The following is a 57,671-nucleotide window of genomic DNA, read 5'->3' as shown; positions in this document are numbered from 1 at the left end:
AGCTGGAATAATTGCTAGTCTCTTTTTACAGTCATCCTTCTCAATCATTAAAGACGCTAGAAATGATCTAAAACAATCTGAATCAACATAATCTGAATACTGTCTAAATTTCTTATTCTATTATCTGAGAATCATTTGTGAAATATGGTATATACTTTAAATTTAACAAAAACACTATCAATAAAGTATGAAAAATACATTACTTTCTGTAATCTTAATTTTTGCTATTGCTACAATTTCACTATCATTACTTTCTGAGCAAGTTATGGCTCAAACCCTGATGACTCCAAGACAGCAGATGATGATGGGAACAAATCCAGACCAAATCACATGTGTTGATGGTAAAGTTCTCATGATGAAAAATATGGGAATGCCTGCATGTGTTAATCCTGATAGTTATTTGAGATTAGCAGATCGTGGTTGGGGTAATTGGGATATGAATATGATGACAAACGACCCACAACAAATGCAACGTGTAATGAATAGCATGTTAAGCAATCAACAAACTGGAAAACTTTGGTATGATACTATGGCAAATGATCCTCAACATTTGCAGACAATGACTGATCAAATGAAAACAACCATGATGAACAATCCTCAGATGATGAGTCCTATGATGAATACAATGATGGATAATCCAGAACTTCGTCAACAAATGATGGACATGATGACACAACATCAACCAATGATGCAAACAATTCGAGGAAATGGCACTATGATGAATATGATGATGGGTGGTTCAATGAATCATGGTATGATGGGAATGATGAATGATCCTGAACTAAGACAACAAATGATGAATACAATGATGAACAATCCTCAGATGATGCAAGACATGATGAACAATGGAATGATGATGAACATGATGAATGGTAAAATGATGATGGGCCCAATGATGGGCAATATGATGATGAACAATAACATGATGGGAAACAACATGATGAATGGTAACATGATGGGTTCTGGAATGAATCAAGGTATGATGGGTAACAACATGATGGGAGGTCATATGATGGGAATGAATCATGGAATGATGTCAAATATGAATAACATGAGTGCTATGGGAACTGCAATGAATGATCCTGAACAAAGACAACAGATGATGTATGACATGATGAATCATTCACAGATGATGTATGACATGATGAACAATAATCAAATGATGAACATGATGAATATGGGAACTATGATGAATAGTAATTGGACTATGAACAACCCACAAATGATGAACAACATGATGGGTCAGATGATGAATGATCCTCAAGTAATGCAGAACATGCATGATATGATGTTAAACAATCCTTGGCACATGAAAGGAATGATGGGTAACATGATGAGTCCAATGATGAATGTCATGATGGATGATCCAGAACTACGACAACAGATGATGGATAATATGATGATGCATCCACAGATGATGCAGAACATGATGAACAATCAACAATTTATGCAAACTTTGAATCCCTAATCTTGGAATCTGAGAAAAAACAGTTTTGTAGATATTGTTCCGAAGACAAGTGTTTATTCCATTTTATGATTTTGGTTTAGGATAATTGGTAATACTATAAGCCTACAATAATAAAATACTGGTAAGTTCTCTAATGAAACGTGTCAAAAACTACATCGGGAAAAAATACAAAGCGATTAGAATCAATCAAAAAAGCACACAGCCAAAAAAATTCATTTACGACTAGAATGGAAGATTATCTTGAGGTGATCTCTGAGCTCGTAGAACTCAAAGGATATGCTTCTCCAACTGACATTTCAAATTATATGCATGTTAGTCCTCCCAGCGTAACAAAGATGCTTCGAAAACTTGATGCTGATGGGTATGTGGAATACACAAAATATCGTGGGTTAAAGTTGACCTCAAAAGGCAAAGCTATTGCAAATGATATTCGTCAAAAACACAGCGATCTGTTAGAGTTTTTTCAACTAATTGGCATTGAATCTGATGTGGCAAATAAAGACGTAGAAGGAATTGAACATCATTTAAACCCGAAAACTATGAAACAATTAAGAAAATTCACAACATTTCTAAAATCTAATTCTGATTACCTTCATTCCTTTAATCCTAAGAATAATTGATTCTTTACATTGTTCCTGATAATGTTAATATCTGTAAAATTACCCTGTTCTAATAAAGTTGCATTAGACTAACAAAGTTAGCCTAGGCTAACTTTATATTGTCTGAATATTTCTGTATATCATTCATGATGAAATCACGTTCAGGAATTATGTTGGTATTTTTGATTGCAGTTGCAACAGTTTCTATACTCTTTACTGCTTTTCCTGAAGGAATTAATGCACAACAAGATGAGAAAACATTTGTTACTCATAGTGGTGCTGTGGTAAAAACAACTGGTGAAGTATTAGATCCACTATACACTAGTGCAACCGTAGAATTTGATCCAATGGAATATTTGCGTGATTTCAATTATGGTCGTGTTTCACAGTTATCTGATGGAACAACTGTACGTGAATTTACAATTATTGCTAATGATGATGAAATAATGGAGGTATCTCCTGGAATATTTTTCAATGTATGGACATTTAATGGAACAGTTCCAGGACCAACAATTAGAGCGACTGAAGGAGATATTGTACGAGTCAAGTTCATCAACAATGGTGAAAAAGAACACACAATGCATTTTCATGGAATTCATCCAGCTGGAATGGATGGTGTCTTTGAACCTGTAGGTGGAAACGGAGGACAATTTGTTTATGAATTTGAAGCTGGTCCTGTAGGTGTTCATCCATACCACTGTCATGTTATGCCACTTGAAGAACATATTGTACGTGGTCTGTATGGTGTTTTCATAGTTGATCCAAAAGAAGAACGTCCACCAGCTGATGAAATGGTTATGGTGCTAAACGGTTTGGACATGGACTTTGATGGAGAAAATAATTTCTATGCTGCAAACACGATTCCATTTTATTACCAACATCACCCAATTCAGATTAATACTGATGAACTAGTCCGTGTTTATGTTGTGAACATGGTTGAATTTGATCCAATTAATAATTTACATCTTCATGGTAATCTGTACAAGTATTATCCCACAGGAACTGATATTGTACCGTCATTTTATACTGATATGATTACCCTTTCACAAACCGAGAGAGGCATCATGGAATTTGAATATGAATATCCTGGAAAATATCTTTTCCATGCACACAAGGTAGAATTTTCTGAGAAAGGATGGGTGGGAATATTCTTGGTAAATGAAAATGAAAATACTGTAGAGTCAAAAGAATATGGAACTTAGTGACAAGTCATCAAAAGGAAAACTGATTGCAAGTGGATTAATTCCATTTGCCTTTTTGGTAATTTTGATTGCATACATTTTTGGTCCTGGTTCTGATTTGTTGGATTTAGGTATTCCATTGCCTGAAATCACCATGGAAAAAGTTGATTTTATTGATTCTGAAATTCAGATAACAGTTAGGAATACTGGTCCAATTCCTGTTGAAATTGCCATGGCTGATGTAAATGACAGAATACAACCTGCGGCAGTTGAACCTGATAGGTATTTGGAAAGATACGAAACAGCTCTTGTCAGAATTCCCTTTGAGTGGAATCCTGCTGAACCATACATTGTAGGACTTACAGTTGAGGATGGTACTCGATTTGAAAAAGAAATTGAAGCAGCAGCTCCTGCATTAGAACCTAGTCTTGAACTAGTAGGGCTTTTTGCAATAATTGGAACTTATGTTGGAATCATTCCTGTAATGATTGGTTTGCTTTGGTTACCATTTATCAAAAAAATTAGCAAGCAAAAATACCATTTCTTCTTGGCTCTTACTGCTGGATTGTTGTTATTTTTGGGAATTGATTCTGTTGAAGAGGCATTAGAGGTTTCTGAAGAAAATCTTGCAGGTAGTTTTAATGGAGTATTGCTTGTTGCCACTGTTTTGGTATTGTCTTTTCTTGGACTGTATTATTCTGGTGAGAAATTAATAAGCAGAGCAAAATCTTCTCGAATTACCAAACCTGTTGCAATCGCACTGATGATCTCAATTGGTATTGGTTTGCACAACTTTGGTGAAGGACTTGCAATAGGTGCTGCAGTTGGTCTTGGTTCAATAGCATTTAGTACCTTTTTGATTGTAGGTTTTGCAATGCATAACACTACTGAAGGTCTTGCAATCGCTTCTCCAATGTCTAGAGAAAAGAAAGTGATTGGAAAACTTGCGGTTATGGGGATGATTGCTGGTGCTCCTGCTATTTTTGGTGCTTGGGTTGGAGGATTTGTTTATTCTCCATTTACCTCTGTGATATTCTTGTCAATTGGTGCAGGTGCAATATTTCAAGTCATTATTACTATTTTGAAATGGATACGAGAAGATGGTGACAAAAATCTTTCAAGTGCTGCCATGGCATCTGGTTTTGCAATCGGAATGGTTGTAATGTATGTTACAAGCATTTTTGTCTAAGAATTCATTTTTACCAAAATTTGATTCTCATGCGTGGCCAATACTCGGTAAACAGTATTTGGCGTGCAATCCAATCAATTTACAAAATTATTGAGTCTGTAAAGACTTGATATGTATGAAACATGTTTTAGACCCATTTTGGAACTTTGATAGAACTTCACAGATTTGAATCTTAACAGTTCAAACCTCTAAAGATATGAACTCCTACGTCTATTTTATTCTCCAATCTTAGTTCAAGCCTTTTTGGATTCAAATCAAAGCTTAGAAAATAATTTTTACATTAATCTGAATATTTTGGCAATCTTATCTTGAACTTGACTGGATTGTTTTCTGCATGAATCGAATCTCTGTGTTTTTCTATGATTGCTTTACAACTCTTTGAATGGCAAAATCCCTTAATAGAAGTAAAATCTCTATGTCTATATGGCAAAATTTCAAAAAATTCTTGTTCCTCTAGATGGCTCTGCAAACTCTGTGAAAGGATTAGATAAGGCAATATCAATTGCAAATGCAAGCGATGCTGAAATCACTGGATATTATGTATTTCATTTGCCACTTGCAGCTGGAATCAAATATACCAAAAAAATGAAAGATGAGGCACAAAAAAGAGCAGTCAAAGCAATTGGCCCTGCAATGCAAAAGTGTGAACGTGCAGGTGCAAAATTCAAATATGCTACTGGTGGAGGAAATACTGCTGCACAAATTGTTAATACTGCAAAGAAAGGTAATTTTGACATGGTAGTAATTGGTGCTAGAGGTATCGGTAATGCCAAAGAAACATTTCTTGGAAGTGTTTCTAATTCAGTAATGCATAAATCAAAAGTTCCAGTGCTGGTCGTCAAATAAGAATAGTTTTTTCAATGATCTAGTCGGCTCCACTGAATTTAGATTGCAACAAGTCTAACAGTATCCATGTTTTTGTTTACCTGAAAATCTTTTGTCATTGTAGAAACTTTTTCAGCATCCCCGTCAATAACAAAAAGCTCCATACACTTTTCTTTGTCAATTTTACTGTGAAGATGTGTTGTAATCAAATCCTCAAAGTTGTGAGTAATACCTGAAACAACGTGATCAAACTCATCATTATGTACCACCAAAAGAATTGCATGAATGTTACCCGACAAATCTGATTTTTGTTTTTCTTCTGAAACAAATGCTCTGATTCCTGCTCTAATGGCCTCAGACCTACCTGAGAATCCCATGTTTGATTGTAATTTGTCTAATTCCGATAGAATCTCATCATTTAGTGATATAGAGACAATTGGCATACGCCTAATGTTATTAATTATCTTATAAGTTTAGCAATTAATATTATTAAGATTTTATAGATTTATTAATAAAATTTAGTGAACTTCTTCGTGAACACGCAGATCAAACTTGCAATAATTTCAATAGTTGTAATAATCCCATTAAGCTCTTTTGCAGTTTATGGGACTAATCCAAATACAGAATCACCATTATCTGAAAATTCAAAACTGCAAGTAATATCATCATTTAATCCATTACATGAATTTGCACAAAATGTAGGAAAAGACAAAGTTGATGCTATTTTACTTGTTCCAGTTGGCGTTGAACCTCATGATTGGGAACCCACAATAAAAGATGTACAAAAAATGCAAGCATCTAATCTTATAATCATTAATGGAATTGGTTTTGAGAATTGGGTTGAAAAACTAGAAGACAATAACTATCAAGGAATTATAGTTGATACAAGTAATGGAATTCTAATAAATGAATCTGAAGACGATGAACATGGTCATGAATTAGGGGATCCTCACATTTGGCTAAATCCTGTTTATGCAAAAATTCAAGTTCAAAACATTGCAGATGCATTTTCAAAACATGATCCACAAAACCAACAATACTATCAGTCTAATGCAAAATCATACATTGAAGAACTAAATTTATTGGATTTACAAATTAGAAATGAATTATCTAGTTGTAACTCTGATTTTATTGCGTTTCATGATGCTTTTTCATATTTTGCTGATGAGTATGATTTACATCAACATACAATTATTTCATCAAATGATCCACATGGAGAAGCAACTGCAAAAACATTAGAAAATGTAATTTCAACAGCAAAAGAACTTGATATTAAAATAATTTTTAGTGAAGAAACAGTTGATACTAGAACTTCTGAAACCATTGCACATGAAATTGGTGGAAAAGTTTTGGTATTATCTCCATTAGAAGTTGCATCTGAAGGAACATACATTTCTAAAATGACACAAAATCTTGAGAATCTACAGGAGGCATTGTGTTGAAAGCAGTTGAAATTAACAACCTTTCAGTTCAATATCCTGATGTAAAGGCTCTTGATGATGTAAGTTTCGTGGTTAATGAAGGTGATTTTCTAGGCATAATTGGGCCTAATGGTGCAGGAAAATCTACTCTTTTTGATTGCATGCTTGGACTCAATACAAAGTACAAAGGAACAATCAAGTTTTTTGGTGAAGACATTAGAAAATCAAAAAATTTTCTTAAAGAAATTGGATATGTTCCTCAAAAACCAATTTTTGAAAAAAATTTTCCGGCAACTGTTAGTGATGTTGTTAGAATGGGATTGCGAAATGAATCTGATGAAAATAAAATCAATGGAATTTTACAACAACTTTGGATACATGAACTTCAAAACAGAAGAATAGGAGAATTATCTGGAGGACAATTACAACGAGTCTTTATTGCAAAAGCTTTGGTAAATAATCCTAAAATTTTGATTTTAGATGAACCAGTAACTGGAATTGATCAACAAAGTATTGAATTATTCTACAGTATTTTACGTGAATTAAATTCTAAACAAAAAATCACAATTATTTGGTCTTCTCATGATTTGGATGCAGTAAATCAACTGGCAAATCATGTTGCTTGTCTGAATAGAACTCTATTCTTTCATGGTGAATCAGAAAAATTCTTTTCTGATGATGAACTTGTCAAACAATACTCTGAGGCATCAATGCAGGAACATATGCATCATCATTAATCATGTCTTTTGAAATTCTAACTTACAGTTTCATGCACAGAGCATTAATCTCTGGAATTGCTATTGCCATTCTTTGTTCAGTTGTAGGATTGTTTTTGGTTCTCAGACGATATTCATTGTTTGGTGATGCAATAGCACATTCATCATTTGGTGGAATTGCGTTAGGTCTTTTGGCAGGGGTTTATCCATTATGGACTGCTTATGTGGTTTCAATAGTTAGTGCATTAATCATTACAAGAATCAAAGACAGATTCAACATCTCTGGTGATGCATCAATTGCAGTACTACTGTCCTCAGGCATAGCAGTTGGGCTCGTAATCATTGGATTGTCAGGAGGATTTACCATTGACATCTTTAGTTTTCTCTTTGGCAGTATCCTTCTAGTTAGTGTTGATGACACTGTTATGATACTTGGTCTTACTGGTGCAATTCTAATTGTGATATTGGTGTTGTATAGGCAAATTCTTTATTCTACATTTAATGAGGAGCAAGCTAAAGTTAGTGGAATTCCTGTAGAGAAAATAAATTATCTCATAGTATTTTTGGCAGGAATTACAGTTGTTACTTCTATACAACTTGTTGGCGTCTTGTTAATTTCAGCATTGTTTGTAATTCCAAATGTTTCAGCAATTATGTATGGAAAAGGTTTCAAACAGACTGCAATCATTTCCATGAGCTTTTCAATTTTTTCAGTTGTAACAGGAATTTTGGTCTCTTATATTTTTGATATTACCCCTGCTGGAACAATTGTCTTGATTTCAATTGGTTTACTTGCAGGAACAATGGGAATAAAAGCTAGCGGTTTACTTTCTAAGAATTAATCAAATCGTTTAGTCTTCTTTTGTCTTTAATGCTCTTCACATAGAACAAAGAAGTTGCAATAATTCCTAATGCAATTAATGGCGACGCAAGTTCTGTATACTTTAATTCAAATCCTCCTGATGATTGAACTTGTGATGCAATAACTGGAACCTCTGTCATCTTTATTGTTCCAATTTTTCCTGTTTGCCATTCAGCAAACCATACATTGTTGTTTCCATCTGATGTCATGAATTGCACAAATGATGTTTCTGATGGAACTGGAATCTCAATCAAATTATTATTGTCAGGATCATATGCACCGATATAGTCTATCGTATGCTGTGCAAACCACACATTTCCATATCTATCAAATGTCATGCCATATGGTAATGCTTCATTATTGGGTACAGTGATTCTCTCAAATGTATCTAAAACTGGATTAAATTTGGTAATTGCCAAGCCTGTATGCTCTGCTATCCACACATTTCCCTCATCATCAAAGAGTAATGCCTCAGGTCCTTGTAATGGTGGATCACTTGAAAATTGTGTAATTTGATTATTTTTTGGATCAATGTATCCTATATTTCCTGAACCAGTTGCTGTAAACCACACATTTCCATCCACATCAAGTTCTAAAGCAAATGGCAGGTTCTCTTTTCCTGGTAGAATAATTTCTTCAAATTCATCACTTTCTGGTATGTATTTTACAATTCTGTCTTTATTGAGAATTGTAACCCAAACGTTTCCATCAAAGTCTGCCTTTATGAAAAGAGGAGTGTTATCTGAAATAACAGGATCAAAATTTGGAAGTGTTTTTGTTGTAATTTCTTTTGTTTGAGGATCCAAGAACCCAATCTGGTTTCTAGGAGTGTCAACAAACCAAATCTTACCGTCCCTATCTTGAGTTAGAAATGTTGAACCTATTCCATCAAATGAATGTGATGTAAACTCTTGAGTTTCAAGTGAAAACTCCCATAAACGTGGAGCTAATGCATCACTTACCCAAAGTGTGTCTCGACCATCATACAATGGAAAGAGTGGTTTTGATTCTTCAGGTAATTCATATTCAATAATTTGTGTTTGAATGTCTGTTAGTTTTGGCTTTACTAGCAAATTCAAAATCTTTGATTCATTTGCATTTTCAGTTCTTTGTGCTTCAACTTCAACTAACCATTCTCCTGAAAATCCAAATGTTATTTCTCCTTGGAATTCTACTGGTCTATTTTCTTCTTGTTTGATTATCTCCATTGGAACTTCTATTGGTGAAATATTCTTTGATGGATTTGATACTTTGACTTTAAGCTGGTCTGAATCATAGAGTGGATTTCCTTCAAAGTCACTAACCTTGACTAGAATTGTGTTTGAACCACTTGAAAATGGTGAAATATCAACATCAAATTTTGTATTCTCTGTAAATTCTATAGTTTTGAACCCATAAACGATCTCTTGTGCATCAACTTTTTGGATTTCTCCTGCAGGCAATGTTCCGTTAGCAAGCAATGCCACAACTCCCAAAAGTATGATTCCTAATGCTGCATCAACTTTGAGTGTTCTCTTTAGTTTTTTGTGTACTGAAATTTTTCCTGATGAAAAATTCTCTTCAGCATTTTTCTGTATTTTGAATTGGAAAAATCCTCCCAATCCTATCATGACTGCTGCAATTGCTATTTTGAGTATGATTAATTGACCATAAACTGATTCAGTAATCATTCCTACATCGCTTTCTAAGAACCACATCAACGTTGGTCCTGTGATGATGACAACTCCAACTGCAATGATAAATGCAATTGAGAATCGAGGTATGAGTACCAGACTCATCTTTTCTCTACTTGATTCTTTTAATTGTGAAAATGTTGGAAGTAGTGTAAACACAAAATAGAAAATTCCACCAATCCACACTGCTGCAACCAAATTATGTATGTAATCTAATACTAGTGGAACTATTTGTCCACTTGCTGCACCATGTCCAATCATACTTGTTGTAGAGATTAGTACTAGTGATACTGCCAACATTGCAATTTGACTGCTCTTTGATAGGACTTTCTTCCTGTCCATTCCAAACCAAATTCCTAATAGAAGTATTGTTACTATCATTCTGATTAACCAAATATTTCCAAAATCAGTTTGTATTGCATCAATTGGTGATGCTTCTAATCTGATTGTTTGAACTGCAATCATCAAAATATCTGAAATGAAAACCAGAACAAGTCCAATCCCTGTAACTGACATGAATTTTCCATGATGGATAGATTGAATTTTTTCTAATTCTTCTCTTATGGATTGTTTATTTTGTGTGCCCCAAATTATGAGAGATGCAACTACTGCACCTAAAACAATTGTCTGACCTACTAGTCCTGGAAACCTTGCACCAGCTTCTGGTAGAAATATGAGTTCAGATGGTTGCTCTACACCAAGTAGCGAAGGATCAATTACAACATCACCAACTGCAAACAAGAATGCACCTGGAACAAGGTGTCCATCTACTTTAGAGAGAACTTTAGTTGAAACAGTGTAAACCCCATCCTCTAATGGCGGTGTTGTAACAATAAGAGATAACTCTCCCTCGTAGTAAGCTGTATCCTTGTTGTCTATCTGATTTCCATTTGTATCAAATACCTTGAGTTCACTAAAGTTAATGTCAATTGCTTCAGAAAAAATCACAATTACTTCAGTTGTTCCAGCTGGAGTATTAGATGTTAGACTTGGAATAGTCTCTTCAGTATATGGGTGGGCTGATGCAAATGGAATTGAAATAAATGATATCATCAATAAAACAATTAGAAATTTTTGCATTTACTCTTCAGGGCAACATTGATAATTTAAACAGTTTTCACGAATTCGAGTTTTGTACCAATTCACGTAAAGATAATAACGTGTAATTAAGAAATGATAGTAATGAAAATCGTAGTTTTTGGTATTATTGGTTTGTTGTTCTCTATTGGAATGATTGCTCCATCATTTGCACATACAACTGTTCATGTTGAACAATATGAAATTGAAGCAGGATGGGGAATTGAACCTCCAGTTGTAGGAATTAGAAATGATATTATTTTCAAAATTATAGAACGTGGAGAAAATGAAGGCACGTATTCAGGAATAACAAGTGCATTCAAGGGTGTTGATACCACTGTAATGTTTGGTGGTGCAACAAAGAAAATTGATATAAATTCTGACCCTAGACCTGGATACTATTTTTCACCAATTATTCCAACTAAGACTGGAACCTACATGGTAGAACTCAAAGGCGAAATTCGTGGAGTTCCAGTTGATGTAAAAATTCCAATTGAAGATGTAGAGCCTACTGCAGTATTGGATTTCCCACCTTCTAGTAGTGAAGGTGCTGCAGATGTTGCTGCCCTAAAGAACGCAATTTCATCTTTACAACAAGATGTTTCTAAATTAAAGTCCGGTGAGACTGAAGTAACGTCTGATGGTGGAGCAGCATATGACTTTGCAATATTTGGATTGTCGATTGCAGGAGCTGCAATAATCTTAGCGATAATTGCTTTAGTAAAAAGAAAATAGAAAAGAGGATTCCTAAAATCTTGGAACTACTCTAGATTTTGCAGTGACTGCTACGATGCTTATGATTGCAACAGCTAGTATCATCATTGCAATTGTACCAAATTCTGGAACAACATTTGTAAATACTACTTCTTCACCAATTGGTCCTGTCTTTTCGTCAATACCATAACCTTGGAAGGTAATAGTAATGTCTACTGGGTCAGAAGAACTTAGTGGTGCTGTTGTGTGCATACCTGTACCTTCATGATGATGTGCGCCTTCATCGTTTAGTACTTCGTCACCATTTTGTGTAACCATTATGTCATGGTTAACATGTTCTGCATCTGCGAATTCAATGGAAATTTCCATTGCTTCACCTGCAGTTGGTGCTGAAGCCCAAATTGAAACCATTGTACCATCTGATAACATACCTGTTGCGGTTGCATCACTTTCTGGCATCATCATCATTTCGTCACCATGATCGTCACCATGATCGTCTTCAGCTGCTCCGACTTCTTGTACTATGATTGTACCTTGCATCCAAGGATGAACCATACAGAAGTAAGGATATTCACCTACAGTATCTGGACTCCACTCAAATGAGCTTCCTGCCATTAACAAGCTGGTATCAAAGATACCATCAGGTCCACCGTCAGGGGTTCCTGATGTGTATGTGTGTGCTGCAGTGTCAGTGTTTGACATTATTACAACACCGCCAACATCAACTGTTGCAGTAGTTGGAATGTAACATCCATCTGCGGTTTCTTCACAACCTGGTGCACCAGAACCATCTGCTGGTAAGATTGTGACTTCTGAATGATCTGCATATGCAGCTGGTGTTGTTGCAACTAATCCAGCTACCATAGCAAATAGTACGAAGAAAGAGCAAATTGCTATAGTCTTCATTAACCAGTTTACTCGGTCGGATACATAAAAACCTCACTGGAATTTTCAGATATAGAATCTTAGTTTTTTCTCAATTGGTACAATTTTAGAATTCCAACTACAGGAATTCCAACATACATTCCAAGATTTAGTAGTACTATAGAGATTCCATATCCTAACATCTCTTGCTCTGAATCAATATCTGCATGATTTAGCAATGATAATGATGATAGCATTGGAGTAAGTGTTACTTTCATAACTTCTTTGAAAAATGGTTGCTCTCTTTCAAAGTCTGCAACTGCAGGTGAGAATGAATAATAGAATTGATTAAAAGTTGTCATAAATGCAATTCCTGAATTTGTTTTGAGAACCGTATTGTCTCTAAGTTCTCTTAGTTGTTGTACTTGTGGTGCAAGTTCTGAGCCAAATGCTGCTGTTGCAATAAGACAACCTCCATTTTCTCCATCTGGTTTTTCATCCTTTGGTGGTGTGATTGGTTGTGCATTTGCTTCGCCTACTTGAATATCAAAAGATACTGTTTCTCTTGGAATTGGTTGGAACAATATTCCTTCAACCTCAAAGTCCATTGAATACACCCCTTCACCAAGGTTAAACTCTATTGGAATTTTCACAGAGCCAAGAGAAGTATGTGTAAGTGGAATTGGACCAAATACAGTTTCACCGTCTTTTGAAACAGCTACTGTGTAGTCAATATGTTCTTGAACTTTTTGAGTTTGTGGATTGATAAAATCTATGTTAATCTTAGTTTCAACACCGGGTTTAATTGCATCATATGTTAATTTTACATCCAAAGTACTCTTGTCTGTAGGTAATGTTTGAGTTTCAGCAAATGCTGGAACCATTAAAAGTGGAATGAGAAATAATGCGAAAAGAATCTTCATGTTATACTTTGGAAAAATGATAAATAAAAATCGTACCCCAATTCTTAAAAAAAATTCTCACGCATAGAAATACTGTGCCATCTTTAAATATGGAATTAACATAATTTCATCATTGTACCAGAAGTTTGCTTTATTCATTACAATTATCGGAATTTTCACGATACCTGCATTAATCCCTGATGTATTTGGACATGGTCTAGGTGGAGATCAAGCTCCTCCAATATCATTTGGTGATATGGAAGTTACTGTTAGTACACAACTAAGTCCATCTGATATTACTGTAGGTGAGATTGATGATGCAAACATGCAAGTTCGTTTCTTTGATACTTTGACTGATACTAATCTTGACAAAGTAACCTATAGAGTTGAAGTCTGGCATAGTGGCGAACTTTTGGCTAGAAACTTGTTTTATGATTTGGATGGACGATTAGATGTTAAACTAACACCAAGAGCTGATTGTGATGAAGAAAATCTACATCAATGTACTGTTTATTATGGTTCAGAGCATGTTAGTGCTCCTGGCGCTCTATTTGTTCATGGTGCAGAATGTAATGATGAAAACTTGGACATGTGTGCAAGACCTGGAATTACAGGCCCGATATTCTTAGAGGGTGGATTATATCAAATTCGTGTAGATATTGAAGCTGCAACTAGTCCAAAATCTGTTTTGGCAAATTTGTTAAGCTATGAAACTTTTGTCAGTATTGCACAAGATCAAGACTTTATGATACAAACTGCTAATGCAGAAATTCCAGTTGTTGTTAAAACATACTATGACGAAGTTGATAACTTCAAATTTGATCAATCAGATAATTCAATTTCATTTGATATGCCATTTGATTGGAGTCCAGATTATGTTGATTTAGTTCAGGTAGTCCATGAAGAAGTTAGAGTTCCAAAAACTTTTGCACCATATGCAGAGGGTAAACAATTCAAAGGTTATGTCAATGGTGTAGAAATTGATCAAAGAGCATTACTAAATGATCCATATTCCTATGATGACACTAACATTGTTCATTTTCTAATCACTAATCAAGAATTACAGAAAATTAACGAAACATTAGGTGAATCAAATTATGATAATCCAAAAATGGATCTCAAACTTGTACCACTTGAAGCTGTAGAAAAACAATCAACTGAATTCTATCTTGTAGATACCACAAACTATGAACCTGTTCCAACAACTGTTAACATTTCATGGGATGGAAGTTATGGTGCAGGCGATGAAATTCCTTTTGAAATTACTTTCTTTGATGAAAGCAGAGAACTTATTCGAGATATGAGATATGTTGTATCCTTTATTGATGAAAACGATGAAGTCCTAGAGACATTCTTAGGTGATAATCCAGACATGCCGGGAATTATTGCAACAGAAGGAATCGATGTAAAGAAAATCTTTGTTCCATCTCAAGGAGTCTATAGAATTGATATTAGAGCATTAGGTACTGGATTAGCATATGATGAGACTTATGCAGGAATTGGTTCAGGAATAATTGAACTAGGACCTAGTATGGGAACATCTACTCCTGCCCCAGAAACACAACCACCTGCAGCAATTCCAGCATGGATTAAAAACAATGCAGAGTGGTGGGCTGATGGACAAATTGATGATGGTTCATTTGTACAAGGAATTCAGTATTTGGTTAAAGAAGACATTCTAAAAATACCACCAACTTCTCAAGGTGAAGGTGTCGGTTCCAATGAAATTCCAGCATGGATAAAGAACAATGCAGGTTGGTGGGCAGAAGGTGCAATTGATGATGATTCTTTCATTCAAGGAATTCAATTCTTGATTAAAGAAGGAATCATGAAAGTTCAATCATAGGTTTTTAAATAAATTCAGTAAAGTGATAGTGTAATGAAAGACATCAATGATATCATGCCAAAAGTTCCTAACATGAGATGGGGAGCTTTGATGAACAAACCTCCAACTAATGAAAAAGTTGAAGAGATGAACAAAATCTTTCCAAGTAATGGTAAATGGCATACTATCTTTGAAGAAAAAGACTCTGTTACAATTGATGGAAAAGAAATCCGTAAAAAAGATCCAAACAAGTGGACATAATTTGAAAAACCTATTCCTGTTACTTTTACTACCATTGTTGTTTGTATTTGCTTTTGATAGTGCCTTTGGTCACGGTGTTGGAAGTGAAACTTTTCCCCCTGTAGAATTTGATGGGAAACAAGTAACCATAGAAGTTTCTTCATCACAAAGTGATCCTGAAACAAATGATGATCAACAAATTTCTATTTCTATGATTGACTTTGATTCTAAAATTACTTTACGTGATGTTACTTTTCACATAAAAGCTGAGAAAGGAAGCCAATTTCTTTTTGAACAAGAATTCAAAGCAGATAACGGTTTTCTAGTCTTTAATTTTGTTTCAGAAGAAACCGATTCTATCATTATAGAGGAAGAAAGTGAAAGCAATGTCTTTGGTTCTTTATTAGGATTGGATAGTAGGCTGATTCACGTAAAGGGTCCCAAACTCAGTGAAGGTGGATTATACAAATTTGATATTAGCATACTCACTGCTGATGGATATTCCAAAACACTTGAAGAACCATTGATATTCAATGCAGGAATTTCTATTGCTCAGACATCTATACATGATTTTGTTGATCCAAATTTTGGAGACCAGAATATCCATGTAATTACTTACTATGATAAAATTTCTAATTTTGAATATGACCCTGATTCAAAAGAAATCAGATATTCTATGCCATTTGAATGGAGTCATACTAACATCAATCAAACATCAGTTGTTCATGAAGAACTAGTTATTCCAAAAACCTTTGGTGATTTACTTGTGTCTGGATTTACCATGTTCATTAACGGTGTTCAACTCTCTGAAGATGTATCAACAATTGATGATTTCTTCACTGATGGACGTACTGTTCATTTCATAATTTACCAAAAGGAATTACTCAATGTTTTGGAAAATGGAGCAAATGAAAATGGGATGAATTTTGTAATAAAACCTGATAGAGATTACCCACATTTGAGTTCAGTTACTGATAATGGACAATTTAGAATTCTTGTATCCTGGGAACCAGAGAATCTCAAATCTAATTCAGATGCAAAAATAAATTTTGATGTAACTGATGTTTTCTTAAAAAACAAACCTGTCTCAACAAATTATGAATTATCAATTACACAAAATAATAAAATAATTTATCAGCAAAGTGGAATTAGTACTGATTCAAGAGAAGAACATAATGTGGCAGAGTTTATGATCCCACAAGATGTTTCAGGAATTGTAAATTTGAATTTTAATAATTTAGATAACAATGATCTTGCAAGAACAACAATTCCAATTGTTATTGATAGAGTTTCATCTCAAAAAGAAATTACAATTCCTGATTGGATTAGAAATAATGCATTATGGTGGTCTGAAGAACAAATTGATGATAACACATTCGTCCAAGGAATTGAATATCTAATTAAGAACCAAATTATTGTAATTCCTTCAACCCAACAAGAAACTTCAGAATCTCAAGAAATTCCGTCATGGATTAGAAATAATGCTGCTTGGTGGGCTGCAGGACAAATAGACGATCAAACATTCGTCCAGGGATTAGAATTTTTGATTCAGAAAGGAATCATTCGTGTTTGATCGGTACCACTTCGAGAATTGAACCAGTCGGTTTAAATGAATAATTAAGAAAATTACACTACTTTGTTTAGGCCTGAAAAAATAGTTGAAAGAAAGTCTACATTATTTTCTATTGTTGTTACTGGAGTAGTTGCAATTCTTGCTATCCCAATTATCATCCCACACTTGCTACATGGCTATCATTTAGCACACATCATTTTGCATGTTGGAGGAATTTCTTTGGCAGTATTCATTACTGTACTTGCAATCTTTGCATATCACAAATTACGAACAAAACGACTTTTGCTTAGTGCTATTGCATTTGCAAATTTTATTGGAGCAGAAGTTGTCCTACTGATTGATGCTACTTGGCCAAACGTGTTTGATTTTGACATGATGTCGATTTCAGAGGTAGGACATTTATTGACGTTTATCACATTGGGACTATTAGCGCTAGGAGTGTTTAGAAATGACTGATAGAGATTCACAAATTCAAGAAATTATTGAAAAAAATCCAGGAATTCAATTCCGTGAAATCATGCGTTCTTCTGGATTAAAAAATGGAGTTCTAAGTCATTATCTAGATAAATTAGAAAGAAACGGAATCATCAAAGCATATCGTGGTCCAAGACAAGTTAGATTCTATCCTCCACAAATTACTGAAGATGAATCAATAGTAATCAAAGCATTAAGAAAACAAACCCCACGTGATCTGTTACTTGCACTAGTCAAAGAAGATGGTTTAGAATTTTCTCAATTAGTTAAAGAAGTAAACAAATCACCATCTACTGTTTCATTATACCTATCTCAATTAGTTGATGATGGATTAGTAGAAACAAAATTTGTTCAACTCAAAAAAAGATATCATATTAAAGTCAGAGACTTGATAGATAAACTAGTTGAAGACTATAGACCAAGCCTACTTGAAAAACCAACTTCTGGATTCGAAGACATCATCAACTCTTTCTAGAGTGTTTCATCCAAAAATTCTTCTCTTACTGGGATTATTTTCAATAATTCTATTCATTCCTAATCTGGCTTTTGCTGATGTCTTTGTTCCACTACATGAGTATCTAGGATATTTTGATTCTAATGGAATCTATACTGTAGTTGGAAATGTAAAGAATGAAAATGATTTTGCAGTGATTCCAACAATTACCGTTCCTGTAATTGAGAATTCAAAAACAATTTCAAAAACAATTAAACATGTTCCGCTAGCTGCTGGAACAGAGATACCATTTAAGATAAAATTCCCTGAAGTAACATCAAATACTCCAATTCTAGTTAATCCTGAATTGATATATGAGAAAACAATTGCACATGAAATTCCAATCCAAATAATTTATGATAAAACTCTAATCAAACATGATGATGGCCATATTTCAGGAAGAATACAAAATACTGGAAATGAAACAGTATACTTTCCAAAAATTTTTGCAGTTGTTCATGGTTATGAAAATGTTCTAGATATTACTCAAAATGTAGAATATATAGAAAAAATTGAACCTGGGGAAATATTGGATTTTACAATGTATCCTGATCCTTCCATAACTGATGATGTCTTTTACTATAGTTGCTTTGCACCAGTTGATACTACTGTAATTCCTGTTACTGCAAAGAAAAATGGCGGTGATTTTGATTTTAGATATGATTCAGGGGCGTGGTATTCAGCTGCAAAGTTTGATGAACAAGGAACTACTATGACTATGCGAGGCTACAATAGTTATCCATTAGAAACATATGCAAATTTTGAATTTGCTCCAATTTCCGGAAATGAAAAATTTTCCGTTACAATCAACGATGAACCTATAGAATTTATTCAAAGTATTGATGAGATGGGATTTTGGCATGTTGCATTTACAGTTGGACCACAGTCTCAAGGTGTGTTGAAAATTTCAGGCTTTGATAAAGGACTACCTCCAGAATTACCTACTATACCTGTATGGGTAAAACAAAATGCAGATTGGTGGGCAACTGAACAAATTTCTTCTTCAGAATTTTTAGAAGGAATTGATTTTCTTTTTGAAAAACAAATTATATCTGTACCATCACGAGAAGTAGTTTCTGAATCTCAATGGAAAATCCCTATCTGGGTACAAACTCCTGCAAGTTGGTGGTATGAAGAAAAAATTACTGACGAACAATTCTTGAATATAATTGAGAATTTGGTTCAACGAGAAATTATTGTCATTTGATCTATATACTTTACAGTGATTTACGATTACAATAAAACATCTGTTTGTTATGTAAAAAACATAATCACATCTCATATGTTTGGCAGTTGTACCACATGTATTGATTCCCCTAGAAAATCAATCCAAAAACAGCTTTAGAAAATATTCTTTATTATCGCTAACAGCTGTTTTTGTATTGTTTTTTGCATATTCCCCAACTTTAGAATCATCATATGCCTCTATGGAAGACGGTATTCTATCAAAATACACTGCAAATGGTCAATACAAAATTGAAATGAAGTGGTCCCCCTCTGGTGAAATCAAACCTGACACTGATTATTTCTTTGACTTTCAAGTAAAAGATGCCCAAACTGACACTCTACTTAGTAACAATTCCTTTAACCTGGAACTCGCTCAAAACGGTAAATCTGTCAATACTCTCACAAAAGAGTTTGATTCAAGCCTATTTTCTAAAAAATTTAATTTTCAGGATTCAGGTGTAATTTCCTTCATTCTGTCTGACATTAATCATTCTGATCAGGACGTAAAATTCTCAATGAAATTAGATGCTGGAACAACATTTCTTACTGATGAAAAAGGATTTACTGCCAAGAAAAGAACAGATGGAGCCCCACAAATTTTTGCATGTGGATTTGAAAAAAATGCAAAAACTCTCCAGAAATGTTTCCAAACCCAAACCTATGATGGCTATGGATGGTTTGGAAAAGTAAATTTCTTGATATATGCACCAGGATGGAATGAAGATTCTGATAAAGTCGAATACATTGGGAATACTGAAGCTAACAAACTAACATTAAGTTCACGTTCAGATAACCATCCTTATCAAGAACTTGGAATATGTGATGGATTTGTTGAAACAGGAGCAGATACAGGACTATTTGTTGGTCGTGTGAAATTAAGTGGACATGATCATGATGTTAATGGTGATGGTGTTGTAGATACAAAGTTTGGTAAAACAAAATGTTCAAACTCTCCAATTGATGAGTATGCAAAAATTGAAGCAGGAAGATCAGGTGCAGTTACACTTACTTGGAAATATCAGGAAGATCCTGTAAAGGTTGTTTCAAAAAGTATCAACTTTAATTGGAATGTAGGTAAACTAAACCTTTCACAAGAACAATATCATGTAGATGATACAGTAGAATTTACATTCTATGATAGAGACATGTACAAAGTAGCTGAAAAAGAATTTGATTTGAACTTTAAGGTATATTCAGATTCTGATAGAGCTGGAGTTGAAATTCAAACAGGACAGAATTACAAGTTTAAACATCCCTTTAGTTTCACTATGAATACTGAGGAAACTGTAGGAAAATCATTACGTGTTTCAAATGGAGATACAATTTATGTTCAATATGATGATTGTACAATGCCAAAAGTCACTGATAAAAATGGATTCACATACTCAGATGACCATTGTGTAGAGGTCATTGAGACAGCCACAGTTTACACTTACTGATACTTATGACATTCTGGTACATCTTTCGAATGAACCAGTCTGATATTTATCCCAAAAACAGCATTCTAAGACATGGCACTTAGAGAAAACCACGTGAACTATTCGGTATCAAATGAAGATATCAAAAAGTTAAGTGAACAAGCTCAGAAATATGCTGAAAAACTTAATGGAGTTTTTGATGAATCACACAAAGTTGTAATTGGTCAACAAGACGCTTTACAAAAAATTCTCATTTCAATAATTTCTGATGGACATGTACTTCTTGAAAGTGTTCCAGGTTTAGCAAAGACATTGATGGTAAAGACAATGGCACAAATTTTCAATGTTGAACATGTTAGAATTCAATTTACACCGGACTTGCTTCCTGCAGATATTTTGGGAACAAAAATTTACAAGAATGCTTCAGGATCATTTGTAACACAAAAAGGTCCAATATTTCATAATTTTGTACTTGCTGATGAAATTAATCGTGCACCACCCAAAGTACAATCAGCATTACTTGAAGCAATGCAAGAAAGAAATGTCAGTATTCACGGAGACACTTTTGAATTAAAAAAACCATTCCTAGTCCTTGCAACCCAAAATCCAATTGAAAATGAAGGAACATACAAACTTCCTGAAGCACAAGTTGACAGATTTGCCTTGAAAATTTTAATTGATTATCCTTCAAAACAAGAAGAGATTGAAATCATTGAAAAAAACTCATCACAACAAGATGACAAAATAAAAACTGTTATTAGTCCTGAAGAAATTTTAGAAATTCAAAAATTCAATGAGAAAATTTATGCTGACAAAGTAATTACAGAATACATTGCAGAAATTGTAAATGCAACACGAAAACCAAAAGACTATGATCTAGATTTAGAAAACATGATAGAATTTGGAGCATCTCCTAGAGCATCAATTTGGTTAATGAGAACCGCAAAAGCAAATGCTATGCTTAATGGCCGAGGTTTCATAATTCCTGAAGATATCAAAGCAGTTGCACACGAAGTTTTACGTCATAGGATAATCTTGACATTTGAAGCAGAAGCAAATGGAATTACCTCTGATAAGGTAATTGACTTTGTTTTAGAAAAAATTAGCCCTCCATAGACCATGACAGAACTTACTGAACTTTTGAAACAGGTCAAAAACCTGGATATCAAGACTAAAAATCTAGTTGAAGGCATGGAATCAGGCGCATATAGGTCCAGATTTAGAGGTGGAGGCATTGAATTCTCTGAAGTTCGAGAATATGCTGCAGGAGATGATGCACGGAGAGTAGATTGGAATGTTTCAGCAAGATATAATGATCTTTTTGTAAAAGAGTTTGTAGAAGAAAAAGAGCTAAATGTCTATGTTATAATGGACATGTCAGCAAGTAATGATTTTGGTTTTGTTAAAAGTAAAAAAGAATTAGGATTTGAAATAACTGCCTCTTTGATGTTTTCTGCATTAAAAAATAATGACCGGGTTGGATTGGGCCTTTTTACAGATTCTCTAGAAAAATTTGTTCCCGCAAAGAAAGGGAAAAAACACATGATGGATATTTTAAAAAAATTATTAGAATATGCTCCAAAAAGTACACAAACAGATATCTTTAGATCATTATCAGAATTACAAAAAAATCTAAAGCGTAGAAGTGTTGTCTTTATTGTTTCAGATTTTATGTCAGATTCATTTGTAAAACCATTACAATATCTTAAATTAAAACACCAGATTGTTTTAGTAAATATTTCAGATATTCGTGAGACAGAGATTCCTCAAATTGGCCATGTGTATTTAGAAGATGCTGAATCTGGAGAACAAATTCTAGTAAATACATCAGATAAAAAATTCCAAGAAGAATATTCCAATCTTATCAAGAAAACAAGAGATGAAAATGAATATGAAATGAAAAAATTGGGGATTGACTTTTTGAATCTTTCAAATGAGGAACCGTTTGATGTTACATTCAATCGCTATATTCGTAGTAGGAGGAAAAATTAATGGAAATTCATTTTGAATATCTTTATGCTCTATTTTTGCTTTTGATAATACCTGGATTGTATGTTCTTTATTCAAAATACAATTCTGAAAAAAAAGATTCAATCATGAAATTTAGTTCATTAAAAATTGTAAAAAAATCTGTAATGGGAAAAAATTTTCTGCGAAAACATTTGCCATTTGTTTTGATGATGGGGATTCTTGGATTGGCAATTATAGGACTGGCAAATCCTCAAATCCCAACATTATCCGTTGAAAATGGCATCAATTTGAGCATAGTATTGGATGGCTCTGAAAGTATGGCCGCAACAGATTATGAGCCAACACGCCTAGATGCAGCAAAAAACGCCATAAATAATCTAATTTTGAAAATGGGCCCTCAGCATAATGTGGGAGTTGTTCTCTTTGAATCTGGGGCGACCACAATATCTTACCTCACTCCTGATAAAGAAAAGTCAGTTAATGCAATTTCCTCTATACAACAAGGTCAAGGTGCTACTGCCATTGGTGATGGTCTTGCACTTGGAATTGATATGGCTTCATCAATTCCTGACAAGAAAGGTGTAGTGATCTTACTTAGTGATGGAGTTCATAATTCAGGATTAGTAACACCTGAAGAGGCAACAGAATATGCAAAAATTAATGGCGTCCAAATTCATACAATTGGATTAGGTTCAGTTGAACCTGTTTTTCTAAGAGATGATATTTACGGTGAACCACAATATGCAGAATTAGATGAAGAAACACTTGTTATTATTGCACAACAAACCTCTGGAAGTTATTACAAATCCCTTGATGAACAAACATTAAATGAAATTTTTGTCAACCTAAGCTCTAATCTTGATTATGAACTAGAGTATTCTACAATAAGAGACTGGTTTATAGCTACTGCAATTGGATTGTTGTTGATTGATGCTTACATAATTTATGGCAGGTACAGAATTGTCGCATAAATTATCAGATTTTAAAAATATAATTGCAACAATTTTTTTATTATTGCCTCTTATTATTGTGAATCCTGCATTTGCAGAATCTTCAGAAATCCAAATGGATTGGTTGATTGAGGGTCAAATTGACAAACAAACTGTCACTCCACAAGAAGCTGAAGTCATTTCAAGTTATGAAGAAGTTTTAGAAAAAGATGTAAAACTAATTTATGATAAATTCATTACCAATAACAAATACTCTGTTGGTGATTACAAAATTACAATTGATTCAGAAGAAGGTCAAATTCTAAATGGCATGTTAATTGAGCAACGAGATCTTAGACAAGACAGTTTTAAACATAAAATAAAATATTATGATAGGTTCTCTGATGGTTATATCGAAATTGCAGAGGCCCTACTAGATCCAATAGGAGATAGCAAATATCTGATTAATGGCAGATCTCTTGATTACAATCCAAATTCAAATTTGGAGCTTTTCGTGCTTGAACGTGGCTACAGTATGGATAATCTAGAAGCTATTCCAAATGATATCTTTACTCCTAAAGAGTTCACTCTTGGTAGGCAACTCATGGATGAGGCTATACGTAGTGGCGAAGGTGAGTTTGATCTAAGAGAATATTCTCCAAACTATCTCTTGCTTACTAAAGAACAAATTCAAGAAAGAATGGTTAATGCATTCTCTGAACAAACATCACAACTGTTTGATGGAATATTATCTGGTGAGCAACTTCCACCAGGCCAACTACCTGATACTGGCATAGCTGCATCTGTACCTACAAGAGAATCCGAAAATATATTTGATAATTTCAAATTTGAAAAACCAAAATTCGAAAACACAAGACATGTACGTGATTCATTACAAAGTAATCCATTCCAAATAACTGAACCTACCCAAAGCATTGAAAATATTTCATTGCTCTTGATAATTCCAGTATTTGTTGCACTGGCAGTATTTGGATATCTTTTGCGCAAGAAATTATCTGAAAGAAAATATGAAGAGCCACTATTACAAGTCTCAAAGCCTCAAGTTGACTTTAGAGAATTGACTCAACAGATGATAAGTAAATCTCAGAGTTTGTTTGAGAATAATCACAGAAAAGAAGCATTTGAGACACTCAGTCAGGCAATTCGATATTACTATTCACAAAATATGAAAATCTACAAAGAGATGACAAATCAAGAATTACTAAACGTGCTTAATGAATCAAAATCAAATGCATATGGTAAGGTAAGGGATTGGCTCTTGCTTTGTGGAAGTGTAGAATATGCAAAGTATGATTCCAGCGATGCTGACTTTAGAGATACGCTATTCAAATTTTCAAAGGAGATTTCAACATGATCAATCTCAAAACTAGTTCGTTAATTGGAATTACTGTTATCTTACTTGCAATTTCAATGCAAAACCCTGTTTTTGGAGACAATTCTGAGGCTAATGTCTTTCCTGATTGGGTAAGACAAGCAACATCAATTTGGCTAAATGGACAAATCTCTGATTCTGAATTCTTAGCACTAATTCAAAATGTTCTTGAAAAAAACATTCTACCTGATGAAATAGAATCCCAAGAAATTCTAAAGAATACTGCAAACACGATAATTCATGATGTCCCAGAACTATATGAGGAAAAAACTCCTGAATTAATTCCATATTGGGTAAAAGATAGAGCAGAATGGTGGATTGATGGAAAAATAAATGATCTGCAGTTTCTTAGAACAATTCATTATTTGCGAGAAGTTGGATATATAGAATACAATCCTGAACAAAGTATTTTTTCTAATAATGAAACATTTCAATCAAGCCTAGAAAAATATTTGTTAAATGATGAAGAACTTTTGAATATTACAAAAGAAACAAAGTGGCGAATATTTTCAACTGAATATGAATTTGAGGAAAAAGAAGGTGTTGTAGATTCTGTCAAAGTTATCTTTAATGATATTAGCAGGGTATACGAACCAATTTTTTACAAATTCAAAGTTCCTACATTAACGATGCAAATAGCTGAATTTAACAACAAAAATGATTTAGATAACTATTGGAATTCTTTTGAAAATAAAGATGATGTATTTGATTCTGCTTATCTTAATGGAAACCCAAACAATAATTCTGAATGTCTGTTCAATTATACTTCAGAGGGCGCATTAACTTCCTGCATTTATGAAAATTTTATAGTACATGTCATCATATTTGATCAACACAATGAACACTACAATTATGATATCTCCAATCTAATTTTAGATGAAAATGAGCCTACAACTAGATTTATGGGTGAAATTTTAAAGAAATTTGCTTTTTACAAAAATGAATTTGTAAACTCTCAATTACACACTGTTTTACAAAAAGAAATTCAAGAAAATAATTTACAGGAATCGCTTTCAAATATTCAAACTGTACCAAAATCTATTGAACCAGAAAAATCTGCAATTCAGGGTGTAGAAAATTTTTCATGCGTTCGTGATGATTTTGGACTAGTAACAATTTCAGGTCAATATCATAATGATAATCTAAAACGCTCTCAAGTTGAACTTTCAATATCTTTTATGGATGCTAAAGGAAACATAGTAGGTAAAACTAGTACCACATTTACTGATCTTCAAGAATTTGAATCAAAAAGATTTGTAGGTAATTCAAAATGGAATGAAAATTTCCATTCGTGTCAAATTGAAATAAAATAAAAGATCTAATGGTACATTTATCGAATGAACCATTCCCATTATATTGAAAACTACGTTTTAGAATCTATATGGCAAAAAGTACAAGGTCAATGGTAATTTTTGTATTTATGGCAGTTTTAGTGTCTTCTATTTCAATTCAATCTGTTTATGCTGATACCGGTTTTACAAATGTAAAAAAATCTGCAGGAATTATAATGAAATTCTGTGCAAATGAAACTTTCAAACTACAAGATTGTCATGAAAGATATGATGGAATTGGTTGGACTGATAGAATTAATGTTTTAATTTATGCTCCTGGATGGAATGAAGACACAGAAAAAATCGAACAAATTGGAACATCCGCAAATCCTATAGATGTTTACACTGATGCTGCACGTGTGGATGGTGTTGAATTTACAGAAACTGGTCCTGATACTGGAGTCTTTATGGGAGTTGTAAAAATGACTGGTGCAATGAGGTATCTTGTTCATGATACTTTCCTTACTACAGTTAGAACTCCTGGAATGACCATGGATCCTGATGGAATGAATATTTCAGCACATGACAGAGCTGTAATGATTGCTACTTCACCTCAAGATGGACGTATTACAGTTGATTGGGAATACAATGAAGATGAACATGTTTACAAGTCTGCACATTATGGATGGCAAATGGGCCAAGTAGAATTCCATAAAGATGCATATGACATTAATGAGAAAGTTACATTTTTCATAAGAGACACTGATTTATGGAAACATCATAGAGAGTTTTTCACAAATTATGTTAAAGTGTATTCAGATTCAGATAGAGCTGGTATTCATGTTGGTGTCCAATTTGTAAAAGATATGGATCATGCAACTATTCAGAATGCAGTTTATGACCGTCACTTGACTGAACCAGCTGCAAGCTCATTAACAAAGTATACTCCTGATGGACAATGGAAGACATACCTTTGGACTGAACCAGGTGGTGTAATTGGTGTTGATCAAGATTATGACTTTAATCTAATGGCTCATGATGGATTAACTGACATCCATGAAATGGGATTGTCATACGACATGGACATTTACCTTAATGGTGAGTTAATTGAATCAAGAAATGATCAATATTGGGTCGATGGACAAGGTGTAGAACCAATTACTTTTGAACAAAGAGGCTCTGCTAAAATTGTAATATCTAACATCTTTGATCAACCTGGTCAAGAAGTAAACTTCTCATTCCAAGTAGCACCTGAAGCAATTCTAGAAGAAGTTGTACCTAGACACGGCGCTTTTGAGGCAGGAAATATTCCAAATTATTTCGTCGGATATGAACATCCTCACTATATCAACTACCTTCCAGGAGAATTCTTTATGACCAGTGATGATTCTTCTCAAGAACAAAATAAACTAAGAGTGGAAAATGGTGATACTATTTACATTGAATATGAAGACCTTACTTTACCAAAACCATTTACACAAGACGATAGACTGGAAATAATTACAAAAGCATTAGTCCTTGACACTGGAGTCCAAATGGCTTCAGATGATTCAGAAATATTTGTTGAGTCTCCAAGACCTACAATCACTCCTGTTTCAGCTGATATTGATATTCCAAACTGGGTAAAAAAGAATGCAATGTGGTGGTCTGATGGACAAATTAATGATCCGGACTTTGCAAAAGGCATTGAATATCTAGTTCAAGAAAACATCATTACAGTTCCTTCTACTGAAGAAACAATAGATGATGAAGAAGCAAATATCGCATCAATTCCTATCTGGGTAAAGAATAATGCATCATGGTGGTCTGAAGGTCATCTTACTGATGTAGAATTTGCAAATGGAATCAAATTCTTAATGGCTTCTGGATTAATCAAAGTCTAAGAATTTTTGTTAACTTAAAATAATTTACAAAGTTTTGATTTACATGAATCAAAAATTATTTCTTGGATTATTTTCTCTAATTCTTGTTTTTGGATCAACACAATTAGCATATGGTGGTGGTTCTGGTAGTGAAGAAAGTGATGTTCTTTTTATCAATCAAAACTATTTCAAAGTGCAATTAGAAACAAATCCCTCAATTTTAGAAGGCACTGAAGAACATATCAATTTTGATATTACAACAATTAATGATGATACTGGACAAGTAGTTTCAGGTGCTGAGCACAGAGTTGAGATCTTTGATGGACAAGGAAATCTAATTGTAGAATTTACCGCATTTTCTCCAGATGGAAAAATAGAGACATTAATTGTACCTAGCCAAAATCTCAATTTTTTGGGTGAAACTGCAGAAAATGGTGCCTGGTTGGCCTCAAATGATTCTCCTCTGACTATAGAGGCTCCATTATTTTTGCAAGGAGGTCTGGTTGATGTCCAAATGACATTATTGTCAATTGACAATGAACCTACATCTGGAACTGATACAACATTTCAAATTTTGTTTACTATGGGAGAATTCATTCCATTTTCTATTGGCATTGATAACACTACGCATGATTTGATGTTTGCAACATATTTTGATAAAATAGAAAACTTTCACTATGATCAAAGAGAAAAAAAACTTACTGCACAAATGCCATTTGATTGGAATGAAAACTTTATTGAATCAATCCCATTTGTTCATGCTGAATACTACATTCCAAAAACTGTAGATATTTTTGAAAATCATGAAATCATATTGACTGTAAATGATATTTCTTATTTTGGTACGATTGATCGTTCTGGTGATGATGAAATTGTTGTTCACTTTTTGCTTTCGTCAAAAAAATTATTGAAAATGATTGATGAAAATCCTCCTGAGTTAAACGATAAAATGATCTTTGGTATTCAATCAGGTAAACAGAGAGATGTTCAAAAAAGTGATGCCTCATTAGAAGATGGAGATAAAGTAATCCAATTATCTTCTGAAGAAGACTGGAAATTCCACCTATCTTTATCTCCAAAAGGAAAAATTAATCCTGGCAATGATGTTACATTACATATAGAATTCCATGATCCTATTTCTAATGTAATTATTCAACAAAATGTTTATGATCTTGATGTCTTTCTTAATGGTAAAATTATAGAATCAAAACAAGGATTAGAGGCATATGATGGAACTGATTCTGTTAAAGTAACCTTTGATGAAATCGGAGCTGCACTTGTAAGAATTTCAAATGTTAACAATTTTGATACATCAGGAGAATTTGCATTCAAAGTATCTGAACCAAAAGAGGAATTGACTGGTGATCATCTTGTAGACATTGCAATAGGCTCAGCTCTTCCAGGCTGCGAAAACGATAATTCTTGTTACATTCCTGCTAGTTTGAATATTGAGTCTAGTCAAGTTGTATTGTGGGATAACAAGGATAGCTCTGCTCACACAGTTACTTCTGGAACTCCAGATGAAGGCTCTTCTGGCATATTTGATAGTGGTGTTGTGGCTGCAGGAAAAAAGTTTTCATTCAAATTTGAAGAAAATGGTAATTTTGATTATTATTGTACACTTCATCCGTGGATGATTGGCTCAGTTACTGTTGGAGAACCAAAAACTGCTGTTCCTGATTGGATAAAGAATAACGCAGGTTGGTGGGCAGAAGGCGCAATAGATGATGATGCCTTTGTTCAAGGAATTCAATATTTGATTAAGGAAAATGTTCTACAAATTCCTGTTACATATTCAGGTGAGGGAACTGGTTCCAATGAAATTCCAGCATGGATAAAGAATAACGCAGGTTGGTGGGCAGAAGGCGCAATAGATGATGATGCCTTTGTTCAAGGAATTCAATTCTTGATAACAAACGGAATTCTACAAGTGTAGTATATCCTACGAATGTACCAATTTTGTTTTAATCTATTTCATTTAACATAATTTACAGACCATAGTTGATGAGAAACTAGGAGGAGTCATCTTGGTTGCCTGTTTCTCATCTTTTATTTTTTATAATAGATATCCATAGTGACAAAATCTTGAAAACTTTTTTTGTAATTTTGTTATTGTCTCTGATTATCTCATTTAGTTCTACATCTGCTTTTGGACATGGATTAGGTGGAGAAGTTTTACCTCCAGTAAAGATTGAAGATAAAGAAGCATCACTATCAATTAGTATCAGTCCTTCTGTTTATGATTCTGAAGAACATGAAAAAATTATTTCACTCCGATTATTTGATGCAAATACTGATGCAATAATTGAACATGTTACATTTGAATTTGAATTAAAAAAAGATGGTAAACAAATTTTCAAAGAAGCATTTCATGATGAACTAGGAAATCTTTTGATCAAAGTAATCACTGAAGATTCTGAAAATATAACTATTGAAGGAGAAATTGAGCCTATTTTAGGAGGTTGGATGAAAAATAATTCTTCTCTACTTATGCGAGGACCAATTTTCACATCTGGTGGATTGTATGATTATAGTGTAAGAATTCTCTCTGTTAATTCAGATTCAAATGTGTTATCAGATGAAATATTATTGCAAGGTGCAATTAGTTTAGCTGAAACAAAATCTTTTCAAGTACTGGATTCTCAAAACAACAAACAAACCCTCCAAGTGATTTCTTATTTTGATAAACTTGATTCATTCAATTTTAATTCAAACAAGATAACACTTTCTATGCCATTTGATTGGAATCAAGATTTAACACAACTAAGTGTAGTTCATCAAGAATTTAGAGTTCCAAACACCTTTGGAGATTTTCTTTTTACAACATATCAAGCAGTTGTCAATGATATTTCATTACCTCATGATACTGTAACCATTGATGATTATTCATTTGAAGATAGAACTATACACATTGTTCTAAATCAAGAGTTACTAAATCAAATTCGTCATAATGCCTCAAAATATTCTGATAATATGATGACTTTTGAACTTAAACCAAGTGATAAAGTAAAATTTCCTCTAGAATTTGCAACCCCTGATTTAAGATACAAAGTATTCTTGTCATGGGAACCTGAAGTTATCAAAACTGGAGAAGATGTTACATTTTTTCTTAGTTTAGAGGAACTTTTCTCAGATAAAACAAAAAAACTAGTTGAATATGATCTTTCAATTATTCAAAATAATGCTGAAATATTTTCAAAACATCTTGTTGGAAATGTAAATTCTGAAACACCAAATTCACACAAAATACAATTTAGTCGTGATCAGACAGGAACTGCAAATTTTGTCTTATCAAATGTTGATGGGAATTCTTTATCCAAAGGTAATTTTATTTTAGTAATTGAGCCTGGAAACCACGAAATTGATGTTATTCCATCATGGATTAAACAAAATGCATCATGGTGGGCAGAAGGCGCAATCGATGATGACTCTTTCATTCAAGGAATTCAATTTCTAATCAAAGAAGGAATCTTACAAATCCCTTCAACTACACAAGGAACTATCTCTTCTAATGAAATTCCATCATGGATTAAACAAAATGCATCATGGTGGGCAGAAGGCGCAATAGATGATGATTCTTTCATTCAAGGAATTCAATTTCTAATCAAAGAAGGAATCTTACAAATCCGAAATTGAAAAATCTTATTATGTTTTGTATATGAGATATATAATGTATATATCTTTATATTTCGTAAATAGATATAATCATAAGAATGAATACAATCGAATATGAAAAAACCTCTTTTCTAGAATCTGTTAAACTACTATCAAACAGCAGATTCACAATAAAGTGCTACAATACCGGAATCACTCATTTTGAGAAATTTCTACAGCATAAGCATAATCTTACAATTGAAAAAGCCAGACAGAACTTTCTCAATAATGAATTAAATGTATACAAAACTCTTCAAGAATTTGTAGTTCATCTAAACAGCAATAACATTGGAGGTTCTGCAATACGAGCATATCTCTCCAGTACCAAAGGATTCATGCGCCATCTTGGAATCAAGATAAATTCTGATGATCTGAGACAACTAGTCAAAGTTCCACGAATTATCAAGAAAAGAGAAATACCAATCACTAAAACAATGATTTCAAGATTGTTACACATATCAAATCCTAGATTACAGACTGCAATCTTGGTCTCTGTTTCAGGTGGAATGCGTCTTGAAGAGATGGTACAATTACGTATCTCTGATATCAATTTTGAAACCACTCCAACTACTGTAACCATACGTTCTGAAATTGCCAAGCGTAGAGTAGGACGGGACACATTTCTCACCACTGAAGCCACTCAGACTCTCAAGGATTACCTCTCAATCCAATTTGGTTGGAAAGAAAACAGCACAAATTTACACCTTCAGAACACTTTTGTTTTTGGAAGGTATTCAGAAGAAAAAACTACCAAAGGCAAGTTTTCAATAGATTCTGCAAAAAATACTCTTCAGAAACATCTGCGCGAAAATGCTAACAAGGTTCCTGAATTACGAGTATTCAATGAAAATGGTCGTTATGCAATCCACTTTCATGGCTTTAGAAAATATTTCAGGACAACTTTGGGAAATGTTTGTGGCAGAGATTATGCTGAAGCCTTAATGGGTCATGCCTTTTACATGGATACATACTACCAGTTACCTGAAGACAAAAAGCAGCAGATGTACCTTGATGCAGAACCTCAACTTACAATTTCAGATTTTGAGACAGTAGAGAAGAATATCAAAGAACTGTCAATGAAGAACTCTCAGTTGGAAGAGAAATTCAACGATCTGTTAGATTATCTGAAAACAAACAAGATTGAAATTCCAAATTTATAATTTTCAAACTAAACTAAAATGTTTATATCATACTTTCATATTTTACACAATAACTTTGAACAAAAAATCCTTTTTCCTGTTTACGATACCTGTATTTTTTATTATTTCTTTGACAACATTATTTTTCATCGTACCTTCAATTAATGCCCAATCTACAACAACTGCATATTCTCCATTAGAAGATGCAGATCATGAAATTGTACCTGGAACTGACTCTTCATCCTCTTTGAATGTAGTGAAAATGGGATCTGTTCCTGGTTTCAGAGATTTGTTATTCTATAAAACACATCAATATGATAGTATTCAGAAGTTTACAAATTCTTGTGGAGGCGTGGTTAAAGGAACAGTAGCTAAATCCGAATCTAACAACTGGGGAGTTTCAACTAGCACAACTACAGGAGGCTCGATTTCAGGGGAAGTAGGTGGGGAAGGAAAACCTAAAGGAAGTGCTGAAATTTCTCGTTCTATTACTACAACTGTTGGAGTTGGAGGTTCTACAGGAACTTCTGCATCAATGGATTATAGTTGTCCTGCTGCTGGAGCAACACCTAATGTAAAACCTACTGCCGCAGTGAAATACAGTGTAAAAGAAATTTCTGGAGAATATCTTGTGTGGCATTTATTTAGCGATTATACTGAATACGAATTTCATTTTCATCAAAGAACTCCATCTAGCTTTGAATGTGAATTAGTATTTTGTGAAACAACTCCAGTCAGAGGAATCCCACCATCTGGTACTACTACAACCACCGGAGGCCAGTGATATACTTGAATAAAAAAATCCTTGTTGTATCTGTTGTAGCCATAATTGCTGTAATATTCTTCTCAGCTCATTTACTTAATTCTCAAAACCGTATTGATTCCATAACTTTAGAGGCTCAGCAATCTTCATCCCAACCATTGCCATTAGGGCATTCATCTGCCATAATTGTTCCTCACCTCTATATCATGTCTATTGATTATAACAACAACATCTTGAATCTTGAAGTATTGTTAGTCAATGAAGATGGTATAGATAATGTTAGATTGAATAATGAAACTTTCTTAATTGTAGAAGGTACTGTTAATGGAAGCAATACCATTATTGGCAAAGAAATGTTAGATTCACTTCCTGTTACAGAATTGAAACCTTTTGAAGAAATTTCAACCAATTTGACATTCCCTGTTTCAGGCAATTTACAAGAATTTAAGATAATGTATCTGATTGAAACAGGTACATTTACTGCACAAACTGAATCTGGTCCATTTCTAGTTCCATAAATTTACTACATCTAATTTGAATTATAGAAATATCAAAAATAGTATGTATGACTTTCATTATGCAAACAGTATTGAAGTTCTAAATCTTTGAACAGTCTTGGTTGAAAGTCAATTGTTAACAGGTCCAAACATTTATGTTTCAAAAATATTTATGAATTTTAAATGACGCAAAATAATATTCCAAGACCAAAAGTCATTTCATTATTCACATGTGGTATGGGAATGGACAGTGGTTTTGAAAAAGCAGGATTTCAAACAGTTTATGCAAATGATATTACAAAGTTTGCATGCGATACAATCAAAGAAGTCAAGAAAAAAGAGCTCAAAGAACAAACCCTTCATCTAGATGATGAAAAAAATATTTTTGAAATTACATCTGACAGTATTCTTAGCAATGTAGGACTTGCAAAAGGCGAATCAGATGTTTTGATTGGAGGCCCTCCATGCCAATCGTTCTCAACTGCAGGAATGAGAAAAGGTCTGAAAGATAAGAGAGGCATGGCCGTCATGGAGTACATTAAGAAAATCAAAGAAATCAAACCAAAAGCATTTGTATTTGAAAATGTTCAGGGGATAAAATCTATGGCCATGAGCCACATTTCATTTTATGATCGAATTGTCATGGATGAATCCAAGCTTGATGAGTCACAGAAGAGAGGTTCATTATTTACCTATATTGAAAATGAATTCCGGAAACTTGAAGAAGAGGAGCATGGATATTCAATAGATTATGACATTCTTAATGCTGCAGATTTTGGTGTGCCTCAGAACAGAAAAAGATTCATCCTAATTGGAATTAGAAACGAATTTGGAAATGCAACCGAGGTACTTAATGAAATCAAATCAAAAGCAAAATACGCAGATCCTAGAAAAGCTAAAAAACTTGGCAAAAAGGAATGGAGAACCCTTGAAACTCTCAAAGACAAATTTGAAGGAGAAAATCCTCCTGATTGTGCAAAGTTCTCTAACTCTGTTGTGGAATACATGTCACATGTACCTAAAGAGATAGGTGGTTGTTGGGTTGACTTGCCACCTGAATTAAAGAAAAAAGCTATGGGAGGAGCTGCAGACACTGATGATCCTCGCAGGAAAGGAAAACAAGGGGGAAGAACAGGATTCTATAGGAGATTAAGTTGGTACAAACCATCACCAACACTTGTCACATCCCCTACACAAATGGGAACATGCATGTGCCATCCTACATATGATAGGCCATTAAGTTTGAAAGAATATGCATTGATACAAGGATTCCCTGCAAACTGGAAATTCCAGGGAAGCCTTACAAACAGATACAGGATGATAGGGGAGGCAGTTCCAGTTGAGATGGCTAAAACAATAGCTGACACGATCAAAAAACACATTGATAATGCATAATAATTTATGAAAGGAACCTAATACCCCATTGCTTGGTTCAAAATACAAAAGATGGCGTACAAGAATTTCTGAGACATGCTTTTACAATGGAAAAAATATCTACTGAAAAAAGAATATCTGATCTTGTTTCGCGTTTTGATTCTTTAGAATCTTTCAAAAACCTTGATGTGTCCAAAAAGATATTTGAAAAACGAGACATCCGAGAAGCGCAAAGAGAAAGGCTAAGAAAGATACAAAATATTATTGATACACGAAAAGACATCCAAACAAATTTTGTTACATATGTTTACAACAGATTTGCAGAGAATGCAGCTGATTTGATATCTGGACTTACTGCAGAAAAAATGGTTGAAGAGAGCTCCATCAACCCGTTCCTTGCAAAAGCTTTAGGGTTGGACAATTTTGATGACTTGGCAAGATACTTTGTTGTACAGACTATGAGCAGAAGTTTGGTTACCAGTTTTGGTACAGTTTTGGAAATAATCATCAGAGTGATATCATGCGGACAAAAGGGAAATTGGTGGGACGTTGTAGAAGGGGATAATTTATGGTCAATCAAAAGTGGCCCTAACGATATGAACAAGGATCAAGTAACAGAATTCTCAAAAAGAGCAATTAAAGCTAATAAAGCCAACAAGAATTCCAAACCCAGAATTTTGATGACATATGGAAAAAAGCCTCACAGTGTTATCTCGGATACTCTTAAAGGAAAAAATCTAGATCCTGCCAAGTATACTGCAACAGGAAAACAAGTTTTTGAGCTTGTAACGGGAGACCCTAACTATCATTCAACGCTTCTAAAAATATTTTCCAATTACAAAAGACAAGGAAAAACACTTCTTGAGATGATGGATGAAAAAGTAGAAGATCTTTCAAAACAATTTAAACAAAAATACAAAAACACAAACAAATTGTTAGATGATACTTTTTAGAATTTTTTATTGTCTTGATGTGATACACAACTATTATGGCTGACATCTTTACTCCTGAAAAGAGATCTTGGGTAATGTCCAGGATAAGAGGAACCAACACAAAGATTGATCTTCAGATGAATGAGATTCTCAAAGGACTGGGATTTCCATACCAAATGTATCCAAAGATGTATGGCAACCCTGACTTTGTATTGGAAGAAGAAAGAATTGTAATCTTTTGCGATGGTGATTTTTGGCATGGTTATAACTACAAGAACAAGAAGAAACCTAGGCAGAAATTCTGGAAAGAAAAGATTGAACGGAACATGAGGCGTGACACTAATGTGACAAGGAAACTAAGAAGAGAAGGGTGGTCTGTCTTGAGGTTCTGGGAGCACGACATTGAGAAGAAAACTGGTGTATGTATTGATAGAATTGTTAGGAAGGTTTTAGAAAAATAACAAAATAATGGTCGGTTTTCTTTTTATGAACTAAAAATAATGTTATTGAAATGAACTATACTAGTTAATTTTGAATTTTTCAAAGATCATTTTTTTAGGTATGAAATGATCCTTTTAGGAATAGATTAGATCAATTTATAGATCGTTAGTTTACGATTTCTTGTTACCAAATACGATAATTTTATTATAGAATTTCATTTATCTCAAAACATGATAAAATATGAAATTCTTATTTCACCCAAAGCAAAATATGAAATTCAAAAATCAGGAGAACAGGAGAAAGTAAATCAAATTCTTCAAGAACTGTCGGGTCATGAAAATTTATCAGATATGTTAAAACCTCATGGAGAAAAATTTGTACTAACCGACACAGAATCTAAATTAAAGTTATATCTTGTTATGTCAGAAGAGGGAAACAAAGTTACGTTAGTTAAGTTAGTATTTCAAGAAAGCGTAGAACAAAAAATAAATGATGTAGGTGAGAAAGTAAAAAACCTTCAAGAAGAGATAGAATATCTCAAACGTGCAAATAAATCAAAAGAACAAAGAATAGTCAAACTTGAAAATTCTGTTAAAAAATTTGAGACAGAGAATGGATATCTATTTGAAATAGAAAGTGCTAGTGGTCAAAGAATAGATCAGGCTGATGCAGAAATAACAGAATTGAGATTACAGATAAATAAATTAGAAGAAAGAATAGAGCAGTTAGAAAAGAACAAACAATAATTCTAGTAGAAATTCAAAAAAAAAATCAATTACTTTATTTAGAAATTTTAGTGAATCAAAAAAGTAGTCAAGGTAGTCCAACTAGTATAATCGACTACCTAGACTAGTTGGACGTCGTTATTTTTCCTCACTGATTTTATATCTTTTTGATAAAATTTCTAGAATTTTTTCATCAAAAATATAGTACGTTGTCTGTACGCTTTTGCCGTTAATTACTCTGGTTTTCTTTATCCTCTTTGCCTGAAACTTGAATCTCAGGATTTTGGAAATAGAGTTTGGAGTTATTTTCTCTTCCATCTCATCAGGATAGTAAGACTTGCCACTTTTCTCGTCAAGCGTTCCTGGAATCTCTTTGCTGTTTGTAACTAGTTCCCATATATGGTTTGAACCTAATTCCTTTTGTTCCTCGATTATTGGCTTTAGGATCCTAAACAGCAATGACTCCAAACTTTCCTTTATTGTTTGATGTCTCTGTTCCAGATAGTATTTTGCAGTATCTTTAGCATCTTTCTCATATCTTGTTCCTGCAAACATGGAAAGAAAATCCTCCCATAACTCTTGGTCTCGACGTTCTAGTCCAGACTCTATTTTTAGGAATTCTTTTCCAATGTTTTGCAGTTTCCAAAACAGCAAACGATTTCGAAGTTTTTGCAAAGAAATCTTTTCTTGAGTAGATACAGTTTTGATGTTGCTCTCAGGACTTCCACCAAGCATGTAGACTGTTACTACTCTTTCAAGGAATCCCTTGTCTTGTGGTACACTTTCCCCTGCAAACCACTTGCAACAGAATATCTTGTAGAAAACTTGGTATTTCCCACTGTTTGTCATTATGACTCTAGGTTTTAGGCTTCCTTTGGAGTAAGATGACTTGTATGTCCGAATCTTCTCCCTATCCTTTACCATCTCCTGAGCTTCATCCTCACATATTGTGCCTGCTCCTTCTTCCTCAGTGCCAAGAAAGTTGTAGATGTCGGCATGTGGTAAATCTTCAGACATTAGGCATCTGTATGCAAGCCATCTTCCAAGATGTAACACTGTACTTTTACCCGACTCTGTTTCTCCAACAAAGAATGGAAAGTGAACCGTACTAATCCATTCCTGACAGTATGTGAGAAGTATCTCCCCTGAAATCAGTAACTGATCTCTTGGGTCTACAACAACATACCTTTTCACTTCATCCAGTATTTCATCTATCAGTTCATCTTTTGTAATATCTGTAGAACCTAGTTTCTCTATCTCATCCTTGGTAAAATAGAATGGCATGTATCCACATTCATGACGATAAAGTGGTCGATACACTGTCTTATCTGAAACCTTGATCTCATATTCCACTGAAACCTTTCCAGATCTTATGTCCTTGACAAGAAATGCAGGTTCTGAATCAACAAAGACAGATTCTACAAATCTGTTTTTACCTATGAATCCCTTTATCTTTGGAATACGTTTTGGTTCGTCTTTTTTTGCCAATTCTAGTTTGATCTGATGTGTAATCTTTTCTGACTGTCAATTGAGACATCAAATGTTACTATCTTACCTAAAACATTCTTCCATGCACTATCCAATGCAAATAGGAAGTAGCCTTCAAAATAATATGGACTAATCGTGCCTAGTTTCTTCATAATCTATCCACCCAAAACCTCTCACATGTATCTGCATGTTCTAAAAGTTCTAGCACTATCTCATCATAAGTCATTCCTTTCCTACCGATGCTTTTGAGTTTGTTTTTTGTATGGTTACTTAACTCTCCATTTTTCTTCATTGCCATATTCAACCCTCCTTTGGTTGGATCCTACGATCCTGACAATATCCACTGTTAGTCTTTTTACTAGCCTATGATAGCCTCAAAATAGAGCCTACAAAACAATTGTAGACTACCAGTATGTATACAAATCATTATTTAAAATATTACTAAATGAACTATATTCTTTTTTGAAATTTCTTATAGCATTTGACAAGTTTTTGAATAACATCATCCATTGATGTAAACTCCCCTGATTCTGCCTGTATGCGACCTTGAATTTTTAGAAGTTCTGTATGCAAATCATCATTAGCTAAACGTATTGTTTTTACCATGTTATATACAAAATAATTTAATATATTTAGGCGTTATGTTGCTCTACATCTAATATTGATTTGTCATCATCAGATTTTTCAAACACTGTTTTTTCTATATGTGACTGGTTTAAAATATGATACAAGTTTTTCAAATTCCATCTTGCAAATTTACACTTTAAAGAATTATAGTCTGAATAATGATTTGTATTACAAAATATTAAGATAACAAATATTCCTAGTGTTCAATTCAGTTTGTCTAACTGATATCCTATGAACTCATTACACCAATTATACTCATTACTATAGAGTGAATCAAGGTCAAGCATAATGTTAGTACATTTAGCTTCAGTTTGCTCAGGACCTATGTCTTTAGCCCATTCAGGTGTATACCCTGTTGTGTCTACAAAATAATTCTGATCATTATTTCCTGTATCTTGTTCAGTCATGTATTTTGATTTGAATTCATCTAATGTCTGATGTTCTTTCTTTGCACTATCCTCAGAATTATTACCTATCATGTTCCCTATGGCAGATGTAATAATCAATACTGCTATTGTTAACATGAGTATCCCTACAACAAATTTCTTCTTTGATTGCAGCATCCAAATTTTCATATTCTTGTTTTATCTCAGAGATATTTCAATGTTGTAACTATTTAGTAAATATATCGTATATAATATGTAATAATGCCCAAAACCCTAGAGACCAATTAGCTACAAGATAGCTACATGACTGATAACTCGTATCTTTTGGGCTTTGTTTTGGCCTCAAAATACCGCAAAAAGGTAATGATTGCACTAAAGGACAATCCTGATACTCCATCTGGAATATCTGAGAAAACAGAGATCTATCCCAGTCATATTTCTAATACGCTCAATGAGTTAGTTGAAAAGGAACTAGTTGTCTGTATTACTCCTAAGTTGCGAAAAGGAAGATTGTATGAGTTAACAAGGGAAGGGCAAAAAATTATAAAAAATTTATAAAATTTCTTTATCAGAGAATTATAATTTATGGATGAATATAGACATAAAAGAACAAAAATCATTGAAGAAAAATTTACACTTACTAGAGGATCTACTGATAATACTCTCGGCTTGCATCGTCAAGAATTTCTCAATGCAGGAAAAAAGGATCATAAAATTAAAGGGAAGTTTTATGTTAACCAAAATGAAAAATCAAATTATACAATAAAATTTTTCATTTTAACTGATCAACAATTTGTTTATTGGGCTGGTGATCCTAGTAGACTTCATGCTCCTGTATTTACTAGATTTTCAAAACAAAACCCAACAGATCCTCAACATTTTCTATATTCATCTAAGAATGCAATTCAGAAGGATGAATTTGAATTAAATTTGAATAAAGAAAATATTTTGTATTTTATTTTTGATAACAGTTTTTCAACCTTAACATCAAAAGATGTAGAATTAAAAGTGTGGGAAGAATGGGAAGAAAAAATTCAACCAATAGATGTTGTAACAACTATTCCCCCAGAAGACCGATCTTTAAGTAATGATGTAAAACGTTTAATCTCGCTTGCTAAAAAGGAATTAAAGATAATAAGTCCATATCTTGATACCTATATGGTCAAAGAAATTTTAGAAAAAGCTGATGAAGGTGTAGAAATACAAATTCTAACTAGAGAGAAAGAAAAATTCACAGGTTCTCCCGCAAAACAAGCTTTTGATTTTATTAGAAAAAAAATAGGTAAAAATCATCGAACAAATGAATATTTACATTCGCGACTTGTAATTTGTGATCAAAAAGAAGCTCTTGTATCTTCTGCTGATATCAAATTAGATAGTATGACTAGTCTCTATAATGCAGGAATAGTAATTTCTAATCCTGATGCATTACAAAAATTATTGGTGTTCTTCAAGCAAGCCTGGAAAGATTCTGAAGAAAAAACAATATGATTTTTTAAATTTTTAAAATTTGAGTCTGAATTGGCTTATTTTACATAGGAAGAATATGAATCTGTTTTATTTCAGATCGCATTATTTTCTTATATTATTACAAGTCTCATATACTGGAAATGTGAAGTGATCTCATTGGTTCATATCAATAATGTAAAATGCAAAGGACTCTATTCGTTCAAAGATCCTATAGAATTGGATTTTCCAAATAATACTGTCATTGTAGGACCAAACAATTCTGGAAAATCAAACATAATGAGAATACTCAAAATTCTTACAGATTCATTTTATCAAAGAACACAGCTATCGTACTCAGATATATTTCCAGACGAATACAATCCTAGCTTGGAATTTTCATTACAGTTTAGTGAAAACGAAACAAGAAAAATTCTGGATTTCTTTAGTTTCCCACTAGATAAAAAGAATGACAGTTCTGATTTTGTGCCATACTCAAATTATTCTATTTTGTTATTGTTGTTTAATTTTGTCAAAATAAAATTCACTTGGAAACGTGAAGTTGAAGGGAAAGAATCAGATCCCTATCTTGAATTAGATTTTGAAAAAACTGGACTAAAGTTTTTTGGAAGAATATTTGGAGATTTTCGTGTTTCAACATCATTTCCAAAACAAAATGAATCTCGAGAATATAACAATGATGTAAGATTAAGTGATCTTATACAATCCTATGATGATGACAAAAAAGCATTAGAAATCACAAAAGAATTTTTCAATTCAAAAAATCTAGAAGATATAGGCTCTCCTAGAATACGAATGGATCCAAACAAAACTCTTCCAGATAATGGAAAAATAATCATAACAAAATTATTTTCTTATCTTGAATTATCTGTAAATTCTTCCACTGAATCCTATTTTAGTGAATTATTAGGCACAATTCTTCATAAAGGATTTCAGATATCTTCTGGTAGCAAAGGCATTCAATCAAAAAACATATTGGAAATAGCACAAAAATTACGCACATCTAATAGGACTCCAGTCGCTGATCAAGACAAAAATGTTGTAGACTTTAACTCTGTTTTAGAAGAACAAGCATTTTCTAAAGCAGTTGAATTTAATGAAATACTTGAATCTGATGGAAGTAATCTGACCTCTTTTCTCTTCAGTCTAAAAAATTCTCCTAAACAAGATGCCAGAACAAAATTCAAGAAAATACAAGAAGGATTTTCCAGACTATTTGAAAACGAATTGTTAGAATTTGATGTAATACTCCAATACCCTGTTTCAAATAGAAGTCGTGTATGGTCGAGAACTAATCCTGTACGACCAACTATCCCAACAATAATGATTGAAGATAAGAATCTCAAAAGACAGTTTGCAGTTGATAATATGGGTGCTGGCATTCTTGAATCCATATATCTATTGACACTCTCGTATGGAATTGAAAATTCGGTAATTTTGTTAGATGAACCTGCCGTGAACTTGCACCCATCATTAATGAAATCAATCATAAAACATCTTCAAACTGAAAATTCCAATCAGTTTATCATCATCACACATTCTCCAGAGCTTGCGTCATATCAGATATTTGATAACAACTCTACTATTGTATACGTAAACAAACATGATAGTTCATCACATGTGTCTACTTTGACAGGGGAGATAAAAGAATGGTTTGAAAAAGATCGATCCAAACTTAAACATCAAATTGACGCACGAATATTTTTCTCAAAATGCGTTTTACTCACAGAAGGAGAGTCTGATCGTAATCTATTAGGAATTGTAAATTATTTAGAAACAGTAGACAAAAAATATGACATGTTATCACAAGATATCATCATAACAAGCGTTGGAGGAAAGAAAAATTTTCCTAAATATAGAAAACTGCTAAATGCATTTCATGTACCTCATGTTATTCTCACTGACGTTGATTCAAAAATAGATGTCTTCAAGAGTGATAAAACAGGTGAATTGTCAAAAGAAAAGTTGGTTACAAATGGCAATATAGTCACAATAACGGAAGGAAATTTGGAGGATTTCATGAAAGCAGTTGATCATGAAAAATTTTCTCAGGCGTGTACCGAGGGAGGAAAATCAAAACCCGCAGTATCAATGGAATTCTGCAAACTTGTAACACAATCAAACCCGAACATGTTGAAATCCCTTCAAGACTTCATAGAATTTTGTGTATCTTATCCGGAAAATAATGTCTCCTATTGAAATGAAACACATGTGATCTAAAAATGACGTCAACTGAAAAAAAATTATCTTATAAACAAAAATGGGCATTATCAATTCTTGCATTTGGGTTGTTGATTATTGCTTTTGGATTATTTGGAAATATTATAATTGATGTTGCTGGAATTCAAGATCCGCCAAATCTTAGTACCTTAATTGTTGAAGTTGGAATTGGTATAGTTATAGCATATGTCATTTATTCAATTTCAAATGATCAGCAAAAAGAAATGAAAGAACTTGTAAGAACAATTAATACTCAACAATATGAAATTAAAGAACTAGTAAATGATATTAAATCTATTGAAATAAAACAACAAAAATTAATTGAAGATGCTGAGAAATTTAGGAAAAGAAAATATGATTATGTCATGACATCAATTTCATTTTCACTAAAAAATTTTATTTCTATGTTAAATCAAAACATTTACTCAATTCATAATTTACCAAAAGATGATGATTCTCTGGAAACAATGGCTTTGACTGATAGCATTATTGATGATATTGTTAGTAATGTAATGATAATTAAAGATGGATTGAATGATTTAGAACAAACTTTAGATGCACAAGCAGGAACAATTGAACTAGATATAGAAAAAAATGTCAAAAACGTAATAGATGAATTAAAACAATGGATGCGAAATAAAGATCCATATGAGAACTTAGATAGTGCAGAAATTAAATCTAAAAAAATCACAAAAATTATGAATGAAATTCTAGAGAAATTACCAACTCCTTCTGTGTAAGTTCATTTTTGAATATTGAGCCTAAATTTCTTGTTTATACGGTAAAAATATTCTATAGAAACCACTTTCTAAATTGATTCAATGTTAGATACATTTTATGATCAATCTTTATTATTTTAAATTCAACTTCATTATACAATCTATATTCAATTGAAAAATCTTATTATACAAATTTCATTCAAACTAAATAACTAATGTTACCATTAAGAGATGAAAATCCACATCCTCCAGGATTTAAACCAAAAATTACAATTGGATTAATCATACTCAATGTTGCAATATTTTTCTATGAAGTAATTGCCACTGGTCAATTTTGGGAATTTTCTAATCAAAGAGCTGCATTCATGTTTTTTGAATGGGGTGCTGTTCCTAGCTGTATCACCGGTTTCTCATCAATGATTCAACCAGGAATTTCTTGTCCTGACACTCCATATTTTTCATTATTTAGTTCGATGTTCATGCATGGTGGTTTGATGCACTTGGGAGGTAACATGTTGTTTTTGTGGATATTTGGTGATAACATTGAGCTAAAGTTTGGCAAAGCAAAATTTCTTTTAATTTATCTTGCATGGGGAGTTGGTGCAGGTCTAGCTCATATAGTAATTGATCCAACAAGTTCAATTCCTGCAGTTGGTGCATCAGGAGCAATCTCTGGTGTACTTGGTGCATACTTGGCAATGTTCCCAAGAGTTCGAATTACTACTTTTCTTATGTTAGGATTCTTCTGGAGAATGATGCATATTCAAGCAAGGTGGTTTTTGCCATTTTGGCTAGTCTTTCAGAATTTGTTGCCATTTTTCATAGGTGGTTTTGGTGTTGCTGGTGGTGGTGTTGCATATATGGCTCACATTGGAGGATTTGCAATTGGGTTTGCAACAGGATACCTCTACAAGAAAACACACAGTTCTGAATATACATATGGTACACGATATGGATACCGCCCAGACTATTGAAAGCATAAATTCCTGATTCTAGTTTGAGTTTTCATGCCATTGATTACAGTGTCAATGTATCCTGGAAGAACTCAGGAACAAAAAGACGAATACGCAAAAGCAATCACAAAATCAGCAGTTGAGATTTTAAAAACAAAAGAAAATCATGTTATTGTTGTTTTTGAAGACAATCCAAAAGAAAATTGGTTTTTGGCAGGAAACCAACTTTAATTATTTTTTAAAAAAATTGACTGGATGACTCCTGCCAGTCGCAGGTTGACATACACACTATGGTCGGTATGATTCTATTAGAACAACTTTGCATAAGAAGAAAATGGTACATTTTGCGATTGTACCATTGGTTTATCCTTTTATTGTCATTTGATTATTGTTCTATTATGAAAGCTGCAGTTGTCCAATTCAAAGCATCAACAAACAAAGAAACCAATCTAAAGAAAATTATTTCATATATCGAAAAGGCAGCTTCTAAAGATGCAACACTGTGTGCATTTCCAGAATTTATGATGTTTTATACAAATTCAACTCAAACACCAAAACAACTTGCTACTCTAGCTGAAACCATTACTGGAAACTTTGTAAAAACTATTGCAAAGACTGCAAAAGAAAATCATATTCAAGTTGTAGGTTCATTTTATGAGAAGAGCAGAAAGAAAGACAGAGTATATGATACTTCATTTGTAATTGACAAATCTGGTAAAGTTATCTCTACGTATAGAAAAATTCACCTCTATGACGCATTAGGTTTTAGAGAATCAGACAAGATGGCATCAGGCTCAAAGATTGCAAAGCCTGTAAAGACAACATTGGGAAAAATTGGAATGATGATTTGTTATGATTTACGTTTTCCAGAAATGTCACGATCACTTGCAGCAGCTGGTTCTGAAATACTGGTTGCACCATCAGCATGGGTGAAAGGTAACATGAAAGAAGAACATTGGCTGACAATTAACAAGACACGTGCAATTGAAAATGGATGTTATGTGATTGCACCTGATCAAGTCGGTAACATCTACTGTGGACGAAGCCTAGTTGTAGATCCCTATGGAAAAATTCTGCTTGACATGAAAAAGAAACAAGGAATTGGATATGCTAACATTGATTTAAAAAAAGTCAAACAAACACGCAAAGTTTTACCATTATTAAAGAACAGAAGAACAGATGTCTATCCTACTTTGAAGGCTTGATTCTGCTTTTACAATTGAAATTTGAACACTGTTTAGTCCATTTTTGTTTTCGTGAGTAACGGAAAATTATCATTGGCCATTTACAAACATCACAAGGACTCTTTGTTGCTCTGAGTTTTGCTTTTTGTAATAATGGTGATGATGCTTTACATCCACCATAAAAGTTAGAACAACCCATGAATCGTTTTCTTGTTGTTCTCGAGCGAATTACCATTAATTCTCCTACTTTGCATTGAGGACATTGAACCAACCCATTTTTTGGAGAGTTTGTTCCAAGAATCATGTATTTTTTGTCTTTTGATGACCACGAAAGATACCCGTTCCCATCCAAATACTGAATTATCTCTTTTTTGAAAACGTTAGTTTTTGACTTTGTAGTTTTAACTGAATGTCTAACAACGGTTTTTTTGATCTGTACAGTCTGAAGTTTCTTTGATGGCATGTTCTACATTGAATTTACTAAAACGATTTTTATAGGGACTTGGGTCAGTGACATTTGTGGAAAAGGTTTGTGTTCTTGGCGCAGGAAGCACCAAGTATGGAAAATTAGCAGATAGTATTGCTGATATTACTACTCAGGCATCCGTTGCAGCCATAGAGAGTGCTGGAATTTCTCCTAAAGACATCAAAGCATCATACATCTCAAACGTATTTGGAGTTGCAGACAAACAGGTACACATTGGTCCTGTTTTGATGAGCCGATTAGGAATTCCCGACAAACCATCATTAACAATAGAATCTGCATGTGGAAGCGGTTCTGTATCATTTAGAGAGGCATATGCCAACGTTGCAGCCGGATTTTATGATTGTCTTTTAGTTACTGGTGTTGAAAAAGTAACTCATACTGGAACTGAATGGACAACAACTTACTTTGCATATTGTTCAGACTTTTTCTATGAAGGTCAAGCTGGTGCATCATTCCCAGGATTGTTTGCATCAATGGCTAGAGCTTACATGACAGAGTTTAACACAACTGAAGAAGACTTTGCAAGAGTTGCAGTAAAGAATCATGATAATGGTGTACTAAATCCAAAAGCTCACATGCAGAAAAAAATTACTGTTGATGATGTATTGAATTCTGCAGTAGTTGCAAGTCCACTAAAACTATTTGATTGCTGTCCATTTTCAGATGGAGCAAGTTCTGTAATTCTATGTTCTGAAAAGTTTGCAAAAGAACATGGTGGTGATTATGTTGAATGTATTGGTTCTGGTCGTGGTGGTTCTCCTGCTGCATTGCAAGGACGTGATCACATGACAACAATCCCAAGTACAAAACTTGCAGCAGCTGATGCATACAAGATGGCAGGCATTACTGCAAAAGATGTAGACTTTGCAGAAGTCCATGATTGTTTTACAATTGCAGAAGTTGTTGACACTGAAGACTTGGGCTTCTTTGAAAAAGGAAAAGGTGTTGAAGCAGTTCGTGAAGGCAGAACAAAATTAAATTCTGATATTTCTATTAATCCCTCAGGCGGTCTTAAATCAAAGGGACATCCAATTGGAGCTACTGGTGTTGGACAAGTAGTTGAAGTATATGATCAATTAACTGGAAACGCTGGTGAAAGAACCGTTAAAGATGCAAAGATTGGTTTGACTCATAACTTTGGTGCAACTGGCGCAAGTTGTGCTGTTCATGTTTTCCAGAGTGTATAAAATGTCCATTGAAGAACAAGTAATTGAAAACGCCAAAAATGGTAAACTTCTAACTCACAAATGTACTGATTGTGGATTTATCCATCTTTCTACGGCCTACTTTTGCCGAAAATGTGGTAGTAAGGGATTTGAAGATGTGCTTTTGGATGGTGTTGGAGAAGTTGCTACCTATACCATAATTACTGTGCCTCCTGCAGGCTTTGAAAAATACACCCCATACGCTTTTGTCGTGCTCAAACTAGATAATTCAGATTTGAGAATTTCAGGATTTATGGGCGGAATTGCTACTCCTGCTGATCTTCCAGTTGGAACCCCAGCCAAAATCACTGGTTTTGATGAACGAGGAATCGTCATCGAAAAGCAGTAAAAATATTTGTTTGAATTATTAAAAAAAATCAGAATCGATTTTTAATTATTTTGCAATACTGATCATTTTCATGTCAGTAGAAGTAACATGTGGAAAATGTGGTGAAAAGATTACAAACATGAAGATGTTAAAATCTCTAAAAGATGTAATGAATTCTTATGGTGGAAAATGTCCGTCATGTGGACAAAAACTCTCTACATCCGAGTTTTCATTAGATGTTCAAGAAAAATAATCTCTCATATTTGATCTTTTTTTACAATTTTTAAAAATTTGATCTAAAATCTTTCTATGCATTTAGAAAATTGATCAAATTTGATCCAAAACCATACTGTCATAAGTCTTAATTAGTGCGTTTTTTTAGAAAAGTACATGAAAATGAGTGACGAAGAATTAGAAATGGATCTAGATGGTGATCTAGATGCAGATGTGGATGATGATCTAGATGCAGATTTAGATGATGATTCAGATTCTCAGAAACGTGGTGGAATTTTACAATCTACATCAAAACGTGTTAGAATGATCTTCTCTGTAATGGCAAGTCCTAACAGAATTGATATTTTGAGAATTCTAAATTCAAAAGGTCCTCTGACTTACTCAGAATTAAAATCCCTAGCTGGATTCAAATCAAAAAAAGAGAGTGGAAAATTTGCATACCACTTGAGAAAATTACTTAGACAATCACTTGTTGCATTAAACAAATCTGAAAGACGTTACACAATTACAAATCTTGGAAAATTAGTTTTAAGCTTAGCCAGACAAATTGAAGAAAGATCAATTATTGAAAGCGGAAAGATGTATGTTAGAACATCACATGAATCAATTGAGGAATTTAACTCCCACAAAATTATTCAATCCTTGGTGCGTGAGGGTAGCCTTCCACTAGAGTTAGCACAAAAAATTACTGAAGAAGTTGAAAATAGAATTTACAAATATCAAACTACCTATCTTACAGGCTCACTTATACGAGAAATGGTAAATTCTGTATTGCTTGAGCACGGTCATGAGGAATACCGCAACAAGCTTGCACGCCTAGGCTTACCTGTATTTGACGTTCAAGAGATGATTACTAACCTCGATAATGTCGATAATGGAGCAGAAGGTCTCTTGTTTAAAACAGGCCAAAGAGTTTTTGCTGAACATCTTCTTACAAACATCTTACCAAAAGATGTAGCTGACTCTCATCTTTCTGGTGACTTACACATTGCAAATCCTGGAATTTGGTCAATGATACCTGATACAATATTTGTTAATGTTAAAGAGTTAATTGAAGATGGAATTGATCTTGGTGGAAAGTATCTTGATGTTTCAAGAATACCTGCATCAAAACAACTCGATGAAATTACAAGTGCATTGTCTGTTGTAATTTCACTTCTTTCAAAGGAAGCTTCAAATGAAATTGTACTTGATGGCTTAGTTTCATTGTTCTCAAAACATTCAAAGTCACTTCCAGAACTAGAACAAAAATTAACTGCAGCATTTGCAACTGCATCTACAACTTCTAAATACAATAAATCAAGTACTAATGTTTCAATTAGATTACAATTAGGTTCTGATACAAAGATAATTAATTCAATTATCAACGCATACAAAAATTATACAAAACTAACACCAATTCCAAAAATTGGTTTAATCATAGATAATGAAAAAGGAAAGATCGCTGATGTTTCAGCAGCTGCATCAGAAATAATTTCACTTGGTGGAAAAGTAATGTTTGCTAAAGGACAAACATCAAGTCATGGTGTTACCAATGGATCAACTAAGAACTCTGGACCACTTTCAATTATGCTTGAATCAGTATCAATCAATCTTCCAAGATTAGCCTTTGAATCAAACAAAGATGAAACTTACTTTAGAGCAAGATTGGCATTGTTGATGAAACCAGCTTTGTCTTCAATGGCATTAAGAAAGAAAGACATTTCAGATTTGACCAGACGTGGGTTGAATCCAATTTTGGCCAAAAATACACAATACATGCAAAAAAGCAATGTTTCTCTTGTAGTTAATTTAGTTGGTCTCAAAGAGGCTGTCTTTAACATCCTTGGATTCCAGGACAATAAGGAAGGACGTGAGATCCTTCACAAGGTAATTGAGACTGCAGTCGACGTTGGAGCCAAAAAAGGCAAAGAATTAGGTGATTCTGTGGCTATTTGTATGACTGAGACTGAGAGTTCTACACGCTTTGCAACCCTTGATGGTGAGAAATATGGCAAGAATTCCTCCCTAAACGCTATGGACGGAGATTCATACTCTGAAGGAATTACTATTGATGCCTCTGAAGTTACTGATTATACTGCTAAGAGTGAGCCGATTTCTGAATGTAACAAACTTACAAAGTTGCTAAACGGAGGCTTGTTTGTAACGCTAAAAATTGGTAAAGATGCAAAGCCTGCAGAAATCAAAAAAGCAATTGAGAAGACATCTGAACTTACAACTTCATTCAAACCAGTTCAAGATATTGCAATCTGTGGTGAGTGTGGTTTCAAAGATGAACCATTTGAAGACAAGTGTCCAAAGTGTAAGTCTCCATATGTTGTCTGAAATTCATAATTGAAAAACTAGTTACGATCATTTTTGAAAACTTTTTGATCTGTTTCAGACCGATGCGATCATCGTCTATTGCAGAAGTTATGCCATTATGAAGTTCATAGTAGCATTGTCAATTTTATTGAACCGAACTTTTAGACAAAAACTGACAAATCATTTATACCCGCATTGATCATAACCCTCTACGGGGAGATTATAATGGATAATTCACAAATAGAAAATACGATCAATGAGATCCGTAAGCGCAGTGGCGCAGTAACGGCTTTCAATAAAGATAAAATTTCAAATGCCATTTTCAGGGCATTGGCTGCCACCTCTAAAGCCGACCGTGGCCTAGCCGATCAGTTAGCAGATAACGTTGTTAACAAATTAGTGGAACAAGGATTCACTAGTACTAGAACTCCTACAGTTGAAGATATTCAGGATATTGTAGAGTCTACTTTGATTGATAGCGGTAATAGCGATATTGCAAAAGCATACATCGTTTATCGTCATGAGAGAAGAAAACTCAGAGACGAAAAAATGAAGGTCTTAAATCTAAAGGCCCTAGATCCAGTTTCCAAAAAGTTTGACTTGAATTGTCTTAGAGTCTTGGCATCAAGATATCTTTTCAGAAATGGAAAAAATGAGATTATTGAATCTCCAACTCAGATGTTTGAGAGAGTCGCAATACTTGTCGGAATTGGTGATCTCATGTATGATTCACAAGTCTTTGACGTATCTGGAAACTCAAAACAAGATGTAGAAGAAGCAAAATCTTATCTTGAAAAACTAGATGCCTTTGATTACAAATTCAAAGTTGGAGACTATTTCTTCAACAAATGGCATTTTAGATCACTCATCAACCATTACGTAACCCTTTCAAACAAGGGTCAGATGAAAGTAAGCTTCAAAGAACTTTTGACACTGCTTGCAGCAAAGAAACTTGACAGCTATGCAGACAAAATCACTGAATACTTTGATCTGATGGTTTCACAAGACTTTTTGCCAAACTCTCCAACAATGATGAATGCAGGTGGTAGACTCGGTCAACTTTCTGCATGCTTTGTACTTGGAATGAACGATGGCATGGAAGAGATCATGAAATCAACTTCTGATGCAGCATTAATCTTCAAATCCGGTGGCGGAGTTGGAATCAATTACTCTGATCTTCGTGAAGAAGGTGACATTGTAGCATCAACATCCGGTGTTGCATCAGGTCCAGTATCTTTCATGAACATCATTAACACTGTAACTGAAGTTGTTAAACAAGGAGGAAAGCGACGTGGTGCAAATATGGGTATCATTGAAGCATGGCATCCAGATGTTGAAAAATTCATCACAAACAAAACAGAACCTGGTGTTTTAGAAAACTTTAACGTCAGTGTTGGTGTTTGGGAAGACTTTTGGCATTCACTTGTAAACACTAGTGACGGTAACTATGTTTTACGTAGTCCACGTGACAAAAAACCAGTTAAAGAAATTAACGCACATCAACTAATTGACTTGATTGCATTGTCTGCATGGAAGAGTGCAGAACCTGGTTTGATCTTCTTTGATCAAATTAACAAATACAATGTATTTGCAAAAGCAAGACAAGCACCATTACGTGCAACAAACCCTTGTGGTGAACAAAGTCTTTACCCATACGAATCTTGTAACCTAGGTTCTATCAATTTGGTAAATCTCGTAAAGAGACAAGCAGATGGAACCTATGAATTTGATTGGCAAAGATATGAAGAGACAATCAGAAAGACTACTAGATTCCTTGATAACATCATCGATGTTAATCACTACCCAGTTCCAGAGATTAACGTAGCATCAAAAGAATCTCGAAGAATTGGATTAGGTGTAATGGGAGTAGCAGATCTCTTGTACAAACTGAGAATCCCATACAATTCTAAGGAAGGATATGAATTACAATCCAAACTCTCTGAAGCCCTAACATACTATTCCATGGAAGAAAGTGTAGCCCTTGCAAAATCTCGTGGTGAATTCCCACTATGTTCAAAGACTGAGTATCCTGAGGGAAAGATTCCAGTTGCAGGCTATTATGAAAAACCAAAAGAATCCCACTCCTATGAATGGGATGCATTAATTGAAAAAATAAAACAATATGGAATAAGAAACGTCCTGACAACAACAGTAGCCCCAACAGGTACCCTGTCAATGATTGCAGACTGTTCAAACGGAATGGAACCTGCATTTGCATTGGTATTTGAAAAGAGAGTTACTGTAGGAAGATTCTTCTACACAAACAAAATTGTCGAACAAGTCCTAAAAGAAAATAATCTGTACACTGATGAAATTCTTGCAAAGATTGCAGATAATTATGGTTCATTGAAGGGAATTGATGAAATTCCTCAATGGATGCAAGATGTCTTTGTAACTGCAATGGATATTCACTGGTCTGACCACTTGATGGCTCAAGGTGTATGGCAAGACTGGATTGGAAATGCAATTGCAAAAACAATCAACATGCCATATGATGTAACTGCAGAAGATGTAAAATCTGCTTACCTGCTAGCACATGAAATTGGTCTCAAGGGTATCACAGTTTATCGTGATGGCTCTAGACACAAACAAGTGCTTCACATGACAAGTGAAAATGCAGAAAAAACATTTGATGTTACTCCAAGTGAACATGTAACAGATTATGTTACAACACAAATTACAAACTCCTACATCAAATCACAAGTTAATGCAGCACTTGCATTAAAAGTACATGACGAGGAAATCAAATCTGAACCAATCCAACAAGAAGAGGTTTCAGAAGATCGTCTATGTCCAACATGTAAGAACAACCTTGTATTTGTAGAAGGTTGCAGCATCTGCATTGAATGTGGATTTAGTGGTTGTACTTCTGGATAAATACCAGAATCACAACTTTTTTACTTTCTTTTCTTTTTGAGTTCGTATGGATAAGAAGATTCTAGGCGTGGCTATAGGCATGGCTGTAGTCATAGCAATTGCAGCTGGAGTTTTTAGTGTTGATGATGCTCCTATCTCTGAAGTTACTTCTCAAAAGACTAATGAGAAAATTGGTCTAGTGATAAATTCCCCAAATCAATCTGTAACATTACAAGAACTAGATGAAATCTATTCCACTGCATCTGAATCTGGAATTGGAAGAAGCAATGTCTATATTTTCTGGAATTTGATTGAACCAGAACGTGGTGAATACAATTGGCAATACTCTGATGCCTTGATGAGCTTTAACCAAAAAAATGATCTCAAAGTAACACTTTACTTTTCAATAATTAATGGAGAAACACTAGGACCATTTCCAAATTGGATTGGAAAGCCACCTATTCAATCATTAAATGAAGATAGAGTTGTCAGCATTCTTGATGCAATATTGTCTAGATATCATATTGTTGACACTGTAATTCTTGCAGGCGAAACAGAATCTCAATTCAGATACTATGAACAAAATATTCCTCCTTACAAAGAATTGTTTACTGGAATATATGATAAAATTAAAGAAAAACATCCTGATGTAAAAATTGGAAATGCATTTGCTTTACACCAAGTTTTGAATAAGGATCTGCAAAATATTGTGACTGACTTGGATGTTGGTGATTTTGTTGCATTTACTTATTCTCCTGTAGATACTGTTGGTGATATGGTCAAAACCCCACAACAAGCAAAAGAGGAATTACAAGAAATCATTGATTTAACCGGTGACAAAAAAGCTGCAATTTTTGAGATTAGTTGGAGTACCTCTGATTTTGTTGGGGGTAATGAGGATTCTCAGACTGAGTTTTTAGAAAAATCATTTGAATTTTATGCAGAAAATGAATCAGAATTAGAGTTTTTCACTTGGTACAGGCAAAATGACAAGCCTGATGGAACCTGTTCTTTTGAAGCACAAGAGATTGGAGAAGACAAACTTACCGTAGGTGGTTCAGGTTTTGGTAGTAGTGAGCATGTAATTGAGAGATTAAACCATTATGTCTGCAATGCTGGATTGTTTGATGATAATGGTAATCCCAAACCAGGTTGGAATGAATTTAAAAATCAAATTCAAATGTTAAACTAAAATGATTTCCATAGTTTTAGCTGAATCTACATTAGAGCTTGTTCCATCTGAATTGAAACATCATCCATCAGTAATTTCTCATGCAAGAAAATTGGGAAAACTTTCATCTGAAATTCTATTAGATAATTCATGGCACTTTGCAGCAATGAAAGGAATCAACAATGAATTAAAGAGAGGCAGACCTGATCTTGTACATTTTTCAATACTTGAAGCTACAACGATTCCACTTTATTTAAAAAACAAAATCAAACTCTATGTTCATACAATTGATGATAAAGTAATCCAATTTGGTCAAAACGTACATGTACCAAAATCTTATCATAGATTTGCAGGACTAATTGAAAAATTGTATAGAGAAAAAAAGATAACAGCAAATAATGATACACTACTTGAAATTAAAAACAAAACCTTCTCAGAACTAATTGATGAAATACATCCATCAAAAATAATTGGATTTTCTACCAAAGGCACTCAAAATTCATATGAAAAAATTGCAGGAGAGATCAATAATGATTATTGTCTTGTATTTGGAGGATTTCAAAAAGGACATTTTTCAGATTCTATTGAAAAACAATTCACTCAAATGTATTCTGTTGGTGATGAATCCTTTGAAGGTCATACTGTAGTTGCCAGAATGCTCTATGAGTACGAAAAAACCATTTTTATGTAGGCATCAAAATTTGCATTTTGTTGCAGTCATAGTATAGCCTGGTTAGTATTCGGGGTTTCCAACCCTGTGACGCGGGTTCGAATCCCGCTGACTGCATTTCTTTGATTTCAATAAGAAGTAATTTTTAGGTGTAATTTTAGAAATTATTGTGAAACCTGCAGTAAGAAAACTTGCAATGGAGCGAATGCAAATTCTAATAAAAAATGCAATTAGCAATGCAAGAACTGATCCTGAACTTTCTCAACGTCAAGCTCTTCTTGCTCGTAGAATTAGTACTAGACACAAAATTCGAATGCCTTATGAACTTAGGATGGTTTTTTGCAAAAAATGCAAATCATTCATTGCACCTGGAGTAAATTCTAGAATTCGTTTGGGTAGGGCATCTGTCAAGTCGATCAGAATATCTTGCTACTTGTGTGGGCACACGTATCGCAAAATAATATCTCAATGATTTATAAGACGATTCTCGATTTTTTGTCTTCATGGCAAAGGTATACGATGTACCCGCAGATGTATTGATAGGAAAACTAGCTGATACTCTAAAAAATGAAGATATTCCAGCTCCTTCTTGGATTCCATTTGTAAAAACCGGAGCTCATGCTGATAAACCACCACAAAACCGTGATTGGTGGCATACTAGATGTGCTTCAATTATGAGAAAAATTTACCTTCATGGCCCAATTGGAATTAATGAATTAAGAAAAGATTATGGTGGTGGTAAACCATCTGGATATGGTGCAGCTCATCACAAAGATGCTGGTGGTGCAATTATTAGAAATGCTATTCACGGATTAGAAAAATTAGGTTATTTAGAAAAAGTTGAGAAGAAAGGACGTGTAATTTCTAAACAAGGTATGCAAAAACTTGACAGATTATCAACAGAAATTCTAAAAGAAATGATTGTTGAAAATCCTCAATTGAAAGTTTACACTTAGATTCAAAATGAGTTTTCCTGAATCAAACGATCAACCTCAAGACAATACAAATCATGAACTAGCTGCACAAAAAGAACAAATTCTAAAACAGATTCTTGTTCCTGAAGCAAGAATGAGATTAAGCAATATCAAAATGGTAAAACCCGAATTAGCCGATCTTGTTGAACAATATCTGATAGGAATGGCAACTCAGGGAAAAATCCCTGGTCAAATCACAGACGATCAATTAAAGCAAATTTTACTTTCCACACAGCAACCAAAACGTGATTTTAAATTCAATCGTGTCTGATCTCAGATAAAATATAATTATGGGTAGGCAGCCGGTTATTTTATGAAAGCCGTTGTATACAATGAATATGCACCAGATGATAATTACGCTAAGATCCTCAAAGTCCAGGATATAGACGAACCAAAACCAAAACCAGATGAGGTAATTTTTACCAATAAAGCATCTGCCCTGAATTATAATGATATTTGGGGAATGAGAGGAGTTCCAGTAGCAGTTCCTCTCCCACACGTTTCAGGTTCTGATGTAGCTGGAGATGTTATCGCAGTAGGCGAAGATGTACAAAATTTCAAAGTAGGTGACAGAGTTGTCTCTCACTCAAACTTGGCATGCAGAGTTTGTAAAGCATGTACTGATGGAAGAGAATTTGATTGTACCCGCAGACAAGTTTGGGGTTTCCAAACTGGACCACTATGGGGTGCATACTCTGAACAAATT

General features: G+C 33.8%; 60 protein-coding genes and 1 tRNA gene (2 of these 61 only partly in view). 51 read left to right on the top strand and 10 right to left on the bottom strand.

From position 1 onward, the window contains the following. The 6 genes from ACQY2P_RS07140 to ACQY2P_RS07115 all read left to right on the top strand — a co-directional run. Nucleotides 1-91: the final stretch of a cation transporter gene (locus ACQY2P_RS07140; protein ID WP_428325969.1), read on the top strand. The gene continues 530 nt to the left of window position 1, outside the view; only the last 91 of its 621 coding nucleotides appear in the window; its start codon lies beyond the left edge, outside the window; the stop codon is at nucleotides 89-91. A 96-nt stretch (nucleotides 92-187) separates the two neighbouring features. Next, nucleotides 188-1,468: a hypothetical protein gene (locus ACQY2P_RS07135; RefSeq protein WP_428325968.1), complete on the top strand. Its 1,281-nt coding sequence runs from the start codon at nucleotides 188-190 to the stop codon at nucleotides 1,466-1,468. A gap of 140 nt (nucleotides 1,469-1,608) precedes the next feature. After that, nucleotides 1,609-2,088: a transcriptional regulator MntR gene (mntR, locus tag ACQY2P_RS07130; protein ID WP_428325967.1), complete on the top strand. Its 480-nt coding sequence runs from the start codon at nucleotides 1,609-1,611 to the stop codon at nucleotides 2,086-2,088. A gap of 125 nt (nucleotides 2,089-2,213) precedes the next feature. Then, a complete protein-coding gene (locus tag ACQY2P_RS07125) occupies nucleotides 2,214-3,269 on the top strand; it encodes a multicopper oxidase domain-containing protein (protein ID WP_428325966.1) in 1,056 nt (351 codons plus the stop codon). Continuing rightward, entirely contained in the window at nucleotides 3,259-4,437 is a 1,179-nt protein-coding gene (locus ACQY2P_RS07120) for a ZIP family metal transporter (RefSeq protein ID WP_428325965.1), read from the top strand. The genes ACQY2P_RS07125 and ACQY2P_RS07120 overlap by 11 nt, the downstream gene beginning before the upstream one ends. A gap of 423 nt (nucleotides 4,438-4,860) precedes the next feature. After that, on the top strand, nucleotides 4,861-5,283 hold the full coding sequence (locus ACQY2P_RS07115) for a universal stress protein (protein ID WP_428325964.1): 423 nt from the start codon (nucleotides 4,861-4,863) through the stop codon (nucleotides 5,281-5,283). A gap of 38 nt (nucleotides 5,284-5,321) precedes the next feature. On the opposite strand, the gene ACQY2P_RS07110 is transcribed toward ACQY2P_RS07115, so the two are convergent. Next, complete coding sequence (locus ACQY2P_RS07110; RefSeq protein ID WP_428325963.1) at nucleotides 5,322-5,705, bottom strand: CopG family ribbon-helix-helix protein; 384 nt, start codon at nucleotides 5,703-5,705, stop codon at nucleotides 5,322-5,324. A 90-nt stretch (nucleotides 5,706-5,795) separates the two neighbouring features. On the opposite strand from ACQY2P_RS07110, the gene ACQY2P_RS07105 reads away from it, so the two are divergent. Genes ACQY2P_RS07105 through ACQY2P_RS07095 form a run of 3 tightly spaced genes read left to right on the top strand, consistent with a single transcriptional unit; the run spans nucleotide 5,796 to nucleotide 8,241 of the window. Beyond that, nucleotides 5,796-6,704, top strand: coding sequence for a metal ABC transporter substrate-binding protein (locus ACQY2P_RS07105; protein WP_428325962.1), 909 nt, complete (start codon nucleotides 5,796-5,798; stop codon nucleotides 6,702-6,704). Further along, complete coding sequence (locus tag ACQY2P_RS07100; protein WP_428325961.1) at nucleotides 6,698-7,420, top strand: metal ABC transporter ATP-binding protein; 723 nt, start codon at nucleotides 6,698-6,700, stop codon at nucleotides 7,418-7,420. The genes ACQY2P_RS07105 and ACQY2P_RS07100 overlap by 7 nt, the downstream gene beginning before the upstream one ends. Nucleotides 7,421-7,452: 32 nt before the next feature. Then, nucleotides 7,453-8,241 carry a metal ABC transporter permease gene (locus tag ACQY2P_RS07095; protein WP_428327279.1) on the top strand — a complete coding sequence of 263 codons (789 nt, stop codon included), beginning with the start codon at nucleotides 7,453-7,455 and terminating at the stop codon, nucleotides 8,239-8,241. Here the strand turns inward: ACQY2P_RS07095 and ACQY2P_RS07090 are convergent. After that, complete coding sequence (locus ACQY2P_RS07090; protein WP_428325960.1) at nucleotides 8,231-11,014, bottom strand: virginiamycin B lyase family protein; 2,784 nt, start codon at nucleotides 11,012-11,014, stop codon at nucleotides 8,231-8,233. The genes ACQY2P_RS07095 and ACQY2P_RS07090 overlap by 11 nt on opposite strands. Before the next feature lie 102 nt (nucleotides 11,015-11,116). On the opposite strand from ACQY2P_RS07090, the gene ACQY2P_RS07085 reads away from it, so the two are divergent. After that, a complete protein-coding gene (locus ACQY2P_RS07085; RefSeq protein ID WP_428325959.1) occupies nucleotides 11,117-11,746 on the top strand; it encodes a hypothetical protein in 630 nt (209 codons plus the stop codon). Between the two features lie 12 nt (nucleotides 11,747-11,758). Here ACQY2P_RS07085 and ACQY2P_RS07080 read toward each other — a convergent pair whose 3' ends face one another. Both ACQY2P_RS07080 and ACQY2P_RS07075 read right to left on the bottom strand, forming a co-directional pair. Then, nucleotides 11,759-12,631, bottom strand: coding sequence for a PEFG-CTERM sorting domain-containing protein (locus tag ACQY2P_RS07080; RefSeq protein ID WP_428325958.1), 873 nt, complete (start codon nucleotides 12,629-12,631; stop codon nucleotides 11,759-11,761). Nucleotides 12,632-12,690: 59 nt separating this feature from the next. Continuing rightward, nucleotides 12,691-13,512: a CFI-box-CTERM domain-containing protein gene (locus ACQY2P_RS07075; protein WP_428325957.1), complete on the bottom strand. Its 822-nt coding sequence runs from the start codon at nucleotides 13,510-13,512 to the stop codon at nucleotides 12,691-12,693. A 112-nt stretch (nucleotides 13,513-13,624) separates the two neighbouring features. On the opposite strand from ACQY2P_RS07075, the gene ACQY2P_RS07070 reads away from it, so the two are divergent. From ACQY2P_RS07070 to ACQY2P_RS06965, 22 genes are all read left to right on the top strand, one after another. Further along, nucleotides 13,625-15,337, top strand: a complete 1,713-nt coding sequence (locus ACQY2P_RS07070) for a peptidase (protein ID WP_428325956.1) — start codon at nucleotides 13,625-13,627, stop codon at nucleotides 15,335-15,337. A 33-nt stretch (nucleotides 15,338-15,370) separates the two neighbouring features. Next, entirely contained in the window at nucleotides 15,371-15,577 is a 207-nt protein-coding gene (locus ACQY2P_RS07065; protein ID WP_048071562.1) for a hypothetical protein, read from the top strand. Next, entirely contained in the window at nucleotides 15,534-17,129 is a 1,596-nt protein-coding gene (locus ACQY2P_RS07060) for a peptidase (protein ID WP_428325955.1), read from the top strand. The genes ACQY2P_RS07065 and ACQY2P_RS07060 overlap by 44 nt, the downstream gene beginning before the upstream one ends. 63 nt (nucleotides 17,130-17,192) lie before the next feature. After that, the gene (locus ACQY2P_RS07055; protein WP_428325954.1) at nucleotides 17,193-17,585 is read left to right on the top strand and encodes a hypothetical protein; all 393 of its coding nucleotides are present in this window, start codon (nucleotides 17,193-17,195) and stop codon (nucleotides 17,583-17,585) included. Then, a complete protein-coding gene (locus ACQY2P_RS07050) occupies nucleotides 17,578-18,078 on the top strand; it encodes a winged helix-turn-helix transcriptional regulator (RefSeq protein ID WP_428325953.1) in 501 nt (166 codons plus the stop codon). The genes ACQY2P_RS07055 and ACQY2P_RS07050 overlap by 8 nt, the downstream gene beginning before the upstream one ends. Further along, entirely contained in the window at nucleotides 18,032-19,303 is a 1,272-nt protein-coding gene (locus ACQY2P_RS07045; protein ID WP_428325952.1) for a peptidase, read from the top strand. The genes ACQY2P_RS07050 and ACQY2P_RS07045 overlap by 47 nt, the downstream gene beginning before the upstream one ends. Nucleotides 19,304-19,382: 79 nt before the next feature. After that, the gene (locus ACQY2P_RS07040) at nucleotides 19,383-20,762 is read left to right on the top strand and encodes a hypothetical protein (RefSeq protein WP_428325951.1); all 1,380 of its coding nucleotides are present in this window, start codon (nucleotides 19,383-19,385) and stop codon (nucleotides 20,760-20,762) included. A gap of 72 nt (nucleotides 20,763-20,834) precedes the next feature. Continuing rightward, nucleotides 20,835-21,857, top strand: a complete 1,023-nt coding sequence (locus ACQY2P_RS07035; RefSeq protein ID WP_428325950.1) for an AAA family ATPase — start codon at nucleotides 20,835-20,837, stop codon at nucleotides 21,855-21,857. Between the two features lie 3 nt (nucleotides 21,858-21,860). After that, nucleotides 21,861-22,733: a DUF58 domain-containing protein gene (locus ACQY2P_RS07030; protein ID WP_428325949.1), complete on the top strand. Its 873-nt coding sequence runs from the start codon at nucleotides 21,861-21,863 to the stop codon at nucleotides 22,731-22,733. Then, entirely contained in the window at nucleotides 22,733-23,683 is a 951-nt protein-coding gene (locus ACQY2P_RS07025; RefSeq protein WP_428325948.1) for a VWA domain-containing protein, read from the top strand. The genes ACQY2P_RS07030 and ACQY2P_RS07025 overlap by 1 nt, the downstream gene beginning before the upstream one ends. A 43-nt stretch (nucleotides 23,684-23,726) precedes the next feature. Continuing rightward, nucleotides 23,727-25,016 (top strand): hypothetical protein, encoded by a 1,290-nt coding sequence (locus ACQY2P_RS07020; protein ID WP_428325947.1) that lies wholly within the window; start codon nucleotides 23,727-23,729, stop codon nucleotides 25,014-25,016. Continuing rightward, nucleotides 25,013-26,347 (top strand): FxLYD domain-containing protein, encoded by a 1,335-nt coding sequence (locus ACQY2P_RS07015; protein WP_428325946.1) that lies wholly within the window; start codon nucleotides 25,013-25,015, stop codon nucleotides 26,345-26,347. The genes ACQY2P_RS07020 and ACQY2P_RS07015 overlap by 4 nt, the downstream gene beginning before the upstream one ends. A gap of 68 nt (nucleotides 26,348-26,415) precedes the next feature. Beyond that, nucleotides 26,416-28,188, top strand: a complete 1,773-nt coding sequence (locus ACQY2P_RS07010) for a hypothetical protein (protein ID WP_428325945.1) — start codon at nucleotides 26,416-26,418, stop codon at nucleotides 28,186-28,188. Nucleotides 28,189-28,231: 43 nt separating this feature from the next. After that, a complete protein-coding gene (locus tag ACQY2P_RS07005) occupies nucleotides 28,232-30,103 on the top strand; it encodes a cupredoxin domain-containing protein (RefSeq protein ID WP_428325944.1) in 1,872 nt (623 codons plus the stop codon). A gap of 149 nt (nucleotides 30,104-30,252) precedes the next feature. After that, complete coding sequence (locus ACQY2P_RS07000; protein ID WP_428325943.1) at nucleotides 30,253-31,803, top strand: peptidase; 1,551 nt, start codon at nucleotides 30,253-30,255, stop codon at nucleotides 31,801-31,803. Nucleotides 31,804-31,880: 77 nt separating this feature from the next. Then, a complete protein-coding gene (locus tag ACQY2P_RS06995; protein WP_428325942.1) occupies nucleotides 31,881-32,981 on the top strand; it encodes a tyrosine-type recombinase/integrase in 1,101 nt (366 codons plus the stop codon). Between the two features lie 109 nt (nucleotides 32,982-33,090). Beyond that, nucleotides 33,091-33,744: a hypothetical protein gene (locus ACQY2P_RS06990; RefSeq protein ID WP_428325941.1), complete on the top strand. Its 654-nt coding sequence runs from the start codon at nucleotides 33,091-33,093 to the stop codon at nucleotides 33,742-33,744. 5 nt (nucleotides 33,745-33,749) lie between these two features. Then, nucleotides 33,750-34,241: a hypothetical protein gene (locus ACQY2P_RS06985; protein ID WP_428325940.1), complete on the top strand. Its 492-nt coding sequence runs from the start codon at nucleotides 33,750-33,752 to the stop codon at nucleotides 34,239-34,241. A 162-nt stretch (nucleotides 34,242-34,403) separates the two neighbouring features. Then, a complete protein-coding gene (locus tag ACQY2P_RS06980) occupies nucleotides 34,404-35,615 on the top strand; it encodes a DNA cytosine methyltransferase (protein WP_428325939.1) in 1,212 nt (403 codons plus the stop codon). A 32-nt stretch (nucleotides 35,616-35,647) separates the two neighbouring features. Further along, nucleotides 35,648-36,547: a PmeII family type II restriction endonuclease gene (locus ACQY2P_RS06975; RefSeq protein WP_428325938.1), complete on the top strand. Its 900-nt coding sequence runs from the start codon at nucleotides 35,648-35,650 to the stop codon at nucleotides 36,545-36,547. A gap of 35 nt (nucleotides 36,548-36,582) precedes the next feature. Further along, a complete protein-coding gene (locus ACQY2P_RS06970) occupies nucleotides 36,583-36,987 on the top strand; it encodes a very short patch repair endonuclease (RefSeq protein ID WP_428325937.1) in 405 nt (134 codons plus the stop codon). A 210-nt stretch (nucleotides 36,988-37,197) separates the two neighbouring features. Further along, complete coding sequence (locus ACQY2P_RS06965) at nucleotides 37,198-37,713, top strand: hypothetical protein (RefSeq protein WP_428325936.1); 516 nt, start codon at nucleotides 37,198-37,200, stop codon at nucleotides 37,711-37,713. Nucleotides 37,714-37,830: 117 nt separating this feature from the next. On the opposite strand, the gene ACQY2P_RS06960 is transcribed toward ACQY2P_RS06965, so the two are convergent. The 5 genes from ACQY2P_RS06960 to ACQY2P_RS06940 form a co-directional block, all read right to left on the bottom strand. Then, entirely contained in the window at nucleotides 37,831-39,180 is a 1,350-nt protein-coding gene (locus tag ACQY2P_RS06960; RefSeq protein ID WP_428325935.1) for a hypothetical protein, read from the bottom strand. 2 nt (nucleotides 39,181-39,182) lie between these two features. Further along, nucleotides 39,183-39,332 (bottom strand): hypothetical protein, encoded by a 150-nt coding sequence (locus ACQY2P_RS06955; RefSeq protein WP_428325934.1) that lies wholly within the window; start codon nucleotides 39,330-39,332, stop codon nucleotides 39,183-39,185. After that, complete coding sequence (locus ACQY2P_RS06950; protein ID WP_428325933.1) at nucleotides 39,329-39,478, bottom strand: hypothetical protein; 150 nt, start codon at nucleotides 39,476-39,478, stop codon at nucleotides 39,329-39,331. Before ACQY2P_RS06950 ends, ACQY2P_RS06955 begins: the two co-directional genes overlap by 4 nt. Nucleotides 39,479-39,630: 152 nt before the next feature. Further along, a complete protein-coding gene (locus tag ACQY2P_RS06945) occupies nucleotides 39,631-39,786 on the bottom strand; it encodes a hypothetical protein (RefSeq protein WP_428325932.1) in 156 nt (51 codons plus the stop codon). Nucleotides 39,787-40,010: 224 nt separating this feature from the next. Further along, the gene (locus tag ACQY2P_RS06940) at nucleotides 40,011-40,382 is read right to left on the bottom strand and encodes a hypothetical protein (RefSeq protein ID WP_428325931.1); all 372 of its coding nucleotides are present in this window, start codon (nucleotides 40,380-40,382) and stop codon (nucleotides 40,011-40,013) included. Nucleotides 40,383-40,496: 114 nt separating this feature from the next. Between ACQY2P_RS06940 and ACQY2P_RS06935 the strand changes: the two genes are divergently transcribed. From ACQY2P_RS06935 to ACQY2P_RS06905, 7 genes are all read left to right on the top strand, one after another. Then, the gene (locus tag ACQY2P_RS06935; protein WP_428325930.1) at nucleotides 40,497-40,751 is read left to right on the top strand and encodes an ArsR family transcriptional regulator; all 255 of its coding nucleotides are present in this window, start codon (nucleotides 40,497-40,499) and stop codon (nucleotides 40,749-40,751) included. 27 nt (nucleotides 40,752-40,778) lie between these two features. Then, on the top strand, nucleotides 40,779-41,684 hold the full coding sequence (locus ACQY2P_RS06930; RefSeq protein ID WP_428325929.1) for a phospholipase D family protein: 906 nt from the start codon (nucleotides 40,779-40,781) through the stop codon (nucleotides 41,682-41,684). 135 nt (nucleotides 41,685-41,819) lie between these two features. Beyond that, a complete protein-coding gene (locus ACQY2P_RS06925) occupies nucleotides 41,820-43,859 on the top strand; it encodes an AAA family ATPase (RefSeq protein ID WP_428325928.1) in 2,040 nt (679 codons plus the stop codon). A gap of 23 nt (nucleotides 43,860-43,882) precedes the next feature. Further along, nucleotides 43,883-44,620 (top strand): hypothetical protein, encoded by a 738-nt coding sequence (locus tag ACQY2P_RS06920; RefSeq protein WP_428325927.1) that lies wholly within the window; start codon nucleotides 43,883-43,885, stop codon nucleotides 44,618-44,620. A 194-nt stretch (nucleotides 44,621-44,814) separates the two neighbouring features. Then, on the top strand, nucleotides 44,815-45,573 hold the full coding sequence (locus ACQY2P_RS06915; protein ID WP_428325926.1) for a rhomboid family intramembrane serine protease: 759 nt from the start codon (nucleotides 44,815-44,817) through the stop codon (nucleotides 45,571-45,573). Between the two features lie 33 nt (nucleotides 45,574-45,606). After that, nucleotides 45,607-45,783 (top strand): tautomerase family protein, encoded by a 177-nt coding sequence (locus ACQY2P_RS06910; RefSeq protein ID WP_008300807.1) that lies wholly within the window; start codon nucleotides 45,607-45,609, stop codon nucleotides 45,781-45,783. 167 nt (nucleotides 45,784-45,950) lie between these two features. Then, complete coding sequence (locus ACQY2P_RS06905; protein ID WP_428325925.1) at nucleotides 45,951-46,757, top strand: carbon-nitrogen hydrolase family protein; 807 nt, start codon at nucleotides 45,951-45,953, stop codon at nucleotides 46,755-46,757. Here the strand turns inward: ACQY2P_RS06905 and ACQY2P_RS06900 are convergent. Next, the gene (locus tag ACQY2P_RS06900) at nucleotides 46,741-47,199 is read right to left on the bottom strand and encodes a DNA topoisomerase (protein WP_428325924.1); all 459 of its coding nucleotides are present in this window, start codon (nucleotides 47,197-47,199) and stop codon (nucleotides 46,741-46,743) included. The two genes, ACQY2P_RS06905 and ACQY2P_RS06900, sit on opposite strands and share 17 nt — an antisense overlap. 47 nt (nucleotides 47,200-47,246) lie before the next feature. On the opposite strand from ACQY2P_RS06900, the gene ACQY2P_RS06895 reads away from it, so the two are divergent. The 12 genes from ACQY2P_RS06895 to ACQY2P_RS06840 all read left to right on the top strand — a co-directional run. Beyond that, nucleotides 47,247-48,410 (top strand): thiolase domain-containing protein, encoded by a 1,164-nt coding sequence (locus tag ACQY2P_RS06895; protein WP_428325923.1) that lies wholly within the window; start codon nucleotides 47,247-47,249, stop codon nucleotides 48,408-48,410. A 1-nt stretch (nucleotide 48,411) separates the two neighbouring features. Beyond that, nucleotides 48,412-48,777, top strand: a complete 366-nt coding sequence (locus tag ACQY2P_RS06890) for a Zn-ribbon domain-containing OB-fold protein (protein WP_428325922.1) — start codon at nucleotides 48,412-48,414, stop codon at nucleotides 48,775-48,777. A 70-nt stretch (nucleotides 48,778-48,847) separates the two neighbouring features. Further along, nucleotides 48,848-49,009 (top strand): hypothetical protein, encoded by a 162-nt coding sequence (locus tag ACQY2P_RS06885; protein WP_428325264.1) that lies wholly within the window; start codon nucleotides 48,848-48,850, stop codon nucleotides 49,007-49,009. Nucleotides 49,010-49,146: 137 nt separating this feature from the next. After that, on the top strand, nucleotides 49,147-51,315 hold the full coding sequence (gene nrdD, locus ACQY2P_RS06880) for an anaerobic ribonucleoside-triphosphate reductase (protein ID WP_428325921.1): 2,169 nt from the start codon (nucleotides 49,147-49,149) through the stop codon (nucleotides 51,313-51,315). Between the two features lie 204 nt (nucleotides 51,316-51,519). Then, nucleotides 51,520-54,171 carry an adenosylcobalamin-dependent ribonucleoside-diphosphate reductase gene (locus ACQY2P_RS06875; RefSeq protein WP_428325920.1) on the top strand — a complete coding sequence of 884 codons (2,652 nt, stop codon included), beginning with the start codon at nucleotides 51,520-51,522 and terminating at the stop codon, nucleotides 54,169-54,171. 46 nt (nucleotides 54,172-54,217) lie between these two features. After that, nucleotides 54,218-55,342, top strand: coding sequence for a hypothetical protein (locus ACQY2P_RS06870; RefSeq protein WP_428325919.1), 1,125 nt, complete (start codon nucleotides 54,218-54,220; stop codon nucleotides 55,340-55,342). Nucleotide 55,343: 1 nt separating this feature from the next. Next, complete coding sequence (locus ACQY2P_RS06865) at nucleotides 55,344-56,012, top strand: ribosome biogenesis protein (protein WP_428325918.1); 669 nt, start codon at nucleotides 55,344-55,346, stop codon at nucleotides 56,010-56,012. 22 nt (nucleotides 56,013-56,034) lie between these two features. Next, nucleotides 56,035-56,108 (top strand) — tRNA-Gly (locus ACQY2P_RS06860). An 88-nt stretch (nucleotides 56,109-56,196) separates the two neighbouring features. Next, the gene (locus ACQY2P_RS06855) at nucleotides 56,197-56,463 is read left to right on the top strand and encodes a ribonuclease P protein component 4 (protein ID WP_428327278.1); all 267 of its coding nucleotides are present in this window, start codon (nucleotides 56,197-56,199) and stop codon (nucleotides 56,461-56,463) included. Between the two features lie 31 nt (nucleotides 56,464-56,494). Next, the gene (locus ACQY2P_RS06850; RefSeq protein ID WP_428325917.1) at nucleotides 56,495-56,947 is read left to right on the top strand and encodes a 30S ribosomal protein S19e; all 453 of its coding nucleotides are present in this window, start codon (nucleotides 56,495-56,497) and stop codon (nucleotides 56,945-56,947) included. A 7-nt stretch (nucleotides 56,948-56,954) separates the two neighbouring features. Further along, on the top strand, nucleotides 56,955-57,236 hold the full coding sequence (locus ACQY2P_RS06845; protein ID WP_428325916.1) for a DNA-binding protein: 282 nt from the start codon (nucleotides 56,955-56,957) through the stop codon (nucleotides 57,234-57,236). 42 nt (nucleotides 57,237-57,278) lie between these two features. Continuing rightward, nucleotides 57,279-57,671 carry the beginning of a zinc-binding dehydrogenase gene (locus ACQY2P_RS06840; protein ID WP_428325270.1) on the top strand. 684 nt of this gene lie beyond the right edge of the window, so the window shows 393 of its 1,077 coding nt (coding positions 1-393); the start codon lies at nucleotides 57,279-57,281; the stop codon falls past the right edge of the window.

The organism is Candidatus Nitrosopumilus sp. (assembly GCF_965262695.1).
Taxonomy (GTDB): domain Archaea; phylum Thermoproteota; class Nitrososphaeria; order Nitrososphaerales; family Nitrosopumilaceae; genus Nitrosopumilus.
This window is presented reverse-complemented; position numbering and strand designations above follow the sequence as displayed.

What these genes read in the sequence shown, in the direction of transcription:
- ACQY2P_RS07135 (WP_428325968.1), top strand. Translation starts at nt 188, where the DNA reads ATGAAAAATACATTACTTTCTGTAATCTTAATTTTTGCTATTGCTACA.
- ACQY2P_RS07125 (WP_428325966.1), top strand. Translation starts at nt 2,214, where the DNA reads ATGATGAAATCACGTTCAGGAATTATGTTGGTATTTTTGATTGCAGTT.
- ACQY2P_RS07120 (WP_428325965.1), top strand. Translation starts at nt 3,259, where the DNA reads ATGGAACTTAGTGACAAGTCATCAAAAGGAAAACTGATTGCAAGTGGA.
- ACQY2P_RS07115 (WP_428325964.1), top strand. Translation starts at nt 4,861, where the DNA reads ATGGCAAAATTTCAAAAAATTCTTGTTCCTCTAGATGGCTCTGCAAAC.
- ACQY2P_RS07110 (WP_428325963.1), bottom strand. Translation starts at nt 5,705, where the DNA reads ATGCCAATTGTCTCTATATCACTAAATGATGAGATTCTATCGGAATTA.
- ACQY2P_RS07095 (WP_428327279.1), top strand. Translation starts at nt 7,453, where the DNA reads ATGCACAGAGCATTAATCTCTGGAATTGCTATTGCCATTCTTTGTTCA.
- ACQY2P_RS07090 (WP_428325960.1), bottom strand. Translation starts at nt 11,014, where the DNA reads ATGCAAAAATTTCTAATTGTTTTATTGATGATATCATTTATTTCAATT.
- ACQY2P_RS07085 (WP_428325959.1), top strand. Translation starts at nt 11,117, where the DNA reads ATGAAAATCGTAGTTTTTGGTATTATTGGTTTGTTGTTCTCTATTGGA.
- ACQY2P_RS07080 (WP_428325958.1), bottom strand. Translation starts at nt 12,631, where the DNA reads ATGAAGACTATAGCAATTTGCTCTTTCTTCGTACTATTTGCTATGGTA.
- ACQY2P_RS07075 (WP_428325957.1), bottom strand. Translation starts at nt 13,512, where the DNA reads ATGAAGATTCTTTTCGCATTATTTCTCATTCCACTTTTAATGGTTCCA.
- ACQY2P_RS07065 (WP_048071562.1), top strand. Translation starts at nt 15,371, where the DNA reads ATGAAAGACATCAATGATATCATGCCAAAAGTTCCTAACATGAGATGG.
- ACQY2P_RS07060 (WP_428325955.1), top strand. Translation starts at nt 15,534, where the DNA reads ATGGAAAAGAAATCCGTAAAAAAGATCCAAACAAGTGGACATAATTTG.
- ACQY2P_RS07050 (WP_428325953.1), top strand. Translation starts at nt 17,578, where the DNA reads ATGACTGATAGAGATTCACAAATTCAAGAAATTATTGAAAAAAATCCA.
- ACQY2P_RS07035 (WP_428325950.1), top strand. Translation starts at nt 20,835, where the DNA reads ATGGCACTTAGAGAAAACCACGTGAACTATTCGGTATCAAATGAAGAT.
- ACQY2P_RS07030 (WP_428325949.1), top strand. Translation starts at nt 21,861, where the DNA reads ATGACAGAACTTACTGAACTTTTGAAACAGGTCAAAAACCTGGATATC.
- ACQY2P_RS07025 (WP_428325948.1), top strand. Translation starts at nt 22,733, where the DNA reads ATGGAAATTCATTTTGAATATCTTTATGCTCTATTTTTGCTTTTGATA.
- ACQY2P_RS07015 (WP_428325946.1), top strand. Translation starts at nt 25,013, where the DNA reads ATGATCAATCTCAAAACTAGTTCGTTAATTGGAATTACTGTTATCTTA.
- ACQY2P_RS07010 (WP_428325945.1), top strand. Translation starts at nt 26,416, where the DNA reads ATGGCAAAAAGTACAAGGTCAATGGTAATTTTTGTATTTATGGCAGTT.
- ACQY2P_RS07005 (WP_428325944.1), top strand. Translation starts at nt 28,232, where the DNA reads ATGAATCAAAAATTATTTCTTGGATTATTTTCTCTAATTCTTGTTTTT.
- ACQY2P_RS06995 (WP_428325942.1), top strand. Translation starts at nt 31,881, where the DNA reads ATGAATACAATCGAATATGAAAAAACCTCTTTTCTAGAATCTGTTAAA.
- ACQY2P_RS06980 (WP_428325939.1), top strand. Translation starts at nt 34,404, where the DNA reads ATGACGCAAAATAATATTCCAAGACCAAAAGTCATTTCATTATTCACA.
- ACQY2P_RS06970 (WP_428325937.1), top strand. Translation starts at nt 36,583, where the DNA reads ATGGCTGACATCTTTACTCCTGAAAAGAGATCTTGGGTAATGTCCAGG.
- ACQY2P_RS06965 (WP_428325936.1), top strand. Translation starts at nt 37,198, where the DNA reads ATGATAAAATATGAAATTCTTATTTCACCCAAAGCAAAATATGAAATT.
- ACQY2P_RS06955 (WP_428325934.1), bottom strand. Translation starts at nt 39,332, where the DNA reads ATGAAGAAACTAGGCACGATTAGTCCATATTATTTTGAAGGCTACTTC.
- ACQY2P_RS06950 (WP_428325933.1), bottom strand. Translation starts at nt 39,478, where the DNA reads ATGGCAATGAAGAAAAATGGAGAGTTAAGTAACCATACAAAAAACAAA.
- ACQY2P_RS06945 (WP_428325932.1), bottom strand. Translation starts at nt 39,786, where the DNA reads ATGGTAAAAACAATACGTTTAGCTAATGATGATTTGCATACAGAACTT.
- ACQY2P_RS06940 (WP_428325931.1), bottom strand. Translation starts at nt 40,382, where the DNA reads ATGAAAATTTGGATGCTGCAATCAAAGAAGAAATTTGTTGTAGGGATA.
- ACQY2P_RS06935 (WP_428325930.1), top strand. Translation starts at nt 40,497, where the DNA reads ATGACTGATAACTCGTATCTTTTGGGCTTTGTTTTGGCCTCAAAATAC.
- ACQY2P_RS06930 (WP_428325929.1), top strand. Translation starts at nt 40,779, where the DNA reads ATGGATGAATATAGACATAAAAGAACAAAAATCATTGAAGAAAAATTT.
- ACQY2P_RS06920 (WP_428325927.1), top strand. Translation starts at nt 43,883, where the DNA reads ATGACGTCAACTGAAAAAAAATTATCTTATAAACAAAAATGGGCATTA.
- ACQY2P_RS06915 (WP_428325926.1), top strand. Translation starts at nt 44,815, where the DNA reads ATGTTACCATTAAGAGATGAAAATCCACATCCTCCAGGATTTAAACCA.
- ACQY2P_RS06910 (WP_008300807.1), top strand. Translation starts at nt 45,607, where the DNA reads ATGCCATTGATTACAGTGTCAATGTATCCTGGAAGAACTCAGGAACAA.
- ACQY2P_RS06905 (WP_428325925.1), top strand. Translation starts at nt 45,951, where the DNA reads ATGAAAGCTGCAGTTGTCCAATTCAAAGCATCAACAAACAAAGAAACC.
- ACQY2P_RS06900 (WP_428325924.1), bottom strand. Translation starts at nt 47,199, where the DNA reads ATGCCATCAAAGAAACTTCAGACTGTACAGATCAAAAAAACCGTTGTT.
- ACQY2P_RS06890 (WP_428325922.1), top strand. Translation starts at nt 48,412, where the DNA reads ATGTCCATTGAAGAACAAGTAATTGAAAACGCCAAAAATGGTAAACTT.
- ACQY2P_RS06885 (WP_428325264.1), top strand. Translation starts at nt 48,848, where the DNA reads ATGTCAGTAGAAGTAACATGTGGAAAATGTGGTGAAAAGATTACAAAC.
- nrdD (WP_428325921.1), top strand. Translation starts at nt 49,147, where the DNA reads ATGAAAATGAGTGACGAAGAATTAGAAATGGATCTAGATGGTGATCTA.
- ACQY2P_RS06875 (WP_428325920.1), top strand. Translation starts at nt 51,520, where the DNA reads ATGGATAATTCACAAATAGAAAATACGATCAATGAGATCCGTAAGCGC.
- ACQY2P_RS06870 (WP_428325919.1), top strand. Translation starts at nt 54,218, where the DNA reads ATGGATAAGAAGATTCTAGGCGTGGCTATAGGCATGGCTGTAGTCATA.
- ACQY2P_RS06865 (WP_428325918.1), top strand. Translation starts at nt 55,344, where the DNA reads ATGATTTCCATAGTTTTAGCTGAATCTACATTAGAGCTTGTTCCATCT.
- ACQY2P_RS06855 (WP_428327278.1), top strand. Translation starts at nt 56,197, where the DNA reads ATGCAAATTCTAATAAAAAATGCAATTAGCAATGCAAGAACTGATCCT.
- ACQY2P_RS06850 (WP_428325917.1), top strand. Translation starts at nt 56,495, where the DNA reads ATGGCAAAGGTATACGATGTACCCGCAGATGTATTGATAGGAAAACTA.
- ACQY2P_RS06845 (WP_428325916.1), top strand. Translation starts at nt 56,955, where the DNA reads ATGAGTTTTCCTGAATCAAACGATCAACCTCAAGACAATACAAATCAT.